49 protein-coding genes (2 of these 49 only partly in view) are annotated in these 57,671 nt (G+C 66.3%); 32 read left to right on the forward strand and 17 right to left on the reverse strand.

Annotated elements, in window-relative coordinates; translation table 11 throughout:
- The 3 genes from llg_RS06040 to llg_RS06050 all read left to right on the forward strand — a co-directional run.
- Positions 1-919: the 3' portion of a magnesium transporter gene (locus llg_RS06040; RefSeq protein ID WP_338288794.1), read on the forward strand. The gene continues 104 nt to the left of window position 1, outside the view; the window shows 919 of its 1,023 coding nt (coding positions 105-1,023); the start codon falls outside the window, past its left edge; its stop codon occupies positions 917-919.
- 25 nt (positions 920-944) lie between these two features.
- Positions 945-2,561, forward strand: a complete 1,617-nt coding sequence (locus llg_RS06045) for a hypothetical protein (RefSeq protein WP_338288795.1) — start codon at positions 945-947, stop codon at positions 2,559-2,561.
- A 63-nt stretch (positions 2,562-2,624) separates the two neighbouring features.
- Positions 2,625-3,905 carry a hemolysin family protein gene (locus tag llg_RS06050; RefSeq protein ID WP_338288798.1) on the forward strand — a complete coding sequence of 427 codons (1,281 nt, stop codon included), beginning with the start codon at positions 2,625-2,627 and terminating at the stop codon, positions 3,903-3,905.
- 4 nt (positions 3,906-3,909) lie between these two features.
- Here llg_RS06050 and llg_RS06055 read toward each other — a convergent pair whose 3' ends face one another.
- On the reverse strand, positions 3,910-5,994 hold the full coding sequence (locus llg_RS06055; RefSeq protein WP_338288799.1) for an ankyrin repeat domain-containing protein: 2,085 nt from the start codon (positions 5,992-5,994) through the stop codon (positions 3,910-3,912).
- A gap of 59 nt (positions 5,995-6,053) precedes the next feature.
- Complete coding sequence (locus llg_RS06060) at positions 6,054-7,286, reverse strand: LL-diaminopimelate aminotransferase (RefSeq protein ID WP_338288800.1); 1,233 nt, start codon at positions 7,284-7,286, stop codon at positions 6,054-6,056.
- A 142-nt stretch (positions 7,287-7,428) separates the two neighbouring features.
- Here llg_RS06060 and llg_RS06065 point away from each other — a divergent pair, with 142 nt between their 5' ends.
- The 10 genes from llg_RS06065 to llg_RS06110 all read left to right on the forward strand — a co-directional run bounded on the left by llg_RS06065 (position 7,429) and on the right by llg_RS06110 (position 17,707).
- Complete coding sequence (locus llg_RS06065) at positions 7,429-7,983, forward strand: sigma-70 family RNA polymerase sigma factor (RefSeq protein WP_338288801.1); 555 nt, start codon at positions 7,429-7,431, stop codon at positions 7,981-7,983.
- Positions 7,980-9,422, forward strand: a complete 1,443-nt coding sequence (locus llg_RS06070; protein WP_338288802.1) for a hypothetical protein — start codon at positions 7,980-7,982, stop codon at positions 9,420-9,422. Before llg_RS06065 ends, llg_RS06070 begins: the two co-directional genes overlap by 4 nt.
- A 76-nt stretch (positions 9,423-9,498) precedes the next feature.
- The gene (gene epsC, locus llg_RS06075) at positions 9,499-10,485 is read left to right on the forward strand and encodes a serine O-acetyltransferase EpsC (RefSeq protein ID WP_338288803.1); all 987 of its coding nucleotides are present in this window, start codon (positions 9,499-9,501) and stop codon (positions 10,483-10,485) included.
- Between the two features lie 503 nt (positions 10,486-10,988).
- Complete coding sequence (locus llg_RS06080) at positions 10,989-11,936, forward strand: family 2A encapsulin nanocompartment shell protein (protein ID WP_338288804.1); 948 nt, start codon at positions 10,989-10,991, stop codon at positions 11,934-11,936.
- The gene (locus llg_RS06085; protein ID WP_338288806.1) at positions 11,917-13,713 is read left to right on the forward strand and encodes a cysteine desulfurase; all 1,797 of its coding nucleotides are present in this window, start codon (positions 11,917-11,919) and stop codon (positions 13,711-13,713) included. Before llg_RS06080 ends, llg_RS06085 begins: the two co-directional genes overlap by 20 nt.
- Positions 13,714-13,717: 4 nt before the next feature.
- The gene (locus llg_RS06090) at positions 13,718-14,251 is read left to right on the forward strand and encodes a rhodanese-like domain-containing protein (protein WP_338288807.1); all 534 of its coding nucleotides are present in this window, start codon (positions 13,718-13,720) and stop codon (positions 14,249-14,251) included.
- Entirely contained in the window at positions 14,248-15,228 is a 981-nt protein-coding gene (locus llg_RS06095; protein WP_338288808.1) for a serine acetyltransferase, read from the forward strand. The genes llg_RS06090 and llg_RS06095 overlap by 4 nt, the downstream gene beginning before the upstream one ends.
- Positions 15,228-16,229, forward strand: a complete 1,002-nt coding sequence (locus tag llg_RS06100; RefSeq protein ID WP_338288810.1) for a cysteine synthase A — start codon at positions 15,228-15,230, stop codon at positions 16,227-16,229. The genes llg_RS06095 and llg_RS06100 overlap by 1 nt, the downstream gene beginning before the upstream one ends.
- A 303-nt stretch (positions 16,230-16,532) precedes the next feature.
- On the forward strand, positions 16,533-17,345 hold the full coding sequence (locus llg_RS06105) for a hypothetical protein (RefSeq protein WP_338288811.1): 813 nt from the start codon (positions 16,533-16,535) through the stop codon (positions 17,343-17,345).
- 92 nt (positions 17,346-17,437) lie between these two features.
- Positions 17,438-17,707 (forward strand): hypothetical protein, encoded by a 270-nt coding sequence (locus llg_RS06110; protein ID WP_338288812.1) that lies wholly within the window; start codon positions 17,438-17,440, stop codon positions 17,705-17,707.
- 56 nt (positions 17,708-17,763) lie between these two features.
- Here llg_RS06110 and llg_RS06115 read toward each other — a convergent pair whose 3' ends face one another.
- The 10 genes from llg_RS06115 to llg_RS06160 all read right to left on the reverse strand — a co-directional run bounded on the left by llg_RS06115 (position 17,764) and on the right by llg_RS06160 (position 29,256).
- Entirely contained in the window at positions 17,764-18,129 is a 366-nt protein-coding gene (locus tag llg_RS06115) for a hypothetical protein (protein ID WP_338288813.1), read from the reverse strand.
- A 45-nt stretch (positions 18,130-18,174) separates the two neighbouring features.
- Positions 18,175-18,549 (reverse strand): hypothetical protein, encoded by a 375-nt coding sequence (locus tag llg_RS06120; RefSeq protein ID WP_338288814.1) that lies wholly within the window; start codon positions 18,547-18,549, stop codon positions 18,175-18,177.
- Positions 18,550-18,661: 112 nt separating this feature from the next.
- Positions 18,662-19,336, reverse strand: coding sequence for a prolipoprotein diacylglyceryl transferase family protein (locus tag llg_RS06125; protein ID WP_338288816.1), 675 nt, complete (start codon positions 19,334-19,336; stop codon positions 18,662-18,664).
- 11 nt (positions 19,337-19,347) lie between these two features.
- The gene (locus llg_RS06130; protein ID WP_338288817.1) at positions 19,348-19,779 is read right to left on the reverse strand and encodes a hypothetical protein; all 432 of its coding nucleotides are present in this window, start codon (positions 19,777-19,779) and stop codon (positions 19,348-19,350) included.
- Positions 19,776-21,122, reverse strand: coding sequence for a radical SAM protein (locus llg_RS06135; RefSeq protein WP_338288818.1), 1,347 nt, complete (start codon positions 21,120-21,122; stop codon positions 19,776-19,778). The genes llg_RS06130 and llg_RS06135 overlap by 4 nt, the downstream gene beginning before the upstream one ends.
- A gap of 11 nt (positions 21,123-21,133) precedes the next feature.
- Positions 21,134-21,463 (reverse strand): hypothetical protein, encoded by a 330-nt coding sequence (locus llg_RS06140; RefSeq protein ID WP_338288819.1) that lies wholly within the window; start codon positions 21,461-21,463, stop codon positions 21,134-21,136.
- Between the two features lie 32 nt (positions 21,464-21,495).
- Positions 21,496-21,807 (reverse strand): hypothetical protein, encoded by a 312-nt coding sequence (locus llg_RS06145; RefSeq protein ID WP_338288820.1) that lies wholly within the window; start codon positions 21,805-21,807, stop codon positions 21,496-21,498.
- Positions 21,808-21,810: 3 nt separating this feature from the next.
- The gene (locus tag llg_RS06150) at positions 21,811-22,200 is read right to left on the reverse strand and encodes a hypothetical protein (RefSeq protein ID WP_338288822.1); all 390 of its coding nucleotides are present in this window, start codon (positions 22,198-22,200) and stop codon (positions 21,811-21,813) included.
- 190 nt (positions 22,201-22,390) lie between these two features.
- On the reverse strand, positions 22,391-27,961 hold the full coding sequence (gene uvrA / locus llg_RS06155; RefSeq protein ID WP_338288823.1) for an excinuclease ABC subunit UvrA: 5,571 nt from the start codon (positions 27,959-27,961) through the stop codon (positions 22,391-22,393).
- A gap of 56 nt (positions 27,962-28,017) precedes the next feature.
- Positions 28,018-29,256, reverse strand: a complete 1,239-nt coding sequence (locus tag llg_RS06160) for a serine/threonine-protein kinase (protein ID WP_338288824.1) — start codon at positions 29,254-29,256, stop codon at positions 28,018-28,020.
- A gap of 214 nt (positions 29,257-29,470) precedes the next feature.
- Here llg_RS06160 and llg_RS06165 point away from each other — a divergent pair, with 214 nt between their 5' ends.
- Positions 29,471-29,857 (forward strand): globin, encoded by a 387-nt coding sequence (locus llg_RS06165; RefSeq protein WP_338288825.1) that lies wholly within the window; start codon positions 29,471-29,473, stop codon positions 29,855-29,857.
- Positions 29,858-29,911: 54 nt separating this feature from the next.
- Here the strand turns inward: llg_RS06165 and llg_RS06170 are convergent, their stop codons facing one another.
- Both llg_RS06170 and llg_RS06175 read right to left on the reverse strand, forming a co-directional pair.
- On the reverse strand, positions 29,912-31,672 hold the full coding sequence (locus tag llg_RS06170) for a serine/threonine-protein kinase (RefSeq protein ID WP_338288826.1): 1,761 nt from the start codon (positions 31,670-31,672) through the stop codon (positions 29,912-29,914).
- A gap of 61 nt (positions 31,673-31,733) precedes the next feature.
- Entirely contained in the window at positions 31,734-33,098 is a 1,365-nt protein-coding gene (locus llg_RS06175; protein WP_338288827.1) for a type II CAAX endopeptidase family protein, read from the reverse strand.
- Positions 33,099-33,203: 105 nt separating this feature from the next.
- Here llg_RS06175 and llg_RS06180 point away from each other — a divergent pair, with 105 nt between their 5' ends.
- The 7 genes from llg_RS06180 (at position 33,204) to llg_RS06210 (ending at position 42,095) form a co-directional block, all read left to right on the forward strand.
- Positions 33,204-34,280 (forward strand): type II CAAX endopeptidase family protein, encoded by a 1,077-nt coding sequence (locus llg_RS06180; protein WP_338288828.1) that lies wholly within the window; start codon positions 33,204-33,206, stop codon positions 34,278-34,280.
- On the forward strand, positions 34,277-35,197 hold the full coding sequence (locus llg_RS06185) for a thiamine-phosphate kinase (RefSeq protein WP_338288829.1): 921 nt from the start codon (positions 34,277-34,279) through the stop codon (positions 35,195-35,197). The genes llg_RS06180 and llg_RS06185 overlap by 4 nt, the downstream gene beginning before the upstream one ends.
- A gap of 276 nt (positions 35,198-35,473) precedes the next feature.
- A complete protein-coding gene (locus llg_RS06190) occupies positions 35,474-37,345 on the forward strand; it encodes a beta-L-arabinofuranosidase domain-containing protein (protein ID WP_338288830.1) in 1,872 nt (623 codons plus the stop codon).
- A 260-nt stretch (positions 37,346-37,605) separates the two neighbouring features.
- Complete coding sequence (locus llg_RS06195; protein ID WP_338288832.1) at positions 37,606-38,292, forward strand: NUDIX domain-containing protein; 687 nt, start codon at positions 37,606-37,608, stop codon at positions 38,290-38,292.
- 13 nt (positions 38,293-38,305) lie between these two features.
- A complete protein-coding gene (locus tag llg_RS06200) occupies positions 38,306-39,748 on the forward strand; it encodes a nicotinate phosphoribosyltransferase (RefSeq protein ID WP_338288833.1) in 1,443 nt (480 codons plus the stop codon).
- On the forward strand, positions 39,748-41,715 hold the full coding sequence (gene nadE / locus llg_RS06205; RefSeq protein ID WP_338288834.1) for an NAD(+) synthase: 1,968 nt from the start codon (positions 39,748-39,750) through the stop codon (positions 41,713-41,715). Before llg_RS06200 ends, nadE begins: the two co-directional genes overlap by 1 nt.
- Positions 41,716-41,750: 35 nt before the next feature.
- A complete protein-coding gene (locus tag llg_RS06210) occupies positions 41,751-42,095 on the forward strand; it encodes a hypothetical protein (protein ID WP_338288836.1) in 345 nt (114 codons plus the stop codon).
- Positions 42,096-42,217: 122 nt separating this feature from the next.
- Here llg_RS06210 and tnpA read toward each other — a convergent pair whose 3' ends face one another.
- Positions 42,218-42,670 carry an IS200/IS605 family transposase gene (tnpA, locus tag llg_RS06215; protein ID WP_338288837.1) on the reverse strand — a complete coding sequence of 151 codons (453 nt, stop codon included), beginning with the start codon at positions 42,668-42,670 and terminating at the stop codon, positions 42,218-42,220.
- 210 nt (positions 42,671-42,880) lie between these two features.
- Here tnpA and llg_RS06220 point away from each other — a divergent pair, with 210 nt between their 5' ends.
- The 9 genes from llg_RS06220 (at position 42,881) to lpdA (ending at position 54,886) form a co-directional block, all read left to right on the forward strand.
- The gene (locus tag llg_RS06220; protein WP_338288838.1) at positions 42,881-43,429 is read left to right on the forward strand and encodes an RNA 2'-phosphotransferase; all 549 of its coding nucleotides are present in this window, start codon (positions 42,881-42,883) and stop codon (positions 43,427-43,429) included.
- Between the two features lie 5 nt (positions 43,430-43,434).
- A complete protein-coding gene (gene pncA, locus llg_RS06225; RefSeq protein WP_338288839.1) occupies positions 43,435-44,070 on the forward strand; it encodes a bifunctional nicotinamidase/pyrazinamidase in 636 nt (211 codons plus the stop codon).
- Between the two features lie 147 nt (positions 44,071-44,217).
- A complete protein-coding gene (locus tag llg_RS06230; protein ID WP_338288840.1) occupies positions 44,218-48,429 on the forward strand; it encodes a LamG-like jellyroll fold domain-containing protein in 4,212 nt (1,403 codons plus the stop codon).
- A 91-nt stretch (positions 48,430-48,520) separates the two neighbouring features.
- Positions 48,521-50,296 (forward strand): hypothetical protein, encoded by a 1,776-nt coding sequence (locus llg_RS06235; protein WP_338288841.1) that lies wholly within the window; start codon positions 48,521-48,523, stop codon positions 50,294-50,296.
- Positions 50,297-50,298: 2 nt separating this feature from the next.
- On the forward strand, positions 50,299-51,882 hold the full coding sequence (locus tag llg_RS06240) for a hypothetical protein (protein ID WP_338288842.1): 1,584 nt from the start codon (positions 50,299-50,301) through the stop codon (positions 51,880-51,882).
- Between the two features lie 83 nt (positions 51,883-51,965).
- Positions 51,966-52,514 (forward strand): thioredoxin family protein, encoded by a 549-nt coding sequence (locus llg_RS06245; RefSeq protein WP_338288843.1) that lies wholly within the window; start codon positions 51,966-51,968, stop codon positions 52,512-52,514.
- Positions 52,515-52,611: 97 nt separating this feature from the next.
- Positions 52,612-52,926 (forward strand): DUF1778 domain-containing protein, encoded by a 315-nt coding sequence (locus llg_RS06250; RefSeq protein WP_338288844.1) that lies wholly within the window; start codon positions 52,612-52,614, stop codon positions 52,924-52,926.
- Positions 52,907-53,404, forward strand: coding sequence for a GNAT family N-acetyltransferase (locus llg_RS06255; RefSeq protein WP_338288845.1), 498 nt, complete (start codon positions 52,907-52,909; stop codon positions 53,402-53,404). The genes llg_RS06250 and llg_RS06255 overlap by 20 nt, the downstream gene beginning before the upstream one ends.
- A gap of 99 nt (positions 53,405-53,503) precedes the next feature.
- Positions 53,504-54,886 (forward strand): dihydrolipoyl dehydrogenase, encoded by a 1,383-nt coding sequence (gene lpdA / locus llg_RS06260; RefSeq protein WP_338288846.1) that lies wholly within the window; start codon positions 53,504-53,506, stop codon positions 54,884-54,886.
- A 61-nt stretch (positions 54,887-54,947) separates the two neighbouring features.
- On the opposite strand, the gene llg_RS06265 is transcribed toward lpdA, so the two are convergent.
- Positions 54,948-55,319 carry a hypothetical protein gene (locus llg_RS06265; protein WP_338288847.1) on the reverse strand — a complete coding sequence of 124 codons (372 nt, stop codon included), beginning with the start codon at positions 55,317-55,319 and terminating at the stop codon, positions 54,948-54,950.
- Between the two features lie 178 nt (positions 55,320-55,497).
- Between llg_RS06265 and llg_RS06270 the strand changes: the two genes are divergently transcribed.
- Positions 55,498-56,484: a thioredoxin domain-containing protein gene (locus llg_RS06270; RefSeq protein WP_338288848.1), complete on the forward strand. Its 987-nt coding sequence runs from the start codon at positions 55,498-55,500 to the stop codon at positions 56,482-56,484.
- 78 nt (positions 56,485-56,562) lie between these two features.
- A complete protein-coding gene (locus llg_RS06275; protein ID WP_338288850.1) occupies positions 56,563-57,561 on the forward strand; it encodes a thioredoxin domain-containing protein in 999 nt (332 codons plus the stop codon).
- Positions 57,562-57,567: 6 nt separating this feature from the next.
- Here llg_RS06275 and llg_RS06280 read toward each other — a convergent pair whose 3' ends face one another.
- A protein-coding gene (locus llg_RS06280; protein WP_338288851.1) for a hypothetical protein crosses the window boundary here: on the reverse strand, positions 57,568-57,671 show its 3' portion. The gene runs 649 nt beyond the window's last position; only the last 104 of its 753 coding nucleotides appear in the window; its start codon lies beyond the right edge, outside the window; the stop codon is at positions 57,568-57,570.

A 57,671-nucleotide genomic window follows, 5' to 3' on the forward strand; every position in this document is an offset into this window, starting at 1 on the left:
CGTGGCGGAGACGATCGAAAGCCTGCGCGAGATGACCCGCGCGGCCTTCATCACCTATGGCTACGTCACCGACGCGGACGGCAAACTGGAGGGCGTGGTGGTGATGCGGGACCTGCTGCTGGCCACCCCGGAAACGAAGCTCGGCGACATCATGCTCAAGGATGTCTTCTCGCTGCGCGAGTCGATGCCGATGCCCGAAGCGCTCAAGGCGGCGCTCGCGAAACATTTCCCGGTCTATCCGATCTGTGACGACCAGGGCCGCCTCAAGGGCTTGGTTCGCGGCGACAGTCTCTTCGCCGAACAGGTCGTGGAGATCAGCGCGCAGGCCGGTAGCATGGTGGGTGTGGAGAAGGAGGAACGCCTCGCCACGCCGATCCCGCGGAGCCTGAAACTCCGCCACCCGTGGCTCCAGATCAACCTGCTCACCGCCTTCCTCGCGGCGGCGGTGGTCGGCTGCTTCGAGGACACGATCAACCGTTTCGTCATCCTCGCCGTGTTCCTGCCGGTGATGGCCGGTCAGTCCGGCAACACCGGCTGCCAGGCGCTGGCGATGTCCCTGCGCGGCATGACGCTGGGCGACGTGAAGAAGGGCAAGGAGCGCACCCTGATCCTCAAGGAAATGACCCTCGGCCTCGCCAACGGCGTGCTGGTGGGGTTCACCGCCGGCATCGGCATGTTCATCTATGCCAGCATGCAGAAGAACGCCCACCCGCTGCTGATGGGGGCGATCGTGATGATGGCGATGACGGCGAGCTGCGTGATCAGCGGCCTGTCCGGCGCATTGATCCCGCTCACGCTGAAACGCCTCGGCGCGGACCCGGCCACGGCTTCCAGCATTTTCCTGACCACCGCCACGGACATCGCGAGCATGGGAATTTTCCTGTCGCTGGCGAAGATGCTGGTGCCTGTTGGCGCGTGATCGATCCGGAGGTATGCTGGAACACATGCATCCGATGCTCGGGAACCGGGTGATGGGGAGCACCATGGCGATCCTGGCGATCGCCACCGTCCAGTCCCACGCGCTCGCGATCCGGACCTACAGCGCCACGCGCCACGACCGGTTCACCGGCTTTCCCTCGGCGCCGGTTCTCAACACCGGCTCCTGGTTCACTGGAGCCAACTACACCGGCGTCGGCTGGCTGGTTTCCGACACCCGGCGGCAGTTCGCCCTGGTGTCGCCGCAGCATTTCGTCATGCCCTCCCACTGGGGCGTGGGCATTGGCGACCAGATCCGGTTTCTTTCATCCGGTGGCCAGCTCGTGACCGCCACGATCGCCTCCACCACCATCATCCAAGAAAGCTCGGTCAACACCGACCTGACGCTGGGCCGTTTCACCGCGCCCATCCCCACCGGTTCCGGGGTGACGGCGTTTCCTTACGCGAGCACCAGCGAGAGCTACTACTCAATGGGCAATCCAACGCGGAGGGCCCTGCGGGTGTTCGGGCTCAATACCCGGGTGGGAGGCGGCACCCTGACCTCCTTCTTCAATGTCGATCTGGGCAATGGCACCGTGACCCGGATGTATTCCTTCCCCTACACGCTGGCGTCCGGAGGGCAGGATGATTCGTATTTCGAGGACGGGGATTCCGGTTCGCCCTCGTTCATCGACCCATCCGGTTCGAAGCCGCTGCTGACCGGCACCCATTCCGCCGCGGACAGGGTCTCCTCCACCACGACCTACACGAGCTATGACACGTTCGTGCCTCATTATGTCAGCCAGTTGAACACCCTGATGGCCACCGATGGCTATCAGATGATCCCGTCGTCCCCCTCGGCCACCACGCTCGCCTCTTCGAAGACCTCCACCAGCCCGGCGACACTGCGCCGCGTCCAATCCGGCTCGGCCACCTTCACGGTTTCCAATTCAGGAAGCAGCACCACCAACGTCGTGGTCACCCTGACTTTTCCCACCGGCAACGGCCCCACGTCGGTGAGCGGTGTCGATTGGCTCGTCGAAACGACCGGACCTGACGTTTGGATCATCCACCGCGCCACACTGGCCAACGCGGCCAACGCGCCGTTCACCGTGTCCTGGAACTCCATCCCGGACGTGGCGAGCCTGCCGGTCACGGTGGCCGCACAGAGCGATGGCAGCAACCTCCCGAGCAATGTCTACGACCTGGCCCCCGCCGTCTCCTACGCCCAGTGGAGCGCCGCGCTGGCGCAGCCCGCCGCCACCGCCGATCCGGATGGCGATGGCCGGACCAACCTTGTCGAGTATGGCTTCGGCGGCGACCCCATGGCGGGCACGGACGTTCTCGCGGCAGGCGTTCCGGCCGGAACGGTGCTGACGACGGCCTCCGGCACCGCCACGCTGCGGTTTCCCGTTCGCTCGGATTCCCAAGTACGAGGGCTGACGTATGTGACCGAATGGTCGGACAATCTTACCTCCTGGAGCCAGACCGCCCCGGGCGGCACGGCCACCACCTATCAAGCGTATGTGCCCGCGGTTTCCGGCTTCAAGGAGGCGGTGGTCACCTTTCCGGCGAACGCGGCGCGGAAGTTCGCGCGGGTGCGGGTGACGCTGGACGAGACCACGGCGGGGATGACGGTGCCCTGAGCGGCGGTCTTTCCTAGCTTGCACAAAGCCGCCGCATGGGTTTGGGTGCAGGGATTTCAAAAGATGTCACCCTGGCTTCCCGCACTCGCCATCCTGTTCCTGATCGCTCTCAACGCCTTCCTCTCGACGGTCGAGATCGCGCTGGTGCTGTGCCGTGAATCGAAGCTGAAGGCCGGGGACGAAGGCACGGAGGACGCGCTGTTCCTGCTGCGCGCGCCGGACAACGCGCTTTCCTCGTCCCAGGCGATCGTGACGCTGGCCACGGTTCTAACAGGAGCCTTCGCCTCGGAAGGCCTGGCCGCGCCGCTGGCTGCCGCGGTGAGCCCGCTGCTCCACGACGCCGGTTGGGTGGCTCCGCTGGCCCGCGTGCTGGTGGTGCCCGCGGTGGCGGGCTCGGTGCTGCTGTTCGGCGCGCTGGTGCCGAAGCGGATCGGGCTGGCCCATCCAGAGGCGGTGCTGCGTTTCACGGCGAGGACGGTGCGGAAATGGACCGCCGTCTTCGGCCCGCTGGCCCGCTTGTTCGGCCAAACCGCGGACGCGATCACGGCGGTGCTGCGGATCAAGCCCGCGGAGGTGGAGACGGTGAGCGAGGACGACGTGAAGCAGATCGTCCGCGAGGGCGGCAAGAGCGGCGCGCTGCTGCCGGAGGAATCCGAAATGGTGGAAGCGGTGCTGGGGCTGGACAGCCTGCGCGTGCGCGAGCTGATGACGCCGCGGGGCGACATGGTGTGGCTGGATGCCGCCGCACCGGTGAACCACTCCTTCGACTTGATGCTGTCCAGCGGCCACACCCGCTTCCCGCTCCACGAGGGCCGCCGCGACAATGTGCTGGGCGTGGTCTTCATCCAGGACGTGTTCATTGCCCAGCGGACGGGCGGCACCGTGGACCTGAAGGCGCTGGCCCGCCCGGCGCTGCTGGTGCCTCCGACCCAACCGGTGATCCGGCTGCTCGAAACCTTCCGTACCTCCGGGTCCACCTTCGCGCTGGTGGCGGACGAGTTCGGTGGCATCAGCGGGATCATCACCATGCAGGACGCGGTGGAGGCGATCATCGGCGATTTCCAGGAATCCCCCGATGCGGAACCTTCCGTGGTGGAGCGCAAGGACGGCTCGTGGCTGGTGGACGCCTCGCTGTATTTCGACGAGATCGTCGAACGGTTCCCGGATTTCCCGAACGAGGACGAGGGCGCACGCCATTATCTGACGCTCAACGGTTTCATCCTTCAGAAACTCGATCACATGCCGACCACCGGCGAAACGCTGGAAGCCGGTCCCTACCGGATCGAAGTGCTCGATCTGGACCGCAACCGCGTCGACAAGGTGCTGGTGACACGGATGGTCTGAAACCTCACGGCACGATCTTCACGCGGTCGCCCGTTTGGGTCATCGAGAAGAGTTTCTGCGCATTCCCGGACGGGACGCGGATGCAGCCGTGGGACGCCGGATAACCAGGGACCACGCCCTCGTGCATGCCGAAGTCCGCGCCGCTGAGGCGCTGGAAGAATGGCATCTCCGCATGGTAGAGGGTGGACTTCCACTGGCGGTTCTTGTCGGTGATGGCGAACTCGCCGGTCTTGGTGGCGAAGCCCGGTTTGCCGGTGGAAACCTTGGTGGTGTAGATCTCGTCGCCGTACTGGTTGTAGACCCGCGCGCGCTGCTCGGAGAGGCTGACGACGATCACCCGCTCCTCGATCCACGGATCGCGCCCGAGGATGACGCGCATCATCCGCACGTCCTCGGCGAACGAGGCGAAATTGATCGGCCAGAAATGGGTCTCGCGGGTGGTGATGTCCTTCTTCGCGCCCGCGGCCAGCAGATGCAGGGTGGTGGTGATTTCCCCGCTGGCGGCGGCGAGCATCAGCGGCGTCACATTCTTGTCCTCCCGCAGCACGTAGCGCATCGAGCCCGACTTCACATGCTTCAGGAACGACGGCCGGGCCGGGGAAATGCACGGGACGTTCGGGTTCGCGCCCATTTTCAGCAGCGTGAACACCACTCCGGGGCGCTGCAACGCGATGGCGAGGTTCATCGGCGCCTGTCCTTCGGTGGGACGCAGGAACGGATGCGCCCCGCGCTGGAGCAGGAGGATGGCGAGGCGGTCGTCCCCGGAACGGATCGCCGCTCCCAGCGGAGTATCCAGCCACGGCGCACGGGACGGATTCGGAGACACGCCATAGGCGAGCAGCAGGCGGGCCATGCTGCGGTTGCCAGTGACACAGGAAAGATACAGCGAATCCCCGGCGGGAGCACCCGCATCGAGAAGGACCCGCACCAGCGACCCCCGGCCGTAAAGCGCGGCGGTCTCGACCGGCAGGCGGCGGAATGGATCGGGCCGGTCCGCCTTCACCCCCATGGTCAGAAGGCGGCGCACCATCGGAACATCGCCCATCGCCAAGGCGCGGGACAACCAGCGGTTCCAGCCACCTTCGACCGGTTTCGCGCCGTAGCCGATGAGTTCCGCGGCGAGATCGCAATCACGCGTCTCCATGGCATAGGCCATCGGGGTCTTGCCCGCGGCATCCGGGCGGTTGAAATCAGCTCCGGCCTTGGCCAGCAAACCGCGGCCTTCGACCCAACCCGACCGCATCACCAGATTGACGGGGGAATCCCCGGCGGGATTGCGAAGTCCCGCATCCCCGCCTGAGGCGAAAAGGGTCTTGAGCAACTCCCCGTCCTGCTTCCGGATGGCGAATTCCACCGGCGTGCAACCCTGGGGATCGGCGAGATTGGGATCCGCCCCGGCCTTGAGCAGGCGCGGCACCAGATCGAACCATTCCCGCTCCAGCGCCTGGTGGAGCAAACTTTTCCCCTTGGCATCGAGGGACGCGCCATCGGCCCCGCGTTCCAGCAGCACGGCCAGCACCTCGCGGCGGCCGTTCGCCATCGCCACCTGCACCAGCGGATTGCCCTTGCTGTCGGTGGCATGGGGGTCGGTGCCCTTTTCCATGGCGTGGCGGACAAAGGCCAGGCGGCCCTCGCGGATCGCCCACGGCAACAGTTCCTCGCCATCCGGCATCACGCCATCGGTCTTCGCGCCCGCGTCCAGCAGGCGGTCGGCGATGGCGGTTTCCTGCGCAACCAGCGCGTAACCGAGGGCGGTGACGCCGTGGACATCGGCCACATCAAGATCGCCGGTGCCTGCCCCCAGCAGGAGCAGGGCGGTGGCGACGTCATGACGGAGAATCGCGAGTTGCAGCGGCGTGCGCCCCTCCTCATCGCGATGGCCGGTGTGGACTCCGGCCTCCACCAACAGGCGGGCCTCACCGGAATCCCCGGTTTTCATGGCCTCCAGCAGCGCCTTGCCGCTCGGCTCGACGCCGCGCTCGGACAACTGGCGGAGGGCCCGTTTCTGCGGGGACTCACAGGATACGACGAGGCATCCGCAGAGAACCAGCGGAGCAAGGGAGGTCAGGGCACCGTGCGCCTTTTTCACGACGCTCGACACCATAACTCCTGCTCCGCATGACGCAAGAAATGGCGCTAACAAATCGCTCAGGAAACCAGCGCCTGCAGGCGGCGGCAGACTTCCTCGACGTTGGCGCGGGAATTGAACGCGGAAATGCGGAACCAGCCCTCACCGGCGGCACCGAAACCGGAGCCCGGGGTGATGACGACCTGGGCTTCCTCCAGCATCTTGTCGAACATGTCCCACGAGGTCAGGCCCGCCGGGCAGCCGACCCAGACATACGGGGCGTTCACGCCACCGAAGACCTGGAGGCCGAGAGCCTGGGCGGTTTCGCGGAGCAGCTTGGCATTGCCCATGTAGTGCTCGATCAGCGCGGAAACCTGCTCCTTGCCTTCCGGCGAGAAGACGGCGGCGGCGGCCTTCTGGACCGGATAGCTGGCGCCGTTGAACTTGGTGCTGTGGCGGCGGGACCAGAGGCGGTGAAGCGGGATCCGCTCGCCGGACTCGGACTTGCCGGTGACGGTCTTCGGGATGATGACGTAGGCGCAGCGGACGCCGGTGAAGCCGCCGTTCTTCGAGAACGAACGGAATTCGATGGCGACGTCGCGGGCACCTTCGATTTCAAAAATGGAGCGCGGGACCGAGGCGTCCTGGACGAAGGCCTCGTAGGCGGCGTCGAAGAGGATGATGGTGTCGTTCTCCTTCGCGTACTTCACCCAGGCCTCAAGCTGCTCGCGGGTGGCGACGGCACCGGTCGGATTGTTCGGGAAGCAGAGGTAGACGAGGTCGAGCTTCTCGGCCGGCGGGGCGGCGACGAAGCCGTTGGCGGCGTTGCACTCCAGGTAGACGAGGCCCTCGTAGGCACCGTTGTCGTTGGAGTCACCGGTGTTGCCGGCCATCACGTTGGTGTCGACGTAGACGGGGTAGACCGGGTCGGTGATGCCGGTGCGGTTGCCCTTGCCGAAGATGTCGAGGATGTTGCCGGTGTCGCACTTCGAACCGTCCGAGATGAAGACCTCGTCGGCCTCGATGCCGAGGTCGGCGAACTGGTTGTCCACGATCGCCTGGCGGAGGAACTCGTAGCCCTGCTCCGGGCCGTAGCCGTGGAAGGTGCTGCGGTTCGCGAGCTCATCGACGCCCTCGTGCATGGCCTTCACCACGGCAGGCGGCAGGGCCTCGGTCACGTCGCCGATGCCGCAGCGGATGATGCGGCCGGCCTTGTCCGGGTTCGCTTCCGAGTAGGCCTTCACGCGGCGGGCGATTTCGGGGAAGAGGTATCCGGCTTTGAGCTTCAGGAAATTGGAATTGATCGTGGCCATGGCGGCGGGACGTTTAGCGGGACCGCCGCGGGTGCGCAAGGGTCTAGCGGCGGGTTCCGGACGCGGAATTCGCCACTTGCCTGCCATTTTCCGGTCAGCTTCCCCGCCGCCGGGAGATACACTGGCAAGCGGACCTGCCACCATGACCATTCCCTTTCCAGCCCCCGGCGAGCCCCCGCGGCTCTCCGAGGAGGAATTCCACCAGTTGCTGGCGGCCTCCCAGCCGCGGCTGAAGGGATACGTGGCCTCGATCCTGGGCGGCTGGTCGGACGTGGACGACATCGTGCAGGAGACCAATCTGGTGCTGCTCCAGAAGCAGGGGGTGTTCGAAGCCGGGACCAATTTCATCTCGTGGGCGTTCCGGGTGGCCTATTTCAAGGCGACGACCTGGCGGCGCGACCGCCAGCGGGAAGGCCGGGTGGTGTTCAGCGAGCACGCCTTCCAAGAGCTGGCCGCCCATGCCGAGGAGCGCTTCCACAACCGCGGCAACCCGGGCGAAGCACTGGCGGAATGCCTGAAACGGCTGCCCGCCCAGGAACGGGAGCTGGTGGAGGTGAAATACGCCCAGCGGCGTTCGCTGGTCGATCACGCCCGGACCCTCGGCTGCAGCGCGCAGTCGCTCCACAAACGGATTTCCCGGATCCGGTTGGCGCTGCGGGAGTGCATGCGCCGCCAATCCCACTCTGAACTGTCATGAAAGCACCTGATTCCGAACTCCGGCGGCTCACCGACGCCTGGCACGACGGGACGATCTCCCGCGCCGATGCCGGGCGGCTGGAGGAACGCCTGCTCGCCGATGCCGGAGCGCGGGATTACTTCTTCGAGATCTCGGAACTGGAGGCTGCCCTGCCGGAAGCCGCCGGGTTGCTACCCGCGGTGGCGGCCCCGCCGCGGCGGACGATGGACGGGTGGTGGAAGATGGCGGCCGTGTTCGTGATCGGTGCGGCCAGCGGCGCGCTGGCGTGGAAGACTCTGGCACCGGGAATTGCGACCGGTAGGAAGCTTGCCGGTCCGGAAGCGACCATCACCGGCATGATGGGCGTGACCTGGGACGGGATGCCCGGCGAACGGGCCGTGGACCTGAACCACGGCAAGGGCGCGACCCGCATCGCCTCCGGGCTCCTGGAGGTCACCTTCGGCAGCGGCACCCGCGCGGTGGTGGAAGGCCCCGCCGATTTCGAGGTCACGGGCCACAATGCGATGACGCTGGCCTACGGCAAGGTAGTGGCGGACGTGCCGAAGGGGGCGGAGGGATTCACCGTGAACTACGCGGAGGGCCGCATCGTCGACCTTGGCACCGAGTTCGGCATCGACATCGACCGGAACGCGAAGGGGGCCAATTTCGGCGTCTTCCGCGGCGAGATCGAATTCCAGCCGAAAGGCGACGGCGGCAAGCCGGTGCGGCTGCTGGAAAACCACGCCATCCTCGCCGAAGACGGCCGCGTCCAATCGGTGCCTTTCGACCAAGCGAAATTCACCCGCCGCCTCCCCTCGCGCGAGTTCGCGTGGGAGATCAAGGGGGACGACCCGCCCACGACGTGGGATTACGACATCAGCCATCTCGTCTGGAAGCCGGGCCACTACCGGACCATCTGCAAGTGGATGACCGGCCCCCACGGACTGATCCTCGAAGGCGCGGAGCTGCTGCTGGACGATCAGCCGGTGGCCACGGACGGACATCGCGGATTCGCCGGTGTCGCCTGGTCGTCCAAGGGCAATGAATACGACCTGGAGGTCACCCCGGAACTCTACCGCCGTGGCAAATGGACACTGCGGCTCCATGCGAAAGCAGACGGGTTGTCCACCCGTCCCGAGATGACCCGCGGCGTGCTGCTGGTGGAGGAAGGCCTGGCCGTGAACGCCAAGGCGGAGGACTTCATCGGCACCTGGGAATACCTCCACGACGGGGCGTCGTTCAAGCGGACCTTCCTGGCGGACGGAACGGCCACCCTCACGATCGACGGTAAACCCTACAGCACGTTCACCCACAGCCATTGGATCGTGAAGGATGGTTGCCTGGAACTGACCGTCCCGGAAAGCGGTGGACCGATCATCGAACGGCACCTCCTGCGGGATCCGGACACGCTGGTCTTCACAAACCGGCCCTACCGGGACGCGATCCGGGCGAAAAAGTGACCGCGTGCCGGAAACGGCGCGACCGGTGACGGGCATTGATGTTTCGGGAACCCCCGCTATTTTCAATCCCTCACGCATGAACCCCGAACGCGCCGATGGCCCCCAGCGCCGTCTCCAGCCCGACCCGGAGACGCTCCAGATCCTGGCCCACACCTTCGACCCCCACGTGGCGGCGCTGCTGGCGTCCTACGCCCAGGTCGGCGGACTGAACCACCGCGACGCCCTCGACATGCCGTCGACCGGCGCGATCGGCAACATCTGCCGGGACCTGCTCAAGATCCTCTTCCCCGGCTTCCACGACGATGACGCGATCCAGGAGGACACCCTGGAATGCATCACCCGCAAGCGCCTCGTGCGGGTGGTGGAGCGCCTCACCGATCAGGTGAAAAAGAGCGTGAACATCGGCAAGCAGTTGGGCGGTGACGATCCGGTGCCGGGGATCATGCAGCGGTTCTGCAAGTCCCTGCCAATGGTCCGCGAACTGCTGCGCACGGACATCGAGGCCGCCTACGAAGGCGACCCGGCGGCGACCTGCCACGAGGAGATCATCCTTTCGTATCCATGCATTGAGGCCATCGCCATCCAGCGCGTGGCCCACCGGCTCTACCGCCTCGGCGCGCCGATCATCCCTCGGATGATGACGGAGTGGGCGCACTCCCGCACCGGCATCGACATCCACCCGGGCGCGCGCATCGGCGCGGGCTTTTTCATCGACCACGGCACCGGCGTGGTGATCGGGGAGACCTGCGTGATCGGCAACCACGTGAAGCTTTACCACGGCGTGACGCTCGGCGCGCGCAGCTTCGAGAAGGACGAGCAGGGCCACATCGTGAAGGGCCTTAAGCGCCACCCGAACGTGGAGGACAACGTCACCATCTATCCGAACTCCACCATTCTCGGCGGGGAAACGGTCATCGGCGCGAACAGCACCATCGGCGCGAACGTGTTCCTGATGCACAGCGTGCCCGCGCACTCGCTGGTGGTGTATGAGGAGAAGCAGCTCAGCATTCTCAACAAGAAATCCCGCCATCCGAAACCGGATGATTTGGATTTCGTGATTTGAGAATTTCCTCCCATGGACGCGACGGTTCCATCGTCGCGATGGGGATGGCAACGCGCTGACTCCAATCGCATTCTCCGCGGCCGGAGCCGGAGTGGCAGTTGTGGTTTTCGATAACTGCCGCCGCGGGCGACCGCTGCCGGTGACGCCCCCGCCCGGATAAATGGTTTGACGCGGCACGGGCTTCGGGCGAAGCATGCCCACGTTCCGTCCAAGCCCGCGTTCACACGCGGAGATTGAGTTCCACGGAAATCGACCGACTGACCGGAAGACCGGAGGCCGCGAGATTTCGCCCACGCGAATCCCTCCGAAGTTCCTTCCATCCCTGTCCCCGTGACATCCGTTCCGGTCATCCGTTTCCAGCCATCGGGCTGCTGTTGTCGCCGTTTGGCCGCAGCCGCCTGATGCCACGCGCGTTTCCCTCATGGGAGCCGCCGCGTGCGCGATGAAGCCGCCCTCCGTGGCTTCGCGTCCCCGTCTTTCCATCATTCCCGACCTGTCTGTCCATGAGCCCACAGCCCAACAACTCCGCCCCGCTCAGCCTGAGCGCCCAATCCGCCCGCAATCTGGCCACCGCCACCGTGACCCCACCGCAGTGGGATGAGATCACGCCGCGCTGGCTGCTGAAACTGCTGCCCTATGTCGATGTCGACGGCGGCGTCTACCGCGTCAACCGCGTGAAGCAGAAGGAGGGCGCGCCGACGCTCGACCTGCTGACCGTGGACGATGGCGAACCGAAGCTGCCCGCCACCTTCGTGGACTACGAGGAGGACCCGCGCGAGCACCACCTCAGCACGATCCAAACCGTGCTCCACACCCACACCCGCATCACCGATCTCTACAGCAACGCGATCGACCAGCTCCGCGAGCAGGTCCGCCTGACGGTGGAGGCGGTGAAGGAGCGCGAGGAGTGGGAACTCCTCAACCACCCGCAGTTCGGCCTGCTGCACGAGGTCGCCCCGGAGCAGGTGATCAAGACCCGCAAGGGCCCGCCGACGCCGGACGATCTCGACGAGCTGCTGGCGAAGGTGTGGAAGAAGCCCGCCTTCTTCCTGGCGAACCCGAAGACCATCGCCGCCTTCGGCCGTGAAGCCACCCGCCGAGGCGTGCCGCCGCCAACCGTGACGCTGTTCGGCTCGCCGTTCATCACCTGGCGCGGCATTCCGCTGATCCCGACCAGCAAGATCGAGGTCGATGACAAGGGCAAGACGAGTATCCTCCTGGTCCGCGTGGGCGAAGGCCAGCGCGGCGTGGTCGGCCTGCAGAAGGCCGGCGTCACCGGCGAGATCGAGCCGGGCCTGTCGGTGCGCTACATGGGCACGAACGAGCGCTCGCTGGCCTCGCACCTGGTGACCCGCTACTTCTCGGTGGCGGTGCTGGGTGAGGACGCGATCGCGCGCCTCGATGATGTCTTCGTCGGCAACTACCACGAGTATGTCTATCCCAAGGCTTGATCCCGGTGCCCTCTCCGGCAGCGCGGATCCCTTCGGCACCGCGTTGATCACGCGGCTGGCGAACGAGCTGTTCCGCGAGGGCAGGCACGCGCCGTCGTCGCCGGTGTCGCCCCCGACCACCCTCGCGGGCGTTCCGGCGAACGGTCCCGCCGTACCCACCGGCCCGGCCGCGGCTCCTTCGCCGGAAAGCTCCGACATCGGGCTTTCCGGGGGCTTCCCGACCGCGGCCCCCTCGTCCCCGCCGCCGGTGCATCCGACGGTGGTGGGCGCGGCCCCGCACTCCCAGGCGCATGACAATGCCACCGATTCCGGCGGCCACGAGAAAGGCTCCACGGATTCGTATGAGTTCGGCGAGCCGCGCTCGTACACGGACACCTTCCACAGCCACGTGCCGGAATCGCGCGGCCGCGATTTCCCGGCGGAGACACGCTGGAGCGATCATCCGCAGCCACCGGTCGGATTGCCGGGCCTCAACGAACCGCAGTTCTATTTCCTGGAAAGCGTGCGCGAGGTTTCCGCGCCCGCGTTCCGAGGTGAAGACGCGCCGGCGAAGGCGGCGCTCGCGCCCTTCGACGTGCAGGGCGTGCGCAAGGACTTCCCCGCGCTGCACCAGAAGGTGAACGGGCGGCCCCTGATCTGGCTCGACAACGCGGCCACCACCCACAAGCCGCACGCGGTCATCGACGCCACTTCCTCGTTCTACTCGCGGGACAATTCGAACATCCACCGCGCGGCCCACGTGCTGGCGGAACGTTCGACCGCCTTGTTCGAAGCGGGCCGCGAGAAGGTGCGGCAGTTCCTCGGCGCGGGGGACAAGCACGAGATCGTGTTCCTGCGCGGCACCACCGAGGGCATCAACCTGATCGCGAACAGCTACGGCCGCCAGAACATCGGCGAGGGCGACGAGATCATCCTCACCACGCTGGAGCATCACGCGAACATCGTGCCGTGGCAGTTGCTCGCGCAGCAGACCGGCGCGGTGATCCGGGTGGTGCCGATCAACGACCGCGGCGAGCTGATCCTGGAGGAATACGTGCGCCTGCTGAACCCGCGCACCAAAATCGTGTCCGTGACCCACGTTTCCAACGCGCTGGGCACTGTGAACCCGGTGGAACAGATCATCGCGCTGGCCCATGCACACGGCGTGCCGGTGGTGGTGGATGGCGCGCAATCGACTCCGCACATCCCGATCAATGTCACGGCGCTGGACGCGGACTTCTTCGTGTTCTCGGCGCACAAGATCTTCGGGCCGACCGGGATCGGCGCGCTCTACGCGAAGGCGCACCTGCTGGAATCGATGCCGCCCTGGCAAGGCGGCGGCCACATGATCAAGGACGTCACCTTCGAGCGCACGGTGTATCAAAGCGCGCCGGAGAAGTTCGAGGCCGGCACCCCGGACATCGCCGGGGTGGTGGGACTCGGCGCGGCGATCGATTACCTCACGGCCACCGGCATCCCCGCGCTGGCGGCCTACGAGCACACGCTGCTCGAGTACGCCACCGAGGCGCTCTCCACGGTGCCGGGCCTGCGTCCGATCGGCACGGCGGCGAACAAGGCCAGCGTGCTGTCGTTCGTGATCCCCGGCATTCCGAACGAGAACATCGCGCGGCACCTCGACCAGCACGGGATCGCCGTGCGGGCCGGGCACCACTGCGCGCTGCCCGCCCAGCGGCACTTCGGACTGGAGACCACCGTCCGGCCGTCGCTGGCGTTCTACAACACCCACGAGGAGGTCGATCTCCTGGTGGAGGTCCTGAAGAAACTTCCACGCCGCTGAAACCATGAGCACGATCACTCCCGTTGCCCTCCAACAGCGTTTCGCCGCCCGGCCGGACCTCGTCCTGCTGGATGTGCGGACGCCCGCGGAGTTCGACGAAGTCCATGTGCCGCAGGCACGGCTGGAACCGCTCGACCGGTTCCAGTCGGAGGCCACCATCGCGGCGCTGGGTTTGCCGAAGGACCAGCCGCTCCACCTGCTGTGCCGGTCCGGCGCGCGGGCCGCGCAGGCCGCGGCGAAATTGCAGGCCGCGGGCTACGAACCCGTCGTGGTGGAAGGCGGCACACTCGCGTGGATCAAAGCCGGACTGCCGGTGGTCCGCGGCGAGCGCAAGGTGATCGGCCTCGAACGGCAGGTGCGCATCGCCGCCGGGGCACTCGTGCTCACGGGTGTGATCCTGTCACTCACTGTCCACCGCGGGTTCATCGGGCTGTCCGGTTTCGTCGGCGCGGGCCTCGTCTTCGCCGGGATCACCGACTGGTGCGGGATGGGCCTGCTCCTCGCGAAAGCTCCCTGGAACCAACGCCGACCGTCATGAGCCACGATTCGTTTCCAAAAGGCCGCTCGCAACCGAACGAGCGGACGCTGGCGATCCTCGACCATTCCTTCGACCCGTATGTCACCAGCCTGCTGGCGTCCTACGAGAAGATGGGCGGCCTGAACATCAGCGACTCGCTGAACATGCCGTCGAAGCGGGCGATCGGCGAGATCTGCCGCGACCTGCTCCAGATCCTGTTCCCCGGGTTCCACGACGACGACTCGATCGCCAACAGCTCGCTGGAAACGGTGACGCGCGAGCGCCTGACCAGCGTGGTCGAGCGGCTCGCCGACCAGGTGCGGAAGAGCGTGCGCATCGGCAACCCGGATCTGCCCACCGGCCGCACGCCGCCGATCATGCAGCGGTTCTGCAAGGCGCTGGCGGTCGTCCGCGAGCTCCTGCGCACCGACATCGAGGCCGCCTACGCGGGCGACCCCGCGGCCAGCAGCTACGATGAGATCATCCTGTCCTACCCGTACATCGAAACCATCGCCATCCAGCGGCTGGCGCACCGGCTCTACCGCCTCGGCGCGCCAATCATCCCGCGGATGATGACGGAGTGGGCGCACTCCCGCACCGGCATCGACATCCACCCGGGCGCGCGCATCGGCCTCGGCTTCTTCATCGATCACGGCACCGGCGTGGTGGTCGGGGAAACCTGCGTGATCGGGAACCACGTGAAGCTCTACCACGGAGTGACGCTCGGGGCGCGCAGCTTCGAGAAGGACGACGACGGCAACCTGGTGCGCGGCACCCGCCGCCATCCTCAGGTGGAGGACCACGTCACCATCTATCCGAACTCGACCATCCTCGGCGGAAACACCCGCATCGGCGCGCACTCGACCATCGGCGCGAACGTTTTCCTGATGAAAAGCGTGCCAGCCCACTCGCTGGTGATTTATGAGGAGAAGCAGCTGAGCATCTTCAACAAGAAGGAGAAGCCCCGCCAGGACAACGGCCTCGATTTCGTGATCTGATGAACCCACCCACCTACCACGGCGTCGACGGCCATGTCGGCAACACCCCGCTCATCCACCTGCGACGCCTGTCGGAGCTGACCGGCTGCGAGATCCTCGGCAAGGCGGAGTTCATGAACCCCGGCGGCTCGGTGAAGGACCGCGCGGCGCTCGGCATCATCACCGATGCCGAGGAGCGAGGCCTGCTGAAGCCGGGCATGACCATCGTGGAAGGCACCGCCGGCAACACCGGCATCGGGCTCACCGTGGTCGGCGCGGCCCGCGGTTACCGCACCGTGATCGTCATTCCCGAAACCCAGGCCCCGGAGAAGATCACGCTGCTGCGCACGCTCGGCGCGGATGTCCGCACCGTGCCCGCGAAACCGTACAGCGATCCGGACAACTACAACCACATCGCGCGGCGGCTGGCCGAGGAGAACGGTTGGTTCTGGGCGAACCAGTTCGACAACACCGCCAACCGCGAGGCCCACCGCCGCACCACCGGCCCGGAAATCTGGGAGCAAACCGGCGGCACGGTGAGCGCGTTTTCCGCCGCCATCGGCACCGGCGGCACGCTCGCGGGCGTGTCCCAATTTCTGAAGGAGAAGAATCCCGCCATCACCACCGTCTGCGCCGATCCCTACGGCGCGGCGATGTGGTCGTGGTTCACCAACGGCCACACCGATGACGACGACGGCGATTCCGTGGCGGAAGGCATCGGCCAGAGCCGCGTCACCGCGAACGTCGCCGATGCGCCGGTGGACAAGGCGTTCCGCATCGATGACCAGACGGCGCTGACGATCCTCAACCAGCTGCTGCGCGAGGAGGGCCTGTTCCTCGGCCTCTCCAGCGGCATCAACATCGGCGGCGCGCTGGGCCAGGCGATCGAAGGCGGCCCGGGCCAGACCATCGTGACGATCCTCTGCGACAGCGGCCACAAGTATCAGTCGAAGCTCTACGACCGCGAATGGCTCGCGGAAAACGGCCTCGATCCGGATCTGCCGTTGGAGTCGCTGTTCTGAGGTAGGCGGAGTGGTGACACTTCGGATTGGGCGGATCTACTACATCCCTCCGACCTCCAGTTTCCCATTTCGCTCCCGCCAGCTCCAGTTGGCGGTGGCGGGATGATCCGCCTTCCTTGCCCAACCCCTCAAAGGCGGACTGGACGTACATGGATCTTCGCTCTCCTTCGAGCCCACGCGGACACAACTGCATCCACCCTCCGCCCCCGTGAATACCAATTTCTTATCACGTGGGTTCAAAACCGGACATATCAATAATGCAGGTTGATTGATGACTTGGAACGAGGGATACCGGCAGTCATCATGAGCCGGAGATCGTTGTCATTCCGCCCGGAGATCGTTGCCGCCTTCGCGTTCTCCATGGCCGCGCTCGCCGCCTCGCCAGGGTCCGCCGCCATCACGGTGAACAACCCCGGCTTCGACACTGGCACCGGCGGCCAGATCGCCGGCGTGCTGACTCTGGTCGCCGGCACCTCCACCGCCGGGCCCCTCCAGATCGGCACCTCCGCCTGGTACGGCCGCTCGGTTGCCACCAACCTCGTCGTCGCCGTGCCAGTCGCCGGCTTCCGCGCGGCCATCGCGGTAAACAACAGCGGCACCAACCTGGGCAACGCCGAAATCAACTACACGCTCGGACCCAGTCTCGGCGGTCTGGCCGGGCTCGAGCTTCCCGAGGCGGATCTCTGGCAGCCGATCACCGGAACCTCGCTGGTTGCGAACTCCACCTACATCCTTGGCGTGGATGTGGACGCCGGCAGCCTGCTTTCCGCCTCCAGCTTCGCCGGTGCCGGATTCGGCATCGGTCTCTCCACCGGCGCGTCCGCCACCACGCTCGGCACGATGTTCTCCGATTCGCTCACCAATCCTGCGCTGCTGGATATCTCGCTCCTCTCCGGCACCAACCAGCGCCTCACCCTCACCTTCACCACCGGTGGCAGCGTCCCCGGCGGTGACATCGGCATCGTCCTCTTCGGCGGCCGCGGCACCCAGACGATCAGCCTCGGCCTGCTGCAGGACTACCACATGGACAATGTCTCGCTGGTGCTGATCCCCGAGCCCGGACCGGTGGCGCTGTGGGCCCTCGGCACGCTCGTCCTGCTCCGCCGCCGCCGCTGACCCGCGAGGCACTCAACGCCGCGCCACCGGCCCGGAAATCTGGGAGCAAACCGGCGGCACGGTGAGCGCGTTTTCCGCCGCCATCGGCACCGGTGGACAAGGCGTTCCGCGTCGACGACCAAACGGCGCTCACGATCCTCAACCAACCCCTGCGCGAGGAAGGCCTGTTCCTCGGTCTCTCCAGCGGCATCAACATCGGCGGCGCGCTACGCCAGGCGATCGAAGGCGGCACGGGCCAGACCATCGTCACAATCCTCTGCGACAGCGGCCACAAGTACCAGTCGAAGCGCTACAACCGCAAATGGCTCGCCGAGGACGGCCTCGATCCGGATCTGCCGCTGGAGTCGATCTTCCAAGCGTAGCGGAAGTGGTGACACTTCAGGCTGGGCATGCAAGGCCCCCATGGGTTCCCGCCACCTTACGACACGAAGTCTCCGGGACCGCCGGAAATGTCTTCCAGCAAAATGAACATGCTCAAGTAAAACCACGCCGCCACCAAAATGGCCCCGATCACACACTGCGCGACCAGGTAGGCCAAGGTGAACAACACCACGTTCCTCATGAGGAACCGCGGTTTCAACAACCGCACGAAACCCACCAGGGACGCGGCTGCAACGGCCAATACGAGCGCGGAGCTCCACTCGAGGAAATGCCCGTTCATCGGGCAAACCAAGGCCAGCGCCATCCATGCCACGATCCCCACGGGTGGCGCGAGCAAGCAAAGCCACAGCCTCCCGCGGGGAATACGCGGAGGCTGGGCGATCCGTTCAAGCGATGGCTCCATGGCACTTGTCTAACAACTCCTGCCACCGGAAGTCGACCGCCAAGCTCAGGCGCTTGCAAAAGCTCCCGCGAGGAAAAATCCAACCGCAAACTGGATGAGGGTGAACGCCAGCGCGCCCAGCCATAACCGGGATTTCCCCGCCAACCGCGCGTCCAACCAGCCGATGGCGAACGTACCCAACAACCACGAGGACAGCACCACCCACGGCAGCCAGGTAGGAAGCCGTGAAGAGGGATGATGATGCCATCTCCACCATTCGCCGACATAGGCCAAGACGATCATGAAACTCAACGGCACGATCCGCAGCACCCACCGGTAAAGGATCACGCCAGGTTGAGGCGGGGATTCGAGCGCCATTTCCAAATAGGTTGGATGCGCCGGGCTGGATTCATCAAGAACGAAGAGCGTGGCGACACCCATGGCAGGGCATGATCGCGCCCTCTCTTTTCCAGGTTTCCGAGGCCTTCACGGGTGACTGGAGACGCGAGGAACTCCACAGGTCTTCCCACTCGCAAGTTGAAAACTTGCGCTACTACTTGGCAGCCCGCTTGCGGTAGGCGATGACGGCCGCCGCCGCGGTGGCCAGGGCGATCCATTGGTAGCCGGAGGTGCCGAAGAGCGGCTTCGGGGTGGCGCGCAGGAACTCGTGGAGGAACCGGAAGATCCCGTAGGCGATCAGGTAGAGATGGAAGTGCTGGCCGGTTTGCAAGCCACGCCGTCCCATCCACCACAGCCCCGCGAGCGCGAACACTTGGAACGCGATCTCCACCTCGACCGAAGGCCAAAGGCCGAACGAGCAGGCGATGCCCTTGCAACAGCCCGCGTTGAGACAACCGATGCGGCCGAGGATCAGCGCGGGGGGAATCAGCCGGGCGAACTTGTCGCCGGTGATCTTCCGGTAACCGAGCGCCTTCTTCGCCGCCTCAACCCCCGCCCAACCGCCGGGCAGCGCGCCCATCACCGACTTCCCGGACAGCCAGATCATCCAGCGGTTCGGATCGTGGAGATAAAGCCAGCCTTCCGCGAACAGGAACGCGAGCTTCGCCCCGAGGAAGGCTCCCGCCAAACCACCTGCGTAAATCAGCGCGACGCGGCCATCCGTCTTCGATTCCCGGAACCAATACACCGCGCCCCACGCGATGCCGCAGAGCAGCATCAGCGAGTAGATCGGGGAACCGGCGGGCAGGATCGCGTGCATGAGGGCCATGGGCGGAGTCGCTAGAACTTGTTCCCGGGCATGGAGCAATAGGCGTAGATCATGGCGACGATCGAAATCGGCATAATCAGGATCTGCACCAGGAAAAACAGGATCGTGCGCTCCGCCAACCGTACCGACCGTCGCCCTTCCGGCGCGGTGCGAACCCTCCTGGAAAGCAGCGCGGAATAACTGCCCACGCCCAACGTGAAAACCACGCACACCCCCAACGTCAGTTGGAGTCCCAGATAGGCAGACGCCCCGGACACCACCAGCGCAATCATGAAGGCGCTCGGCATGAGCCACAACAGCGCCGCGAAGCAGCCCTGCGCGCGGTTCATCGGCGGATCGGCCGGCGTTTCCAGCTCTTCCACCTCCGGAGTCTCGCTTTCCGACGAGATGAGCTTCCGGTAGGGAAATGGAGCACCGGGTTTTTCCGAAGGATCCTCTTTCATCGTGCCGGGTCGGAGTAGTAGCGGCAGAACGAATCGAGCGCGCCGTCCGGGCGGATGACGTGGGTGCAGCAGCGGTCGATGCGGTCCTGGTCCCAGGTCCAGGAATCCATGAACGGCTTGATGAACAGGCGGTAGGCGTCCTTCTCCTTCATCTCGAAGCGGTGCAGGATCTCGCCCAGCTCGGTGTTCTCGCAGCCGCACTGGATCAGGTCGGAGAGCTCGTAGCGGACCTTGTCCCGCAGGAAGCCCTGGACGCTGGCGAAATCGATGAACTCGGAAATACTGCGGACCCCGTAGGGCGTGCGCAGCAGGTAGCCGATGGTGGCGCAGTTCGGATCCCCGCAGGGCAGCGGGGTGAAGTCCTCGAAGCGCAGCCGCCCGCCGGACTGCTCCACCGCGCCGAGGATGATGTCCGCGGTATTCAGCCGCGCGCCGGGGTCCTGCATCACGCGGCCGCTGCCGAACATCGGCTGGAACGACACTCCGCGGCAGGTTTCGTAGCGCAGCCCCTCCGCAATGGTGTCCCACAGGTGCGGCAGGTTCGCGGGCGTGACGGTCATCGCCAGCGTGAACGGGATCTTCTCCGCCTCGCAGCGGTCCATGACGAGGCGTTTCATCGCGCGCAGATCGGTGCCGCGCAGCTCGTGCTGACCTGCTTCCTGGGGGCCATCGAACTGGAGATAGAGCTGGAAGTGGCCGCGGCGCGCGCGTTTCCCCAGCTCCTCCAGGAAGGCATCCTCCTTCGCGATCCGCACGCCGTTGGTGTTCACCAGGCAGTAGTCGATGCCGGGCTCGGCGTGGATCCAATCGAGCAGCTCGAAGAACTCCGGGTGCAGCGTCGGCTCCCCGCCGGAAAGCTGGAGGATCTCGATGTGGCCCTTCCGCTCGAGCACGCCGCGGATGCGGGACTGGAGTTCCGATAGCGGGTGCGATTTCAATTTCGACCCCGCCGCGCCCACCGGCGAATCCGCGAAACAGGTCGGGCAGGCGAGATTGCAGGAATCGACGATCTCGATCAGCGCGAGGCAGGTGGAGAGGACCTCGACGGCATTGCTGGCGGCGTTCGCGTTTCTTCCCAAGGTGCCCGCGATGCCGGTGGGATCGGCGGAGCAGGCGCAGCCGGGGCCGCAGGCGTTCGCGGGATCGCCCTGTGCCAGCCAGTAGAAACGGGCGTCGCTGGAGATGCAGGCGTCGTGCGTGCCGTGGTCCGGACAGGTGCGGGTGAGATAGACCTTCGAGGGGGTCCCGGTGGTCTTCCACACCTCGCCCGCGGCGGGCCGGTGGCAGACCGGACAGCGTGAGGTGGTGCGTTTCAGGGTTTCCTTGAGCGACGGCAATTGCATGGGCGCTTCCACTAACGCAGTTCCATGAACCCCAGGCAAGAACCGGCCCACACGCCGATCCCAATGACGACCTGCCCGAGGAAATAGAAGCAGTTCAACATTACCCGTGAGCGCCCCCGGTAGCGCGGCCTGATGGCACCGGAAAACAGGATGGTGCCGAAGATAACCGCCAACAACCCGATCGGCAGGATGTTGAGGAAGTTTTCCCCATAAGGTCCCGGGCTGTTCGCTGCCACGACGGCATTGCCCACGGTCACCACACCGGATGGCAAAAGCAGCGCCGACCACATCCGCCGCCGGTCGATGGTCGGAGGAGGGCCAGGCTGGAGAGGATCGCTCATGCCGATGAGCATATCAGGCTTGCGCCGCGATGTCAGTGGATACCCACCCACGAACAAACGCCCATCGCCACCGCGCCGCAGATGGCGATCTGGCCGACCGCGTAAAGGAATCCCATCACCGCCATGCCAAGCCCGCCGAAGCGCCCGCGCAGCGCGCGCCCGAACGCGCCCACCCCCATGAGGATCGCGACCGGAAAAATCACCAGCTCGAAGACCCCGAAAAACGCACCGATCCCCACCGCCAGCGGCGGCAGCAAGAGGGCCTTCCAGAGCGTCGATGGAGCGGGCACCTCTTCACCGGGACCCGAATCCGTTTCCGGCGGTTGGTAGGGATCGTCGCTCATCGCCTAGAAACCGGAGCCTGCCATCAGCAGCAAACAGCCACCGAAAAACACGGCGAAGCACACCACCGCCTGGCCGACCAGGTAACCGAGGATAAGCAAGGCGATGCTGCCTCCGATGTAGCGGCGGGAGACCAGCAGGATGAACTGAATCAGCGAGACCAGCATCACCGCGCCAGTCACGACCATGAGCAGCCAGGGAATCCAATCGTTGCCGGACAAGGCGTGCGCTTGATCGAGCAGGACCACCAGCCCCAGCGAGGCCCCTGTCGCGAACGGCGGGGCGAGGAGAGACGCCCACAACCTGCCACGCGGCATCCGCGGCGGTTCCGGCATCGGCGGCGGAGCTCCCGGCGCGGATGGGATCTGATAGGGGCCTTCCATGATTGGGGGCATGTTGCCGGAAAAAGAATCCTCAGGCCAAGGCTTCTTTCACAACAAGGAGCAGGGACATTCCTGTCCCGTCTCACGAACACTTGCCAGCGAAGCTGGGTGAATTGTGAAAACGGGACAGGAATGCGGAAGACCCAATCAAACGGGAAGCGGTGACTGGCATGGCCGGAGGCAATGTCCCTGCTCCCAGCCATCATCGGCTCAGCGCCGCTTTCAGGAACGGCGCGGTGCGGGATTTTTTCGACTTCGCCACCTGCTCGGGCGTGCCTTCGGCAATGAGCGTGCCACCGTTCTCGCCGGCCTCGGGGCCGAGGTCGATGACGTGGTCCGCCTCCGCCGCCACCGCCATGTGGTGCTCGATGACGACCACGGTGTGGCCTTCATCCACGAGGCGGTGCAGCACGTCGATGAGCCGCTTCACATCCTCCAGGTGCAGGCCGACGGTGGGCTCCTCGATGAGGTAGAGATTCTTGTTCACCGATTGCAGCGTGCGGATCTGGGTCTTCGCGCCGCGGCCCTTGGCGATCTCGCTGATGAGCTTGATGCGCTGGGCCTCGCCACCGGAGAGGGTGGGGGAGGCCTGGCCGAGCTGGAGGTAGCCGAGGCCGGTGTCCGCCATCAGGCGCAGCGGCCGGGCGATGCGCGGTTGCGACTCGAAGAACACCGCGGCCTCATCGATGGTCATCGCGAGGACGTCGCCGATGTTCTTGTCGCGGAAGGTCACCTCCAGCGTGGCGGGGTTGTAGCGGTTGCCGTTGCACCCTTCGCAGTGGACCCAGGTGGGCGGCAGGAAATCCATCTCCAGCTTCACGCGGCCGTTGCCATTGCACTCGGTGCAGCGTCCGCCTTCGGTGTTGAACGAGAACCGCGAGGCCTCGAAGCCGCGCATGCGCGCCTCGGGAAGCTGGGCGTAGAGCGCGCGGATGTCGTCGAAGACCTTCACATACGTCGCCGGGCAGGAACGGGAGGTCTTGCCGATCGGCGATTGGTCGACCTCGTACACGCTCTGGATCTTGTCGAAGCCGATGGCTTTCGTGAACGACAGCGGCGTGTTCTTCTTGGTCGGCTTCAGCAACCGGTTGGCGGCGGCCACGGCCAGGCAGGAATGCATCAGCGTCGACTTGCCGGAACCGGAAATGCCGGTGAGGACGGTGAGGCGGCCAAGCGGCACGTGGATGTCGAGGTCCTTCAGGTTGTTCGCCCGGCAACCGGTGACGGTGAGCCGCGGATGGTCTTTCGGAACGGCCCGGCGTTCGCCTCGCATCGGGTGGACGAGGATGTCCGAGAGCGCGCGCCAGGTGGGCGAGTCCTGGTGAGCCAGTTTCTTCGCCTTCGAGGCGGTGGCGACCGGCGGCTTGCCTTGGTAGACGACCTGCCCGCCGAGGCGGCCGGCACCGGGCCCGAGGTCGATGAGATGGTCGGCGCGGGCGATGGTGTCCTCGTCGTGCTCGACGACGATGAGCGAGTTCCCCTTGTCGCGCAGGGCCACGAGCGTGTTGAGCAGCGCGGCGTTGTCGCGCGGGTGCAGGCCGATGGTCGGTTCGTCCAGAACGTAGAGCACGCCGCGGAGGTTCGAGCCGAGCTGGGCGGCTAGGCGGATGCGCTGGCTTTCGCCGCCGCTAAGCGTCTTCGCCGAGCGGTCGAGCTGGAGGTAGCCGAGGCCGACCTCCTGGAGGAAGGCGAGGCGTTGCTTGATCTCCGGCAGGATGTCGCGGGCGATCAGGGAGTCACGGGCGGCGGTGAAACGGATCTTCCCGAAGTGGCCGGCGGCGTGGTCGATGGCCAGCCGCGCGACGTCCCGGATCGGCGTGCCCTGGAGATGTACGGCGGACGCCGTACGATTCAGGCGCGCGCCGTGGCAGGACGGGCACTCGACGAGCTCCTCGTCCTCCATGCGCTCGATCGTGCGGTCGGCGTCGAGTTCGGCCTCCAGCACCGAGTCGAAGCGCGAGGTGTCGAGGTGGCGGCGGCGTTTCGGCACCAGGCCGTGGCCGCGGCAATCCAGGCACCAGCCGTGCGGCGAGTTGAACGAGAACAGGCGCGGGTCGAGGTCGTCGTAGGACTTGTGGCAGCATGGGCAGCTCGCCTCGCTGGAGAGCAGCACGAACTTCTTGTCCGGGGTGAAGAGGCGGATCACGCCCTTGCCGATATCGAGCGCGCGGGCGACCGGCGCGGCGGTGTTGGCCGCTCCCTTCGGGAAATCCGCCACGACCACGTCGATGTCGTGCTCCTTGAACCGCTCCAGCCGCTGGAAGCCCTCGGCCTCGCGGAACTTCTTGTCCACCAGCAGCCGGGTGAAGCCCTGCTTGAGTGCCCATTCCGCGACCTCGGTGTGGAAACCCTTGCGCGCGCGGATCACCGGCGCGAGCAGGCTGACCGGGCCCTTCTTCAGGTGGCCGCGCAGCGTGTTCTCGATCGCGGCGAGCGACTGCTTCTCCACCGGCACCTGACAGTCCGGGCAGTACTGCACGCCGAGCTTCGAATAAAGCAGGCGGATGAAGTTCCACAGCTCGGTGACGGTGGCCACGGTCGACTTGCCACCGCCCTGCGACACGCGCTGCTCGATGGCCACGGTCGGCGGCAGCCCGGCGAGGCGGTCGATCTCCGGCTTCTCAAGCTGCTCGGCGAACTGGCGGGCGTAGGCCGACATTGAATCGAGGAACCGCCGCTGGCCCTCGGCGAAGAGGATGTCGAAGGCGAGCGTGGACTTGCCCGAGCCGGACAGACCGGAGAGCACCACGAACTTCTCGCGCGGGATCTCCAGCGAGATGTTCTTCAGGTTGTGGTGGCGTGCGCCGGAAAGCGTGATCGCCTCGGTGCCTTCGTAAACCGCCGTGGAAACGGGCGCCTGATTGTGCAGCCCCCTGCCACCGGCGAGCGCGTCCTTCAGGAAACGCGCGGTCTCGGTGCCCAGGGTCGCGATGTGCTCGGGCGGTCCGTCACCGACAAGCTGGCCGCCGTTCGCGCCCGCTTCCGGGCCGAGGTCGAGGATCCAGTCCGCGCACTTGATCACGTCCAGATTGTGCTCGATGACGAGCAGCGAGTGGCCTGAATCGACGAGGCGCTGGAACACGGCGAGCAGGCGCTCGATGTCGGTGAAGTGCAGGCCGGTGGTGGGCTCGTCGAGGATCAGCAGCTTGCTGCCCGCGCTGTCGCCCTTGGTTTCCGCGAGGAGCTGGCAGAGCTTCAGACGCTGGGCCTCGCCACCGGAAAGCGTGTTGAGCGGCTGGCCGAGCTTCAGATAGCCGAGACCGACCTCCGCGAGCGGCTGGAGCAACCCGGTGATCTGGCCGTGGCGTTTCGCGACCGGATTCGGGAGACCTTCCACGGTGTAGAACGCGATCGCCTCATCGACGGTCAGCTCGAGGATGTCCGCGACCGACTTGCCCCGGTAGGTGATGTCGAGCGTGGACGCCTTGTAGCGGCGGCCGTTGCAATCCGGGCAGGTGACGTAGAGGTCGGAGAGGAACTGCATCTCCACTTTCTCCGAGCCGACGCCGGCGCAGCGGTCGCAGCGGCCCTCGCCGGAGTTGAACGAAAAGAAGCCGGTGTTCAGCTCACGCGCTTTCGCGTCCTCGGTGAGGGCGAAGAGCTGGCGGATTGGATCGAAGGCCCCCATGAACACGGCGGGCGTGGAACGCGGCGTGCGCGCGACCGGCGACTGGTCGACCAATTCGATGCCGCCGAGATGCTTCGCGCCGTTGATCTCCTTCACGCGCGCGGCCTCGTCCTCGATCTCCTTGCCGAACTTGCGGGCGAGGTTGAGGTAGAGGATGTCGTGAACGAACGTCGATTTTCCCGAGCCGGACACGCCGGTGAGGCAGCAGAACAGGCCGAGCGGGATGTCGGCATCCAGCTTCTTCAGGTTGTGCTTGGTCGCGCCGCGGATCTCCAGCTTGGCGGTGCCGGGCTGGCGGCGCTTGGCGGGCAGCGCGATCGACTTGCCACCGCCGAGCCACGGCAGCGTGCCGCCCTGGCCCTTCGCCGGTTTCACGACCGGGCCTTGGTAAAGGAGCGTGCCGCCGTGTTCGCCGGAGGCCGGGCCGAGGTCGATGATCTCATCCGCGGCGCGCATCACCGCTTCCTCGTGCTCGACCACGACCAGCGTGTTGCCCTTGTCGCGCAGGCCGTGCATCACGCCGACGAGGCGGTGGATGTCCCGCGGGTGCAGGCCGACGGTCGGCTCATCGAGCACGAACAAGGTTCCTGTTAGAGACGCGCCGAGGCAGGTGGTGAGGTTCACGCGCTCGACCTCGCCGCCGGACAGCGTGCGCGTCGGGCGGTCCAGCGTGAGGTAGCCGAGACCGACCTCGCCGAGGTAGTGGAGCCGCGAGGTGATTTCATTCAAGACGAGATCCAGCGAGGGATCGGACGGAGTGCCGAGTGATCGGTGAGCAGTGATCAGAGAAGAAAACCAATCGCGGAGGTCGGAGACGGGGAGGGTCCACAGGTCGGGAAGCGCCTTGCCGTCGATCTTGAAGCACAGCGATTCCGGCTGGAGGCGCTTGCCGCGGCACTCCGGGCAGGCGGTGTAGGAACGGTAGCGGCTGAGGAAGACGCGGACGTGCATCTTGTAGGCCTTCGTTTCCAGCCAGTCGAAGAAGCCCTTCACGCCGTACCACTTGCCATCCCGCCACAGCTCCTCGGTGTCGGCCAGGGTGGTGGCGCCGGGAGTCTTACGGTCGCCGTAGTAGATCCACTCGCGGATGTCGTCGTCGAGGTCCTCCCACGGCTCGTGGATGTCGATGCGGCGCTCCTTGCAATGGCGGAGCAGGTCGCGCTGGCACTCCTCGCCTCGCTCGCCCTGGAAGGGCTTGATCGCGCCCTGCTTGATCGAGAGCGAGGGATCGGGCACGGCCTTGTCCAGATCGATGCCGATGATGCGGCCGAAGCCCCGGCACTTCGGGCAGGCGCCGAGCGGGTTGTTGAACGAGAACAACGAGGGGCTGGGCGCGCGCAGGCTGAAGCCGGTGTGCGGATTGGTCCAGCCGGTGGAGAACTTCCGTGTCTCCGCGCCGGGCACGGTGATGGCGGCGTGACCCTTGCCGAGATGGAAGGCGGTCTCGAGGGCCTCCAGCAGGCGCAGGCGGTTGTCCTCGGAAACCGTGACTCGATCCTGGATCACCTCAATGGCGCGCTTGAACTCCACGCCCTCCGGCGCGGGTTCGTCGGTGCGGAGCACGTTGCCGCCCTGGAGCAGGCGAAGGTAACCCTGCTGGTTGAGGAACGGGAACAGGTCCGCGCTCTTCGTGTCCGGCGGGACCGGCACCGGGAAGGTCACCATCACCGCCTGCCCCGCCACGTTCGCCGCGGCCCAATCGGCGGCGGATTCCGGGCTGTCCGGGCGGATCTCCTCGCCGGTGTGGGGATCGAAGCCGGTGGCCAGCCGCGCGTAGAGCAGCTTCAGGTAATCATTGATCTCCGTGAGCGTGCCGACCGTCGAGCGGGTGGTGCGGACGCTGTTCTTCTGCTCGATGGCGATCGCCGGCGGGATGCCCTCGATCTTGTCGACCGCGGGCTTGTCCATGCGGTCGAAGAACTGCCGGACGTACGGCGAGAACGTCTCGACGTAGCGGCGCTGGCCCTCCGCGTAGAGCGTGTGGAAGGCGAGCGACGACTTGCCGGAGCCGGACGGGCCGGTGACAACGGTGAGCTTCCCGAGCGGGATATCGAGATCGAGCCCCTTCAGGTTGTGCTGGCGGGCACCCCGGAGGGAAATGGCGGGCGCGGTGGACGGGGCGGAGGACTTTTTCCGAGCGGGCACGCCCGGACTCTAGGCAGGAATGCCCGCTCCGCCAGTGGAACCCGCGCCGGAATCGATCACGGCGCGTCGATCGTCGGATCCGCCTTCGGCGGGGACGTCGATCCGAAGGGAGACGAGGACTCCTCCACCGGTTTCGGCAAGGGCTTGATGGCCCCGGTGGCGGACGGAATCTTCGGCGCGGCGGGCTCCGGAGCGGCAGGCGCGGATTGAGTCGGCGGCTCAGGGGCGTCGCCCTTTTGGAAATGGACGCCGTTCTTCACGATGTACCAGGCAATCGCCACGACCCCGCCAAGCAGCAGGATGGTGGTGAGCCAGCCGGAGCTGCCCTTGCCGCCGGCATAGCTGGCGCGGGCACGACCGGCAACCGGTGCACGGCGCACCGGAGCCGGCGCTCGGTTTGCCCCGGTGCCGGGAACCTTGCCGGGCATCCGGTGGAGCGACGTGGGAGCGCGCAGATTGACCGCATGGGTCGCCTGGCCGAGGGCCTCCTCCAAGTGGTGGAGCTCGCGGGCCATCACCCCGGCATTCGCGTAACGCATTTCCGGCATCGGGTGGGTGGCGGTGCGGACGATGGCGTCGAAGCGGATGTCACAGCCGCTGATCACGGACGGCACGCGCGGGTCATCCGCGGGCACCTTGCCGGTGAGCAGTTCGTGGAGCACCACGCCGATCGAGAAAATGTCCGCACGGGCATCCACCGCGGTCGGGCGGTTCAAGACCTCCGGGGCGGTGTAGTGCGGGGTGCCGAAAACGGTTTCCGAGCCATCCTCGTGGGCCCCGATCGGGCGGGCGAGGCCGAAGTCCCCGATCTTCGGGCGGGCCTGGAGATCGAGCAGGATGTTCGCGGGCTTGATGTCGCGGTGGAGGATCCCGGCCTCATGGGCGTGGGCGAGGCCATCGCAGGAGGCGGCGGTGATGCGGGCGACCTCGCGAGGGTCGATCCGGTTGCCATAGGCCGCGTGGTAGAGCGAACCACCGGCGACATACTCCATGATGATGTAGGGCATGCCCTCCACCTCACCGAAATCGAAGACCCCGATCAGGTTCGGGTGGTTCAAGCGGGCCATCGCCTTGGCCTCGGCCTGGAAGGCCTGGCGGAAGGACGGGTCCGCGCCGAACTCGCGCGGCAGGATCTTGATTGCCACAGTGCGGTCCAGCGAGCGCTGCACGGCCTGGTACACCGCGCCCATGCCGCCGCAGGCCACCAGCCCCACGATGTCGTAGCCGGGGAACAACTCGGCGAGATGTTCCGGGGTGGGGGCCTCGAAGGTGGGAGGATGGTCAACTGCGGTCATGAGAGGTTCGGAAAGGGATCGGAAACGGCTGCGGCTAGCCTGCCGACCGAATGAAGGTCAAGGGCTATCGGGCGGCCTCCGGACATACAAATGTCGTAGGGAGACGGTTTTGTGACCCGTTCCTTGGGAAAATTATCAACTTAATAACCCCGCGCCAGCCCAACCGTTTCGAAACTCGCTGGAAAAGCCGCCTCTCCCGGACCAGTTCTTGGCCGTGGACGAGCAAATGACCTTCGAGGCGATGGGCGAGGACGGGATCACCCGCCTGGTCGCGGCCTTTTACCGGCGCGTGAAAACCGACGACCTGCTGGGGCCGATGTACCCGCCGGACGACTGGGAGGGCTCGGAGAAGCGGCTGCGGGATTTCCTGCTGTTCCGGATCGGTGGGGTCACCCGCTACCTGGAGGAACGGGGTCACCCGCGGCTGCGCATGCGCCACATGCCCTTCACCATCAGCGAGCGCGAGCGCGACCGCTGGGTGGCGCTGATGCGCGAGTCCATGGACGAAACCGCCGTGCCAGCCGAGGCGCGGCTGTGGCTGGGTCCGTTTTTCGAGCAAGTGGCGGATTTTCTGAGGAATCATCCCGGGCATGGAGGGTGATGAGCCCTCCATAGCAGGATTCCTTCCAACTTCCCGGGTGTTAGCGGAACCCGCTCACCTCACCGGGGTCCCGAAGGGATTGGTGGGGCCGAAGATGCCCTTGTACTCATTGACCTCCTCGATGACCGGATTCGCCGGCTGGAGGGTGCCGCCGAGGCTGGTGACCCAGATGGCGAGGTCGGAGGTGGCGGAGAGGCGCTGGCTGAGCTGGCCGGTGCTCTGGCCCTTCCCCTTCGCTTCCTCGATGGCGGTGCGCATCTTCGGAATGTAGAAATCGCGGATGCGGCCGACCTTGGTGGCGTAGGTGGTGTCGATCTGCTTCTGGGCCTCCGCGGCGCGGGCGAGGGACTTCGCCATGGCCGGGGTGGCCTTGACCGGACCGCCATCCGGGATGGTGACCGGAACGCGGAAATCGCGGACGAAGCCCTTGAGCTTGTCGATCTCGGCCTGGGTGGCGGCTTGTTCCTTCTTCGCCAGCGAGCGGATGCCGGAGTCGAGTTCGGAGGCGAAATTGCGGACGTTGGTGGTGAGCGCCTGGGTGCGTTCCTTTTCAGCGGCGGCGATCAGCTCGCGGGCCTTGTCGGTGAACTGGTCGGGAGCCTCGTTGCCCGAGGCCGTTTCGGTGGTCTTGGTGTCCGTCTGGCCGCCGGTCCCCGGGACCGGGGTGCCGAAGGGCGAGGGTTCGTCCGCACGCGGGGTGCCGCCGCGGGGAATGAGGCTGGTGCCGGAGGATTTGGAAGATCCCGAGTCACCGGAGGTCCCCGGTGCCGGTTTGGAAACATCCGAGGTCGGAGCCGAGCTGAAGCCGCCTTCGTTGTACTTGTTCCACAGGAAGTAGCCACCGCCGCCGAGAACGCCGAGGAGGATCAGATTGACCAACACCCCGCCGAAGCCGCCCTTGCGGACCTCCTGGATCTCGTCCTCCTCCAGACGTTTCGCCGGGGCACGCAGCGGGGCAGCGGCGCGGGCCGGAGTTTCCGCTTCGGGCGTGGCACCGGAAGCCGCCGCGGCGGCGGCACGACCGGCGAGCTTCTGCTTGAGCCAGGCGGAGAGGTCGGCGGCGAACTCATGGCAATCCGGGTAGCGGAAACCGGGATTCGGATTGGTGGCACGCTGGAAGATCCGGTCGAGCTCGCCATCCACCGAGCAAACCACGGAGGGCAGGGGTGAAACGGCGTGCGGCTCGGCCCCGGCGAGCAGGGTGTAGAGGATGATACCGACGGAGTAGACATCCGAGCGGCGGTCGGCCACCTCCGGCTGGCGAAGCACCTCCGGAGCGATGTAGGCCCCGTTCTCACCGCCCGCCTCTCGCAGGTCGGCAAGGCCGAAGTCACCGATCTTCGGTTCCGCCTTCTGGTTGAGCAGGATGTTGGCGAGCTTCAGGTCGCGGTGGATCACGCCGTTGTCGTGGGCGTGGGCGAGGCCCTTGCTGATGGCGATCACCAGCTCGGCGGCCTGGGCGGGATCGATCTTCTTGCCGCTGGCGGAGCGTTGCAGGGACTTGCCCGGCACGAATTCCATGACGAGGTAGGGCATGCCATCGACCTCGCCGCAGTCGTACACCGAAATCAGGTTCGGGTGATTCAGGCGGGCGAGCACGCGCGCGCCGCTCTCGAAGGCTTGGCGGACCTTGGGATCTGCCATCCGCTCGGGCGGTAGGATCTTCACCGCCACATCGCGGTCGAGGGACTTCTGGCGGGCCTTGTAAACGGCACCGGTGACGCCGGAGGCGATCAGCATTTCGAAATCATACGCCGACATCCGCGCGGCGAGGGCCTCGGGCGCGGGAGCATCAAAGGAGGAGGGCAGACTCATGAATACAGGGAACAGGTAACAACGGAACGACCGCTTTGCGATGGGAAACCCCGGGGACGCCTCAATGGAGCGAAGAATGGTAAACCAGCCACTCGGGCACCTTCACCGCCGCGTTGTAGAGCAGGTGGAGGACGATCGCCGTCGGCAGGTTCCGGGTGGCGGCATAGACGAGGGCGCAGGTGAAGCCGAACGCCCCCACGCTCGCAAGTCCATAAAGGTCATAGAAATGCACCAAGGCGAAGGCTCCCGCGGAAAGCAGCGCCCCGGCGAGGATGCCGAATCGATTCCCGAGCGAGCGGAACAACACGCCGCGGTAAACGATCTCTTCGGCAATGGGAGCCATCAGGCAGGCGGAAACCAAGGCCACGGTGAGCCCCCACATCCCGTCCTCGCCAAATCCCAGCCCACCGGTGGGATCGGGCGGCGAGTAGTGCTTGAGCGGGGGCAAAACCAGCTCATTGATCCAGCCCACGAGGGCGAAAGCCCCCAGCACGATCCCCCAGGAAGGCGCGCGGTTCAGGCCGAAGACGCGGATCGCATGGCCGGGACGCCGGAACAACAGCCCGATCGCGATCAAAGCGGGAAGCAGGCGCATGGCGGTATCAAGCGCCAACACCAGCCACTCCGGCACATCCTGCACGGCAGTGAACCCGGCCCGCATCGACAAGCTGAACCCGATCCAAGCCAACGTGGCCGCGAGAAACACGACCATGCCGAGCGAGGCCGACCAGCCGCTGATGTACCCCCGGTCCTTCCAATGACGCAGCGCGGCGAGCCGCCGCAACGTCAGCGGAATGCAGAACGTGCCTGCCACCACGACCAGCCAAACAGCGCATCGGCCGATGATCGCACGCTTCCGCAGGGTCGCCGAGCCATCGTCGAACATCTTCAGCGCCACCGCCATCTCGCCGCTGATCGGACGCTCCGCGATGTAGGCGCGCGCCAACGAGCGATCCCACCAGCGGCCCTCACCTGCCAGCATCCGGCCGATCACCGTTTCATAGCTTTCGGGAAATTCCACCCCTTGGAGCGCGGCACCGGTCTGGCGCAGGGTTTCCAGCACCGGCTTGTGATCCTGCTCGGACTCCGCCACCACCAACGCGCCCAGCCCTTCCGAGCCGAGGCTCTTCTCATTCGCGAGCAACCACAGGGCATCAATGCCACGACGGCGGGCCTTTTCCGGAGACCCCACGCCGACGAGCGCCCGCAGCCAATGGGGATCGCCCGACATGGCCTCGGCGAGGCGCACGTCCCGGTCCATCTTGACCAGCGCGATCTGGTCGGTGCCGGGCTCGTAGCCTTCCTTCACGCCGAAATAGTGGTCCCACAGCCACACGCCGAGCAGGAAGGCGAGCAGCGCGATGAACGGCTCGGGAAAGCGGCGGCTGAGGATTTGCCGGTAGGGATTCGGAGTCGGTACCGGCATGAGGAAGGGAGACAGCCCCTCCACAATCGTCAATTCCTCCGGACTGACAAGCCATCTTAACGATCCATCCGGAAGCCTCCTTCGATTTTCCCTCTGGCGGAGCGGATGGACCTGACCCACTCTGCCGCCGTGTTCGACCTGATCGCCGAAACCACCCCCGCCGTTGTCAGCCCGGAATTGATCCTCGTCTTCAAGGGCAGCTTTCTGGCGGCGCTGGTGATCATCGCGGTGGCGATCGCGGTGCGATCCATGCTCGCCAAACGGGATCAGGAGCTGGAACCGGAGGCCGCCCCTTTGCCCCCGCAGCCCTGGGCCCCACCGTCATTCCCACCGCTGCCGCCGGTAGCGGAGCTCAATCCTTCGCCCTACACCCCGCCGCTGGCTCCTGGCATGACGCAGGCGGAACTGATGACCGCGGTGCAGACGGAGGCTGTGATGGAGGAGTCCCCGGTGGCCACGCCGGGCGTGAAAACGCGCCATTTCCACCCGCTGGACCTGGCGGCGGTGGGGTTCTTCTTCCTGTTCTTCTTCGCCCAAGCCGTGGCCCAAGCCAAGATGCCGACAGGCGGGGAGGTCAAATACACGCCCGCCGCCCTGATCGCCGCTCTGGTCTTCCAAGCCGGGATGGCCGGGGGCGTGCTGGCGATCATGTTCGCACGGGTGCGGCCGGTGGCGTTGCTGGGTCTGCGCTGGCCGAAGTGGCCGTGGGCGCTGCTGATCGGCCCGGCGGGGGTCTTCACCATGTGGGGGATCCTGTTCGGCGTGCAGGCCGCAGGCTACATGAAGTGGGCGCAGTCGCTCGGCGGCACGGCCCAGGACACGGTGGAGCTGCTCAAGACCAGCCACGATCCGGTGGTGCTGGGCCTGATGGCCTTCATCGCGGTGATCGTGGCCCCGGTGTGCGAGGAGGTCATTTTCCGCGGCTACATCTACCCGGTCACGAAGAAGTTCGGCGGCAAGTGGGCAGCGGCGGTGTTCACGGCGCTGGTCTTCGGTGCGGCCCACGGCAACCTGCCGGCGCTGCTGCCGCTGTTCCTCCTCGCGCTGGGGCTGATCTGGCTGTATGAGAAAACCGGCTCGCTATGGGCCCCGATCGCGGTGCACCTGTGCTTCAACGGGGCCACCGTGCTGATCCAGGCGCTGGTGCGCTACCTCGATCTCAAGGTGGACCCCGGGTTGTGAAAAAGACGCTCCAAGACCTCGGCGAGGACGCCCTGATCGACCGGCTGGTGCGACTGGTGCCACGCGACCCCGATGCCCTTGCCGGACCGGGCGATGATTGCGCCGTGATCGACACCGGCACTCCCCGCGTGCTCCAGCTTCTGAAAACCGACGCCATGGTGGAAGGGGTGCATTTCCTGCCGGACGCCCCGCCGCGCAAGATCGGCTGGAAGGCCGCCGCGCGGGTGCTCTCCGACTTCGCCGCGATGGGCGGGACCCCCGACCGCTTTCTGGTCACCATCGCGCTGCCCCCGGCCTGGCCGGTGGAGCGGATCGAGGGGATCTACCGCGGTTTCGGTGAATGCCTGGCCCGCCACGGCGGATTCCTGGCGGGCGGGGAAACAACGCGGGTGCCCGCGGGCTCCGCCGCCGTGATCTCGATCGCCGCCACCGGCAAGGTGGCACCGGGGCACCTCATCACCCGCTCAGGCGGTCGACCCGGAGACCTGGTGCTGGTAACCGGCAAGCTGGGTGGCTCGATCGGCGGGAAGCACCTGAGTTTCACCCCGCGGCTGGCCGAAGCGGCGTGGCTGGTGAGGCACCTGAAGCCGACCGCGATGATGGATCTCTCCGACGGAGTGGCGAAGGACCTGCCACGGCTGGCGAAAGCCAGCGGACTGGGCTTCACGCTGGATCGCACGGCCGTGCCGCGGACCAAGGGCTGTTCGGTGGAGCAGGCGCTCGGCGACGGCGAGGATTTCGAGCTGCTGCTGACCCTGCCCGCCCGGAAGTGGACGGCACGCGCCGCCGCGGCCTGGAAGGAAGCATTTCCAAAGCTGACGCTGACGGTGATCGGCAGGCTGGTGGAGGGGCAGGGGGAAGCTCTGGCGGGAGGATGGGACCATTTCGGCGCGGCAAAAGGCACGCCTCGGCCCTGATTTTCAGCCCCTTGCGGAAAGCTACGTATTTTCCCGAAAAAAATCGCTAGCTTGGCCTCGGAACTGCGTATTGTCCGGTGTCGCGACACACAGGCGGTCCGGCCGAAGAGCCTCTAGGTTTATTGGGTTTTTCCTCTAGGTTTATCGGTCGGGCCGCCTCCTTTTTTGGCCGGAACGCCTTGAAGCTCCGATCTATCGGATAAACGCCACCGCCCACCGGATCGGCCACTAGGCTTGCGCCACGGCGGCGGCAGGTCGATCTGATCGGGGGAAAGAATGACGACAGGCGTACGGTGGATGATCGCGGTGCTGGGCCTCGCCCGGACCGCGGCGGTGGAGCTGCCCGTGATGGAGGTGACGGGCATCCCGGTGGCGGACGTGCGCCTGCTCGACGGACCCTTCCGCGACGCCCAGAAGCGGGATCTCGATTACCTGCTCACGCTCGATCCGGAGCGGCTGCTTTCCGGGATGCGGGCCGCGGCCCACCTGCCGCCGAAGGCCCCGCTCTACGGCGGCTGGGAAAAGAACGGTTCGGGCATCGTGGGCCACTACCTGAGCGCTTGCGCGTGGATGTTCGCCGCCACCGGCGACCCGCGGGTGAAGGAGAAAATGGACGCGGTGGTGCGGGGGATGGCGGAGTGCCAGCAGAACGCTGGCAACGGCGGGCTGGCGTCCAACGCATGGGAGGCGGACCGTTGGTATCCGGGACTGGCGAAGGGCGGCACGACCTTCGGAAACGTGGTGCCGTGGTACGTGGGCCACAAGACGCTGGCCGGGCTGCGCGATGCCTGGCTGACCGGCGGCAGCGAGCAGGCGAAGGACGTGCTGCTGCGCTACGCCGACTGGTGCGTGGAGATCACCGCGAAGATGACGGACGCGCAGTGGGCGGCGATGACGATGAAGGAATTCGGCGCGCCGAACGAGGTCTTCGCCGACCTTTACGCCCTCACCCGGAAGCCGGGGTATCTCGCGCTGGCGAAACGCTTCACCAAGGAGCCGATGCTCGCCGCGCTGGCCCGCGACGAGGGCGGCGCGATCAACGGCCACCACGCGAACACCCAGATCCCGCTCTTCGTGGGCTACGAGCGCGTTTACCAGGTCACCGGCGAAACCCGCTGGCACGACGCGGCGAGGAACTTCTGGGAGGTGGTCGTGAACCGCCAGAGCTTCGTGATCGGTGGCAACAGCATCTGGGAGTCCTTCATCAACCCGGCCGAGTACGACCGCAAGCTGACCGAGGCCTGCGGGCCGGAGACCTGCAACACCTACAACCTGCTGAAGCTGACGAAACAGCTCCACGAGCTGCGTCCGGACGCACGCTACGGGGACTATCTGGAGCGGGCGTTGTTCAACCACATCCTGTCGTCGATCGGACCGGCGCCGGACAACGGTTTCGCCTACTACACGCCAGTGCGGCCGGGGCACTACAAGCGCTACTCGCTGCCATTCGATTCCTTCTGGTGCTGCGTGGGCAGCGGCATGGAGAACCACGGTCGCTACGGGGCCTACCTCTACTCCGCCGCCCCGGACCGGCTGCTGGTGAACCTCTACATCCCCTCGCAGGTGCGCTGGAAGGAACGCGGGGTCGAGATCCGGCAAACCACGGCGTTTCCCGCGGACGGGGTGGTGAACTTCGCGGTGAAGGCGGAGAAGCCTGCGACCTTCGAGTTTGCCGTGCGTTGCCCGGGCTGGAGCGATGCGGCCAAGGCGCGGCTGCGGGTGAATGGCAAGGACGTGCCGCCCACCTCGCAGGCACACGGCTATCTCGGCGTGAAACGGGAATGGCGGGATGGCGACACGTTCCAGGTGTGGTTCCCGGTGGGACCGCGGATCGAAACCAGCCTCGGCGGCGGCTACGAGGCCTGCTTCCACGAACCGCTGCTGCTGGCCGCGCCGCTGGGCACGGAGGGGCTGGAGAAGAAGGATTTCTACGCGGACGGCAGCGTGCCGTTCATCCAGCTCGGCCGGAAGGATCTCGACCAGGCGAAGGTCCCGGCGGTCGCGCGCGGCAGCGGGACGTCGGTGTTGAAACCGGACCCGAAGAACCCGCTGCGCTACACCCTGCAAACGACCACCGGCAGCGTGCCGCTGGTGCCGTTTTACCAAGTCGGGCTGGAGCGTTACTCGGTCTATTTTCCGGTGAGGTGATGCTCTGATGTGGAGTGCGGCGAGCGATCGCCGCTTTGAGCGGAGACGAGACATCGCCGGGGGCAACACCTGCTTTCGCCCATTCGCTCCCTCGTTCCAGAATCACCTCCTCTCTGGTTCCCGCTCCTCTTCCATGGCTCCACTGCATCCCCGTCGATTCTCTCCCGCACCCAAAGCGGCGATCGCTCGCCGCACTCCACATCAGAGACACGAACCCGCTTTCGCTTGACTAAGTGTCCAATAAACACTTTCTTGCCGCCGTGGCACACACTTACGAATATCCCCGCCCGGCGCTCACGGTGGACTGCGTGGTTTTCGGCTTCGATGGCGAGGGGCTGCAACTGCTGCTGATCCGCCGCGGCATCGAGCCCTTTCTCGGCACGTGGGCGCTGCCCGGGGGCTTCGTCCATATGGATGAGGATCTCGACGCGGCAGCGCGGCGCGAGCTGCTGGAAGAAACCGGCGTGCGGGACTTGTTCCTGGAACAGCTCTACACCTTCGGCACCCCGGAACGCGACCCGCGCGGACGGGTGGTGAGCGTGGCCTATCTGGCACTGGTGAAACCGGACGAGCACCCGGCCACCGGCGACACCGACGCGGCGGAGGCCAAATGGTTCCCCGTGACCGAGCTGCCCGCGTTGGCCTTCGACCATGCGGCGATCGTGGAAAAGGCACTGGAACGCCTGCGCGGAAAGATCCGCTGGCAGCCGGTGGGCTTCGAACTGCTGCCGGAGAAATTCACCCTCACCGACCTGCAATCGCTCTACGAAGCGATCCTCGGCCGCTCGCTCGACAAGCGGAACTTCCGCAAGAAGCTGCTGCAATTCGACTTCGTGGTGGCCCTCGACGAACACCGCTCGGGCCGCAACCGCCCGGCGCGCCTCCACCGTTTCGACCGCAAACAATACGAGCACCTCGTGCGCGCCGGCATTCACTTCGAACTTTGACTTTTCCCCTGACATGAACCCCGCGATCTCGCCCCTGCTCACCGATCTCTATCAGCTCACGATGGCCGCGGCCGCCTGGCAGGCGGGCGTGGCGGAACAGGAGTCGGTGTTCCACTTGTTCTTCAGACGGCTGCCGTTCGGCGGCGGCTATGCCATCGCGGCCGGACTGGAGCCGGCGCTGGAGTGGCTGGAGAACTTCCGCTTTTCGCCGGAGGACATCGCCTATCTGGCGGCGTTGAAGGCGGGCAACGGCGGGCCTTTGTTCAAGCGGGAGTTCCTCGATTACCTGGCGGCGATGAAGCTGGCCCTGAAGGTCGAGGCGGTGGCCGAGGGCAGCGTGGTGTTCGCGCACGAGCCGCTGCTGCGGGTGACCGGTCCGCTGGTGCAGGCGCAGCTCGTGGAGACCGCGCTGCTCAACGTGATCAATTTCCAGACGCTGATCGCGACGAAGGCGGCGCGGGTGTGCGAGGCGGCGGCGGGCGGCACGGTGGTGGAGTTCGGGCTGCGCCGGGCGCAGGGGCCGGATGGCGGCGTGGCGGCCTCGCGGGCGGCGTATCTCGGAGGCTGTGCGGCGACCTCGAACGTGGTGGCCGGACAGATCCACGGCATCCCGGTGAAGGGCACGCACGCGCACTCGTGGGTGATGGCCTTCGATGACGAACAGGAGGCCTTCGACCGCTACGTGGAGGCGATGCCGGACAACTCGATCCTGCTGGTGGACACCTACGACACGCTGGACGGCGTGGCCAAGGCGATCGAGGCGGGCAAGAAACTCGTCGCGCGCGGCCACCGGCTCGATGGCATCCGGCTCGACTCGGGCGACCTGGCGTGGCTGAGCATCGAGGCGCGCAAGCGGCTGGATGCCGCCGGTTTCACCGATGCGAAGATCGTGGCCTCGAACGACCTCGACGAACACCTCATCGAAAGCCTGCGCCACCAGGGCGCGCGCATCGACGTGTGGGGCGTGGGCACGCAGATGGTCACCGGCGGCGGCCAACCGGCGCTCGGCGGCGTCTACAAGCTCGGCGCGATCCGCGGGGCGGACGGCGAATGGAAGCCGCGCTTCAAGCGCAGCGAGCAGAGCGCGAAGGCCTCGGTGCCGGGCATCCTGCAGGTGCGGCGCTACGAGGTGGACGGTCGCTTCGTGGCGGACGCGATCTATGATGAAACCCGTAGCCTGCCGGACGAGGTGGTGGTGATCGACCCCGCCGACCCGCTGCGGCGCAAGCAGGTGCCGGAGGATGCGTTCTACACCGACCTGCTGCGGCCGGTGATGCGCGGCGGCAGGCGGATGCTCCCGGCCGAAGCGCTGGAGAAGATCCGCGAGCGGGTGAAGAAGCAGCTCACCGCGGTGGACCCGGCGGTGAAGCGGCTGGCGAACCCGCACGCGTATCCGGCCGGCCTGGAAGGCACGCTCGCCGCGCGCCGCGATGAACTCAACCGGAGGGAAGCCTGATGAACGCGATCCATCTCACCGCCGCCGCGCTGAACCAGACGCCGCTGGCCTGGACCACGAACGCGGCGAACATCCGCGCCGCGCTCGATGAAGCACGCGCCGCGGGCTCGGCGCTCGTGTGCCTGCCGGAGCTGTGCATCACCGGCTACGGCTGCGAGGATGCCTTTCTCGGCGAGGCGACGTGCCTGCGGGCGTGGGACCAATTGCTGGCGCTGCTGCCGGAAACGCGTGGCCGGGTGGTCTCGATCGGGCTACCGCTGCTGCACGGCCACTGCGTCTACAATGTCGCCGCACTGGCGGTGGATGGCGCGCTGGCCGGGTTGGTGGCGAAGCAAAATTTGGCGGGCGATGGCATCCACTATGAACCCCGTTGGTTCAAGCCGTGGCCCGCGGGCGTGGTGGACCGGTTCCGCTGTCCGGTGACGGGGGCGGAGCATCCGCTCGGCGACCTGGTGTTCGAGGTTGGCGGCGTGGCGATCGGGTTCGAGATCTGCGAGGACGCGTGGGTGGCGGACCGGCCGGGCACGCGGCTGGCCTCGCGCGGGATCGACGTGCTGCTCAATCCCAGCGCCAGCCATTTCGCCTTCGGCAAGGACGCGATCCGCCGCGGCTTCGTGACCGAGGGCTCGCGCGCGTTCTGCTGCGCCTACGTCTACGCGAACCTGCTGGGCAACGAGGCGGGGCGGGTGATCTACGACGGTCAGACGCTGATCGCCGCCGGTGGCACGCTGCTGGCGGAGGGGCCGCGCTTCGGTTTCGGCGACCGGCGGTTGCTGCACGCGGTGGCCGACCTTTCGCTGACACGGCCGGGCCGCAGCCGCTCGGCCAGCTATCGGCCGGACCTGCCGCTGGCCCACGATGGCAGCCGGGTGCGGCTGGACTTCGATTGGCCGGAGGCCCTGCCCGCCGCGGCGGCGGTGACACCGGTGCCATGGGAGGCCGGGGACAAGAAGGCGGAGGAATTCACCCGCGCGGTGACGCTGGGGCTCTTCGACTACCTGCGGAAATCGCGGGCGCGGGGCTACGTGGTCTCGCTCTCGGGCGGCGCGGACTCGGCGGCGGTGGCGGCACTGGTGCGGCTGATGCTGGACCTCGCCGTCGACGAGCTGGGCCACGACGCCTGCGCGGCGCGGCTGGGATTCGCCCAGGCGGAGCTGACGCCCGCTCAACTACTATTCACGGCGTATCAAGCGACCGCCAACAGCGGCGACGTGACCCGCCAGGCCGCCCGCGAGGTGGCGGCGGCGCTGGGAGCGGACCACCGCGAGCTGGAGATCGAGGCGATCCACGCCGCCTACAAGGCGCTGGCGGGCGAGGCGGTCGGACGCGCGCTCGATTGGGCGCACGACGACATCCCGCTCCAAAACATCCAGGCGCGGGTGCGCTCGCCCGGAATCTGGATGCTCGCGAACCTGCGCAACGCGATCCTGCTTTCGACCAGCAACCGCAGCGAGGCGGCGGTGGGTTACGCGACCATGGACGGCGACACCTCGGGCGGGCTCGCGCCGGTCTCGGGGATCGACAAGGCGTGGCTCCGGCAGTGGCTGCGCTGGCTGGAGACGATCGGGCCGCGGGTGGGGGAGGCCCACCGCCCGATCCCCGCGCTGGCGGCGATCAACCGCCAACAGCCGACCGCGGAACTGCGCCCGCCCGGCGAAGGCCAGACCGACGAGGGCGACCTGATGCCGTATCCGGTGCTCGACTTCATCGAGCGCGCCGCGATCCGCGACAAGCGCCCCCCGATGGACATCCTGCCGTTGTTGCTGGTCCGCTTTCCGGCACACGACCGAGAACAACACGTCGCGTGGCTGAAGCGGTTCTTCCGGCTGTGGAGCCGCAACCAGTGGAAGCGCGAGCGTTACGCGCCGGGCTTCCACCTCGATGACGAGAACCTCGACCCGAAAACCTGGTGCCGCTGGCCGATCCTCAACGGAGGATTCGAGGAAGAGCTGGCGGAGCTGGGATAGATCCACCTCCACGAAACCATCACCCTGTTAGAACCATGGACACCACCACCCTTTACCGTCCCGTCGGCCCGGAGGAACTCGCGCTCATCGAGGCCAGCGGCTGGACCGCGTTTCCACCGCGCCTGCCGGACCAGCCGATCTTTTATCCGGTGACGAACGAGGACTACGCCGTCCAGATCGCCCGCGATTGGAACGTGCCGTCCTCGGGATCGGGGTTTGTCACGAAGTTCGCGGTGCAGTCCGCGTTCCTGGAAAAATATCCGATCCAGACCGTGGGCGGGCGCATGCACACCGAGCTGTGGGTGCCCGCGGAGGAGCTCGACGAGTTCAACCACCACATCGTCGGCCCCATCGAGGTGACACGGCGGTTTCCCGAATGAAGATCCGCCCTCCAGCTCCGGGTCCCAACGGGACCGCTCATCAAAGCCTGGGACGCAGTCCCAGGTTCGGGCGGACTGCGGGTTTGTATCCTGAAGGGACACCTCATGCGGGGAACGATCCATTAATCCCACATGAAGCGCTCATCGCCCTGCATCTTGTATTTCCGCAGCAACGCCCGGTATTCGTCCGCGAACCCGATCTTGCGGTGATGGTCCTCCTGTCCGTCGATGTACTCGATGAGACGCGCCAACTGCGATTGGCCGATGGAGAAGGAACCGTAACCGCGCTGCCATTCGAAAGCGGCGTGTGGCCGGGATTGCTCTTTCAGCCAAACGGAGCTGGTTTGCTTCACCTTCTTGACGAACTCGGAAACGCTCACCGTGCGGCCGAGATCGATGGCGAGGTGGACATGGTCGTCCACACCGCCGATGCGGAAGACCTCGCAACCGAGATCCCGGCCGACCGCGGCCATGTAGCCGTAAAGCGCGGGCCGCAGCGGGGCATCGAGCCAACGCTCGCGGTTCTTGGTGGAGAACACGAGATGGAGCAACACGCGCGCAAGGGATTGAGGCACGTGACCAGTCTAACACATGCCGCAAGACGCATGAGGTGTTCCTTCAGAACACGGATCCGGAGGCGGGCATTACCTGGGACTTCGTCCCAGGCTTTGATGAAAGGTCCCCTTGGGACCGAGAAGAAGAGCCGGCTACGGGCCGAGGGTTCGGAAAACCGGCACAAACCAACCAGAGGCGCTCTGCGCCCGAAACACACACTTTGATTTGAAATGAAACGTCCAAACCCCATCCAGACCAGCAAGCTGCTGAGCATGGTCCTGCGGCACCAGCCGCGCATGATCGGTATCTCGCTCGACAAGGCGGGCTGGGTCGACACCGCCGTGCTGCTGGCGGCCTTGCAACGTCACGGCCACCAGGTGGACCGCGCGTATCTCGAGGAGATCGTCGCGACGAGCGACAAGAAACGCTTCGCCTTCAACGAGGACGGCAGCCGCATCCGTGCCAGCCAGGGGCACTCCCTGACGGTGGACCTGGAACTGGCACCCCAGGTGCCGCCGGAAACCCTCTGGCACGGCACCGTGGACTACTTTCTCGATTCCATCCGCGCCACTGGCTTGGAGAAACGCCAGCGCCACCATGTCCACCTCAGCGCGGACACCGCGACCGCCACCATCGTCGGCGAGCGCCGCGGCAAGCCGGTGCTGCTCCGCATCCGGGCCGCGGCGATGCACCGCGAAGGCCTGCGGTTCTTCCGCTCGGACAACGGCGTGTGGCTCACCGACCACGTGCCGCCCCGTTACATCGCTTTCCCCGAATGACCCCTATGAAAAAGAAACGCTGCCTTTTGATCGTGGACGTGCAGAACGATTTCATGCACGGCGGGGCCCTGGCCGTCCCCGATGCGGAGGATATCCTGAAGCCCATCAACCACGCGCTGTGCCGTCACAAGTTGGCGGTGGCGACCCAGGACTGGCATCCGGCGGGCCACGGTTCGTTCGCGGCGAACCACCCCGGACGCGCGGTGTTCGAAACCATCGACCTCAACGGCCTGCCGCAGGTGCTGTGGCCGGTGCACTGCGTGCAGCACACCGGCGGGGCCTTGTTCGCGCCCGGTTTGCGCACCGACCTGATCGACCGCGTGTTCGTGAAGGGAACCGATCCGGAGGTGGACAGCTACAGCGGCTTCTTCGACAACGGCCGCCGCAAGGACACCGGCCTCGCCGCCTGGCTGCGGGAGCAGGGGGTGACCGCGCTGGATGTCTGCGGAGTGGCCACCGACTACTGCGTGAAATTCACCGTGCTCGACGCGCTGGCGGAGGGGTTCGAGGTGAACCTGCTGACGGAGGCCTGCCGCGGAGTGGAATTGCAGGAGGGCGACATCCGGAAGGCACTCGCGGAAATGCATCAAGCGGGGGCCACCATGACGTTCTTCAACAAACCTCTCGTCCCCTGGGAGTAGAAGGCTGGGTTTCACTGCACAAGCGAACTGTACAGGCGAAAGACGTGGAAGGAACTGGCAGCCCATCGTTTTTCCGATAGGGGAGAAATCCTACCGGCTCCGGGAGTTTGCAAAAACCCCCTCCCGCATTCCCGGTTTCCCCTCCGGATGCAACGCTTGCCCGCCCTTTTCACGATCGTCCGCGTGCTCGGAATGCTCGCCGCCCTGCTGTGGGGGAGAGCCGCTGCGCAGACCACGCCGCCGGCGACGTTTAGCCGCACCATCAGCACCTCGGGCGGATCGGTGACGGCGAATTTCACGCTGCATCCGATACGCGGCGCGAACTTCAAGGTGCTGGTGCAGCAGGCGGATGGATCGTTCACGGAAATGGCGGCGGATGTGCCGCGGACCTACCTCGGGACGGTGGACGGTTATCCCGGTGCGGTGGCCGCAGCCCTGGTGCGGGCGAACGGCACGGTTTACACGCGGGTCAGCTTCGAGGACGGAGTAGAGTGGTACAGCTACGGCGGCACGGCGTCGGTGCGCGGCAGCACGAACTGGACCCCGGCATGGCCGACCACGGTGGTGGGCACCGGCGGCGCAGGCTCGACGGTGCGCGGCGCGGAAGTGGGGGTGGATGCCAGCTACCGGCAGTACCTCGCCTGCGGCTCCGATCCGGTGGCGGCGCTGGACATGATCGAGTTCTGCCTCGTCTCCACGGACTACGTTTACCTGCGGGACGCGGCGATCCTGATGAAACTGGGCCGGGTGTTGATCCGGGCGAACCAGACGCAGGACCCCTACGAGGCGGATGGCGGCGACACCGGCCTGCTGCTGCCCCACATCCGGGACCAGTGGAACACCACCATCGCCAGCACCGTGGGCAGCACCCATGACCTCGCCCTCGTCGCGCGGCCAGGAGCTGGCGGGGGACTGGCCTACGTGGGGACGATCGCGACCAGCAGCCGCTACTCGGCGAACGGCGCGGATTCGAACGGCGACTTCTACGTGATCTGGCGCCACGAGGCGGGCCACAACTGGGGCTCCAGCCACTACGAGGGCGGCGGCAAGCCGGAGGGGCCGACGATCATGTCGGACAACAGCCTGTCCCGCTTCTCCAGTTCGGAGCTGGCGAAGATCATCGCGCACCGGAATTCGAAGGTCGCCAGCCTGGACGACCTCGGCCCCTATCCCGTCCCGCTGCCGCCGCGGGCGAACATGGACCGCGCGATCTTCCTCCCCGGCTCGCCGCTCGCCATCGACGTGCTCAACAACGATTCCGACTCGAACGGCGACGCGCTCAGCCTGCTCTCGTTCGACGCCACCTCGGCGCGCGGCAGCACGCTCACGCTCTCCGCGGACACCGGTCCCGGCGGCCGCGACCAGATCCTCTACACGCCGGCCTCCGGTTACGACAGCGGCACCGACACCTTCAGCTACCGCATCACCGACTCCACCGGGCGGACGGCGAAGGGCTACGTGGCGATGTCACCGGTCGGCGAGCTTTCGCCCATCGATTGGTGGAAGCTCGACGAAACCAGCGGCAGCACCGCGGCCAACGCGATCTCCGGCCGCACCAGCGGCAGCCACAGCAGCGTGACGGTGAACCAGGCGGGCGCCACCTCCGTGACCGGGAAGGGCGCGGCCTACAATGGCACCAGCAGCCGCACCAGCGCGGGCACTCCCAGCTACAACACCAGCGTGCTGACGCTGACGACGTGGGTGAAGCGCAATGGCTCCCAGTCCGCCCAAGCGGGCGTGGTGTTCTCCGGCACCACCTCCTCCGGCAGCGGCCTGTGCATCGGCCCCGCGAACGACCTCCAGTTCCGGTGGAACGGGGCGGGTTACAAGAGTTCGCCCTCTCCCGCGCTCACCCTGCCCGACGGCGTGTGGTGCCTGGCGGCGATGAGCGTTTCGCCGAACTCGGTGACCGTCCACCTGCGGACGCCAGACGGCATCCAGAGCGCCACCACCAACGGCACCTATAGTAGCACGTCCTTCGGATCGACGCTCTACTTCGGCCGGGACAACAACACGACCCCGCATTATTTCAAGGGCTCGCTCGATGACGTGCGGGTCTATGGCGCGACGTTCTCGGCGGACCAGATCGAATCGCTCTACCAGCAGGGCGTGGACCCGCCGGTGCTGGCGGTGAGCTCGCCCACGACCGGAGGTTCGGTGCCGGCTCTGGAGGTGCCGGTGGCCGCGGCGGTGACGAATGGCAAGGTGGACTCGCTCACGTTCCTCGACGGCGCCACCACGCTGGGCACCCTCACGGACGATCCCTACGCGCTCACGCTGCCGTGGCTCTATCCGGGCAGCCACACGGTCACGGCCCGCGCTTCCTATGGCGACTGGGGTTACACCGTGGATTCGCCGACGGTGGCCTTCACCGTGCAGACGCCGCCGCTGCCGGTGGTGACGATCGCGGGCACCGGCACGCCCTCGCGCTCCGGCCTCATTTCCGGGGCCTTCGTCATTTCGCGGAACCACCCGATCGGCGCGGTCACGGTGCCGATCACGGCCGGTGGCACGGCGGTGCCCGGCACCGACTACACGGCGCTGCCCGCGAGCGTGGTGATGGCGGACGGCGTGCTCAGCACCGCCATCAGCGTGGACCCTCTGGCTACCTCGGTGCCCGGCACGAACCTCACGGTGACCGCCACCCTGCAAGCCGACCCGAGCTACACCGCGGGCACGCCCGCGAGCGCCACGCTCACGATCGACGACCACATCACCTCCATCGCCAGCAGCGCGTGGAACGTGGCCACCACCTGGACCCACAACACCGCCGCCCCCACCACCGGCACGCAGGGGACCGGGCTCGATTACGCGGTGGCGCACACGGTGGTCTCGAACGACTCCGCCTCGAACAGCCAGGCCCTCATCGGGAAATCGCTGCGCCTCCAGAGCGGCGGCGTCCTCGATCTCTACCGCTCCCACGGCACCACGCTCCAGACGGTGACCTACAACCTGCCGCCGCTGACCTTGCAGGACGGCAGCACGATCCGTTTCACCGCCGGCACCGGCAGCGACCTGCACGTCATCCCGGCGGCGATCACCACCTCCGGCAGCGCCACCCTGCTGATCAACGCGGGCTCGTACGACAACGGTGCCAGCCTCACCGGCACGCTCTCCGGCAGCGGCACCCTCAACGTGGTCTGCCAGAGCAACGCGGGCTCCGGCACCTACGTCCGCACCGTATCCATCGGCTCCGCGAACAATCCCTACTCCGGCGATTGGTTCGTGAACTTCACCCCGACCTCGTCCGACGACCAGACCGGCCTGCGGGCGAGCGCCGCCAACGCGCTGGGCACCGGCACCGTGACGGTGGGCAATCGTTCACAACTCATCAACAATGCCGCCAACGGCATCAACTCTCTGGCCGGGGTGGTGCTCGAAGGCACGACCTCGTCGCTGGTGCTGAACCAAGCCTGGAACAAGTCCACCGCCAGCCTCGCGCTCACCGGCGACAGCGCGGCCGTGGCGCTCGGCAACGCGGCCTCGTCGATCGGCAACCTCTCCGGAACGACCGGCACGATCAGCGGCAGCGGCTCCACCGCGTCCCTCACCGTGAACCAGACCACCGACGCCACCTTCGCGGGCGCTCTGGGCACCAACGTGAAGTTCACCAAATCCGGCGCGGCCACCCTGCTGCTCACCGGCACGCTGAACGGCGCGCTGCCGCTCACGATCGCGAATGGCGGGCTCGGCTTCGATGGCGGCACCCCGTCGATCGCCTCGCTCACCCAGAGCGGCGGCCAGCTCCTGCTGACGCCGGGCACCCCCGGCACGGCGCGGCTCATGCTTTCCGGAAACTACACCCGCACCGGCGGCGGCATCACCGTCACGGCGGAGGCGGTGCCGGAACTGGGCGTCCCCCACAAGCTGGTGTCCTACGGCGGCTCCCGTAGCGGCACGCCACCGGTCACCTTCGTGAACCACAGCGGCACCGTGCTCGAAACCACGGTGGACTACGGGGCGGCCTCGAACTCCGCGATCACCCTCACCTTCAGCCTGCCCGATCCCTTCACCCCGTGGGTGGCCGGCTTCGGCCTGCAGGGAGCCGCCGCCGCGAAAACCGCCGACCCGGATGGCGACGGACTGACCAACCTCCAGGAAATGCTGCTGGGCTTCGATCCCACGAAGCCCGGCTCGCGGTTGATCCTGTCCATGGCCTCGATGGATGCCACCACCGTGCACCTGCGGCTGAACCGGGTGATCGTCACCGGCACCTTCGCCCTGCAGAGCGCGGATTCCCCGGCCGGTCCGTGGACCGAAACCCCGGTCACGGTGGGCGCGGACGGCTACGACCTGGCCATCGACGTTTCCCGCTCGGGAGTGAAGCGGTTCTACCGGGCGGTGTATCGGGAGCCGTGAAGGAGTGGCTGGAAAAGACATGACTCCTGCGGATGGACCGGAGTTGAAATGTTGGAAGGGCCCTGACATGACTATCGACAAGCCCTTTCGCATGAACCCGCCTTGGTCCTCCCGCCTGTTGCCGCTGCTGTTCCTTCCCCTGCTGGCGCAGGCGGCCCCACCCGAGCCGGACGCGGATGCCCCATGGTGGGATCCCGCCGTCGTATGGGAGGAGAACGGCGAAATCAGGCCGCAAAGCCGGAGCCTGCTCCAGGATGATGAATTCCTGAAACGGCAGCCCGCCTCGCGGCTGCGCACGGTGGCGGGCCAGCTGATGGACGAACAACTCCGCACGGGCTCCTATACGAAGCGTGAGGATTCGGACGCCTCCAGCCACGTCATTTTCTATTGGGCGGTGGTCGATCCGGAAGGAGTGATGGATTTCATCGGCTCGATGAAAGGAGACAGCTTCCGCTATTCCGCGATCCTGAGCGCGGCCCACGCGATGGCCCAGACCGACCCCGCGGGCGCGTTGGAGAAGACGGCGCGGTTCCGTGATCCGCAAACCCGCGAGTACTTCCGGATCAAGCTGGCGCGTGCCCTGACCCAGACCGATCGCGAGCTTTGGATGAAATGGGTGCAGGCGGAACCGATACTCGGCGAGGACAGCTCCACGCCATACTTGGACAATTGGCTGGTGGAGGAACCCGCGCGGTTCATCCGGCTGCCTCAGCGGATCCAGGAGGTGGTGCTGAATGGATTTGCCTCGCAGTGGGCACGTCAGGACCGGGATGCCGCCTTCGCATGGGCGCGGACCTTGGAGCCAGCGGCGTGGCGGACGAGGATGTTGAAGGCCATGGGCGACCAACCGAACGGGAACCGCCCACTAAAGCCGGAGGCGCAAGTGGTCCAGGAAGCCGCCCGACAACGTATCCGCCAGGATTGGAAAGGGGGTGTCAGTCCGGAGACTGCCTTGGACGAGCTCGGTCCGGTTGATCGGAAAATGGCCATCCAAGGCCTGCTGACAAGCGACGAGCCTCTCGATCCTCGGCTGCGGATCCTGCTCACCGGGCTGGTGGCTCCCGAGTACCGGACCGAAAAATCCAACCGGCGGCTGGTGGCCGATCTCGCGGTCACGGATCCCGCCGCCGCCTTCAAACATCTGGCGGCGCTGCGCACGACCACCGGCCTGCAGATAAGCTACCAGAGGGTTTTTCTGGACTGGGTGAAGAAGGACGCGAACGCGGCCTTCCACCATTTCCGCGAGGTGCCCCGCAGTTACCGGATGGTCGTGTTGAGCGCGATGGCACCGGGCGCGCGAAGCCCCGAGGCGATTCTCGAGTGGGCCCGTGCGCAAGGCGAGGGGGCTGTCACACTCGTTCCCGCGGCGATGAGTGTCCATCCCTGGCCGGATGGCGAAGTAAAGGCCCGGGAGTTTGCCCTGCTGCCGGGCCGCAATGATCCGGAGCTAGCGCCCCTGATGACGGACGCGGCTTCGGCCATCGCCTGCGGATGGATTCTGCGTGAGCCGCTGAAGGCAACCGAATGGGTGGTGGCGTTGGAGGACGAGAAACTCCGGGAGCAGGTGTTGCTGCGGATGGTGAATGCACAGGATGATCCCGGGGCAATCGACCGCTGGCTGGCGGCCTGCCCGGAAGGGGCAAGCCGGGATGCGGTGGTCGCGGCGCATGCCCTCTGGCTGGCCGATGAGGATCCTGCTGCCGCCTTGAAGCTCGCGGCGGCGATTCCGGATGGCGAGCGGCGGCGGAAGGCCCTGTTCCGATTGCTTGATGGCTCCACGAACCCGCGCGTCGATTGGCGGCGCACCGTCGGAAATTCCGGCCTCCCGCCGGAATTCCGCCAATCCCTTTTGGATCACCTCCGATGAACATGCCGCGTCCGTTTACCCGCCATCTTCTCCGCCTGTCGCTGCTGGTGCTGGCGGGATATACCCACGCGGTGGAGCCCGCGCGGCCGACATCCCGTGAGACCGCCTTCCTCGCCGAATACGAAGCGGCGCCGCCGGAGCAAAAACCGAGGGTGGCCCAAGAGGTGGCGCTGAAGTGGGCGGACACCGATATGGAAGCGGCGGTTGCCTGGGTCCGCACGCTCGACAAGAACCTCCAGAGCGAGATTGCGGATCACCTCATCGAACACGCGCCGTTCGACGATCCAGGACCGCTCCTACGGTTCCTCAACACGTTTCCCGCAACACCGTCCACCCGCCCCAGGGTCCCGCCGGAAAGGAAACTGGATGGAGCTTTCCGGAAACTGGCGACAACCCATTTCGAACTGGCAGTAAAGGGGGCGCTAGCGCTCCCGGACCAAGAGCTGGCCGCCGATTACCTGGTGCGGACGCTTTACCTGTGGAGCGGGCAGATGAGTCTGCCGTGGGAAAGCATCGGGTCCTATCCCCGGATCACCGAGCCCGCGCGGCGGCAGCAGATCGCCACCGCGCTGGGGGCGGCCATTGGGGGGCAGTCCCATCAGGAAGCAGCCCCGATAGCGGCACGTTTCGCCACAGCTGAGGAACGCGGAGCTTTCTTGGCGGGCTTTGCCAAAGGCCGGGCGGAGAGCGATCCGGAAGCCGCGCTGGCGGCCCTGATGCAGGATCCAGCCAACCGGGCGACGAATTCGAGAGAGCTGCTGTCGACCGTGGCGCGGGTGGCGGCACGCGATCTGGACCGCGCGATCCAAATCATCCTGACCTCCGAGGCGGGGACGGGCCGGGACGCCCTGGTGACCCAGGCGCTCAGCGCCGCCGCCACCACCGATCCAGCGAAAGCCGCCGCCTTTCTGGCCGCCATGTCTCCCTCCCAGGAGGCGAGCCGCGCCTTGTGGGTGCGGACCCTGGCCTCGGAATGGATGCGGTGGGACCGGAAGGCCGCCTGGCAATGGGCATCGCAATTGAAAGGGAACGACCGCTTCGCGGCCTTGGTTCCGTTCATCCGGGAGCAGGGACCGGTTCCGGCGGACCTGGCCGCCACCGTCACAGCTCTCATCAAGGAAAAGCCGGATGCTTCCGAACTGGCGACCGCCATTTCATCAATGGTCCAGCGCTGGGTGGAAGCCGATCGCACGGCGGCCTTGGCTTGGATCGCAACCCTGTCGACAGGGGCCGTGAAGGACGCTGCCGCGAAGAGCGCGGTGGAAGCCATTTGCAGAGTCGATCAGGATCCGTTCGCCGTGGATCGCTGGTTGCGGGCGCTGCCTGCGGGTGCGGACCGTGACCGGCTGCTCCATCGAGTGATCACGGAGGCCCAGCGATGGGACATGCCGACATGCCTAGCGTGGGCACGATTACAGTCTCCGGACTCAGGCACGCGATCGGACGACCTCCGGTGGGCAGCCCGCGTATGGAGGGGGCAGGATCATACGGGATTCCGGGCGGCCATGTTGGCACAGGATCTTACACTGGAAGACCGGAAGCTGGTGTTGTCTCCGGGACGGAGCGGGGTGGAACCACCCCGGTGAAAGGCCGTGCACGGAACTCCCCCCGGGCGCCGTGTAAAATGCAATGTACTTCCCTGCGCCCGGGCCTCTGCTAGGAAGGCGGCGTGACCCATGAGCAACGCGCCGGTTTCGCCCGGACCCTTTTCACCTGGACCCTCCTCATTCTGGCGGTGGTGGCCGCGTTTTGGTTCTTCTCCGGCAAGAAGGAGACCAAGCCCGAGCCAAATGCCGTGGTGAAGGGCCTGGACCCGGATGCCATGAAGAAGGCCCAGGCCGCGGCCAACTGCCTGACGGTCATCCACCACTTCATGCCGGGCAACGTCGACTGCGAGAAGCTGGCCAAGGCCATGGAGCACCTCGACGCCCAGTTCGGCGACGACGTGAAGTTCCACACCCTCGACGCGAAAAAATACCCCGAAGCCTCGAAGCAGGAGGGCGCGAAGCAGTATCCGCACCTCGACATCTTCTTCGAAAACCAGAAGGTCTTCACCCACGAGGGCCCGATGACCGAGGCCGAGCTGCGGGCGAAGCTCGAGGAACTCATCCGCGGCCTGGTGAAGCGCACCCACAAGGGCTGGCTGCCCACCGTCAACGGCATGCAGCCGAACAAGGGCCAGAGCGTGATCCCGATCGACCCACCGGACAAGCGGTGAGAGGGCTGCCCGCCTGGCATTTTTCGGTGTTTATTTCACACCAGAAACCCCCTTGTCCTCCACTCACCACGTGGGTATAGTCAGCGCCATGAAACCGGTGAAAGCCACCCGCAAGCCAGGACGGCCGCCCTCCAGCAAGGCCGCTCCCACCGTGCGGATCAGCCCACATTTTCCGGAGGCTTTGGCCGAGCGGGTGCGGCAGGCGTCCGCGCTGCGCGGACTTTCAGTGGTCTCGTTCGTCATGGAAGCCGCGCGTCGCGAAGCCGAACGCGTGATCGAAGAAGAAGGTCGCTTGCGGTTCACCGAGGAGGAAACCCGCACCCTTGCCACGCTGCTGGCCCGTCCTCCGAAAGCAAACGCCGCCGCCCGCAAGGCGGCCACCCGAGCCGCCGGTGTCGAAATTCGCTCTTGAGCGCTTGGATACCAGCCATGACCGCCGGGAATTCTCCAGCGGCTTGGAAACGGTGGACCGCTACCTGAAGGAAACCGCACGCGGGCACACGGAAAAGGGCGTCGCCATCACGCGGGTGCTGGTCGATCATCAGGCCGTCGCCCCGAAGAAAATCCTCGGCTACTTCACGCTGACTCCCTGCATGGCCACGGCAGCCTCCTGGGAGGGTTCTCCCAAAGGGCTGCCGAAATCTCCGGTCGGCATGGTCCTGCTGGGGCGGCTGGCGGTGGATTCCACCACGCAGGGACAGGGCCTCGGCGGCACGTTGCTGGCGCTTGCCAGGCAGATCGCCCATGATTCGCTGGCCGCCACTGGCGGGATCGGAATGGTGGTCGATGCAGCTGGCGAGGAAATCGTCGCCTTCTACACGCACCATGGCTTCCGGCGAACCGCCCCGGACTCGCTGCGTCTTTTTCTGCCGACCGCCGCGTTGGTCTGAAACCCGGGATTCACCCCCTTCCCGAAACCCCACCCCCCGGTTTGACAACCGGGCATCGCCCCCCCAACCTCCCGCCGAACTCCAATTCCTGCAATCCCCATGGCATACGATCTCATCGTCATCGGTGGCGGCCCGGCCGGCTATGTCGCCGCCATCCGCGCCGCCCAACTCGGTAAAAAAGTCGCCTGCGTCGAGGCGGACCGCGCCGGCGGCACCTGCCTCAACTGGGGCTGCATCCCGACCAAGGCCCTCCTCAAGAACGCCGAGCTCTACCAGACGCTCACCAAGAAGGCGACCGAGTTCGGCCTGAAGTTCGACAACCTCACCTACGACTGGTCCGCCGTCGTCGGCCGCTCCCGCAAGGTGTCCGACAAGCTCGCCGGTGGCATCGAGTTCCTCTTCAAGAAGAACAAGGTCGACTACGTGCGCGGCCTCGGCTCGATCGAAGGCCAGGGCAAGGTCGGCGTCACCGCCGCGGACGGCACCAAGTCCGTGCTGGAAGCGAAGAACGTCATCATCGCCACCGGCGCGAAGTCCCGCCCGCTGCCGCCGCTGCCCTTCAACGGCACCACCGTCATCAGCTCGAAGGAAGCCATGGTGCTCCAGAAGCAGCCGGAAAGCATGATCATCATCGGCGCCGGCGCGATCGGCGCGGAGTTCGCCTACGTTTACAACGCGTTCGGCACCAAGGTCACCCTCGTCGAAATGCTCCCGACCATCCTCCCGGTGGAAGACACCGAGGTCGGTGAAACCGTCGAGAAGTCCTTCATCAAGCAGGGCATCCGCTGCCTCACCAACACCAAGATCACCGCCACCGCCGACAAGGGCACCCACGTGGAAGTGACCGTGGATGGCCCGAAGGAAAAGGGCACGCTCTCCGCCGAGGTCGTCCTCGTCGCCATCGGCGTGCTCCCGGTCCTGCCGGGCGGCCAGCAGCCGGCCCTCACCGACCGCGGCTTCATCCAGGTGGGCGACCGCTACGAGACCTCGATCCCGGGCGTCTACGCCATCGGTGACATCACCGGCCCGCCGCTCCTCGCCCACACCGCCTCCTTCGAGGCGATCCAGGCCGTCGACGGCCTGTTCGTGGAAGGCCACAAGCCGCGCAAGGTCACCAATTTCCCCGGCTGCACCTACTGCCACCCGCAGGTCGCCTCCGTCGGCAAGACCGAGCGCGCGCTGAAGGAAGAAGGCGTCGAGTATGTCGTCGGCAAGATCCCGTTCGTCGCCATCGGCAAGGCCATCGCCGCCGGTGAGCCGGACGGCTTCGCGAAGCTGCTCTACGGCAAGAAGCACGGCGAGCTCCTCGGCGCGCACATCGTGGGCGACAACGCCACCGAGCTCATCGCCGAGATGGGCATCGCGCTCGACCAGGAGCTGACCATCGACGACATCCACGCGACCATCCACGCCCATCCGACGATGAGCGAGGTGATCCACGAGGCGACCCTCGCCGCCGAGGGCCACGCGATCCACTTCTGAAGCGCCCGCGTTTCCGATTTTCAAAAACGCCGCCTGGGAAACCGGGCGGCGTTTTTTCGTTTCACCAGGCCCGGATTAAAACAGCGATCATGACGATGGCGATGAACAGGACCATGGCCATCCCGATCTGGTGGGCCACGAAATCCAAGGCGTGCCCGGAAGAAGAGCCGTGAGGGTCCCGATATCCCCGCAGAAGCCGGTGGTCCAGCAACCCGATGCAATAGGCTTCCACCAGCCCTAACGCGCTTCCGATCAAGAACAACAGGCCGGACCACATGGGGATCCAATGACTCAAACTCATCACCCCGGCCAAGGTGATCAGCGCGATCGGCCACGCCACGCTCCACAGGACAACCCGGTAGGCCACCAGCCCGGGCGGCAGCTTCGGTCGCGGGGAGGACCGTGGGGCGTTCGCTTCGGAGGGCTCGTCCATGCTCATCCCAAGGAAAGGGCTCCCGCTGCCCCGGATCAAGCGAAGGCCCTTTCTTCCTCTTCTCTTCCGTCTTCCCGCCTTCCTTCTCCTACCCCTTGAAATATTTAGGGAAGACTGATTTTCAGCTTTCCGTGCCTCCGGACTTACACGAGAGTGAAACCGGTTCCCCCAAAACCGAATGCGTCTGCTCCCCCGCCTGCTGCTGGTCAGCTTGCCCGTCTCCGTGCTCACGAATTGTGAGCGTTCGGCGTCGGAGGGAAAATCGTCGACCACCCTCTCCAACGTCCTGGACAGCCTGCTGACGGGTCGGAAGGACGATCCGAGCCTGGTGCCGAAGAAGCTGCCGTCGCTCGACGCGCGGGAAGTGGGGGACGCGGACCTGCCGGGCTTCATCGACCAGAAGGGGAAACTAGCGGTGCTGCTGACCTACCGGGTGGCCGGGGAAGGGGAGGAGCCGGAGGCGGAGCGGAAGTTCGCCGCGGACTTCCGGAAGGAGATGGCCGCCTATTCGGATGTGGCGGCGCTGGGGCTGGTGGATTCGGAGCGGTGCCGGATTTTAAAAAAGGAGGAGACCGGAGGCGTACCACGGCTGCGGGTGTTCCTGGAGGGCCGCGAGATGTACGCGGGGGTGGGGGGGATGAACATTTCCCAATGCCGGAACGTGGTGTCCTACTACGCCGATTCACTGCGCAAGGGCTCGTCACCGGGGGTGGCCGCGCTGAGCCCGCCGCGGGACATGAGCCCGCCGGAATACGCCAGCTTCGTGGCCACGCCGAACCGCTTGATCGTGGTGGTCTACCAGGCCTCCTGGTACGAGCCCGGCAAGAGCCTGGAGCCGATCTTCAACTCGATGGCGCTGGAGTTTCCCGGGCTGGCGACGATCGGGCGCTTCGACATCGACGCGTCCCGGGACTTCACCAGCCGCCAGGGCGTCACGGACCTGCCGGACGTGCGCTTTTTCGTGAATGGCAAGCAGGTGGAGCGGTTCAAGGGCCTGCGGACCTTCGACCAGATCCGCGCGATCTTCCACAAGAACACCCAGGACCTGCGCCCGCCGCCGGTGGCCGCAATCCCGCCGGGCGAGGACGGGAAGCCCTCCGTCTCCCGCATGAAGAAGGGCTGGATGCCGCCCGGGGTGCAGAAGCGCTCGGAGTTGGGGCATTGAGGGTGGATGTAATATCAAGGGAGTTCGATTTTTCGGACTTTCCCTCATCGCGGGATTCCGGGACAGTGCAGCCGTCCCATGATTCGATCCCGCACGGTTTTCACGGTGTTGCTGCTGGCTGCGCTGCTGCCGCTCACCGGCTGCGACGGCAAGAAGGAGGCCGGAAAGCCCGGCGGCCTGTCCGGGCTGCTGGACAAGCTGAAAGGGAAACAGGCGGACACCGCGGCGGTGACCCCGCCGATGGGGCCGCTGCCCCCGTTGATCGTCCAGGACATCGTGGAGGCGGAGTTTCCAAACTTCATCGACCGCCGGGACAAGCTCTGCGTGCTGGCCATCTATGACATGTATGGCCCCGAGACGGCGGACACGCTCAAACAACGCGAGATCGAGCGCAAAGTGGAGGAAGAGATGGCGAAGTACTCCGATGTGGCCGTGCTCGGGCGGCTGGATATCCAGAAGTGCAAGCTGTTCTCGAAAACGACCGGAGCCCCCGGCGTGGTGGGAACCACTTTCTATCTGGATGGCAAGGACGTGGAAGCCTTCAACGGCACGATCCAGGTCGAGCAACTCCGGCCAATCCTGGCCCGGCTGGTCGAACCACTGCGGGCGAAGCTGAGAGCCTCCGCCCCGGCGAAACCCGTGCCGATCCCGATGAAGGAGATGGCCGAAAGCGAATACCCCGCCCTGATCGCCACCCGGAACAAGCTGGTGCTCGTGGTCTATCACGCCGAGTGGTGTGGGCCGTGCAAGATGCTGAAACCGGTGCTCGAGCAGATGACCACCGAGTTTCCCGGCCAGGTCGTCATCGGCCGCTTCAACGTGGACCAGTGCAAGGGGCTCGCGGCGAAGAACGGCGTGTCCGGCATCCCGGACGTGCGCTTTTTCCTGAATGGCAAGCAGGTGGACAGCTTCACCGGCTACGCTCCCGCGGAAACGGTGCGGGCGAAGTGCAAGCTGCTCACCGCCGGCCTGGAACCGGAGATCCCGGCCACCCCCGCCACCTCACCCGAGGCCTCCGTGACCCGGATGAAAAAGGACTGGATGCCGCCGGGAATGGAGAAGACGCGGAAGAATTGAAGGGGCTCACAGCGGCTCGACGATGGTGGCGAAGGGCTCGAAGCGGACGCGGGCCCCGCAGGCCAGGGCGATGGTTTCCAGCGCGAGGGTCGCCGGGACGCTCTTCAGGT

Origin of the sequence: Luteolibacter sp. LG18 (assembly GCF_036322585.1) — a bacterium.
Taxonomy (GTDB): domain Bacteria; phylum Verrucomicrobiota; class Verrucomicrobiia; order Verrucomicrobiales; family Akkermansiaceae; genus Luteolibacter.

Bases quoted from the DNA above. Each gene is read 5' to 3' on its own strand.
- llg_RS06130 (WP_338288817.1), bottom strand. From the start codon at position 19,779: ATGAAAGAGGATCCTTCGGAAAAACCCGGTGCTCCATTTCCCTACCGG.
- llg_RS06210 (WP_338288836.1), top strand. From the start codon at position 41,751: ATGGACACCACCACCCTTTACCGTCCCGTCGGCCCGGAGGAACTCGCG.
- nadE (WP_338288834.1), top strand. From the start codon at position 39,748: ATGAACGCGATCCATCTCACCGCCGCCGCGCTGAACCAGACGCCGCTG.
- llg_RS06045 (WP_338288795.1), top strand. From the start codon at position 945: ATGCATCCGATGCTCGGGAACCGGGTGATGGGGAGCACCATGGCGATC.
- llg_RS06235 (WP_338288841.1), top strand. From the start codon at position 48,521: ATGAACCCGCCTTGGTCCTCCCGCCTGTTGCCGCTGCTGTTCCTTCCC.
- llg_RS06160 (WP_338288824.1), bottom strand. From the start codon at position 29,256: ATGACCGCAGTTGACCATCCTCCCACCTTCGAGGCCCCCACCCCGGAA.
- epsC (WP_338288803.1), top strand. From the start codon at position 9,499: ATGAACCCCGAACGCGCCGATGGCCCCCAGCGCCGTCTCCAGCCCGAC.
- llg_RS06120 (WP_338288814.1), bottom strand. From the start codon at position 18,549: ATGGGTGTCGCCACGCTCTTCGTTCTTGATGAATCCAGCCCGGCGCAT.
- llg_RS06145 (WP_338288820.1), bottom strand. From the start codon at position 21,807: ATGAGCGACGATCCCTACCAACCGCCGGAAACGGATTCGGGTCCCGGT.
- lpdA (WP_338288846.1), top strand. From the start codon at position 53,504: ATGGCATACGATCTCATCGTCATCGGTGGCGGCCCGGCCGGCTATGTC.
- llg_RS06140 (WP_338288819.1), bottom strand. From the start codon at position 21,463: ATGAGCGATCCTCTCCAGCCTGGCCCTCCTCCGACCATCGACCGGCGG.
- llg_RS06070 (WP_338288802.1), top strand. From the start codon at position 7,980: ATGAAAGCACCTGATTCCGAACTCCGGCGGCTCACCGACGCCTGGCAC.
- llg_RS06100 (WP_338288810.1), top strand. From the start codon at position 15,228: ATGAACCCACCCACCTACCACGGCGTCGACGGCCATGTCGGCAACACC.
- llg_RS06265 (WP_338288847.1), bottom strand. From the start codon at position 55,319: ATGGACGAGCCCTCCGAAGCGAACGCCCCACGGTCCTCCCCGCGACCG.
- llg_RS06180 (WP_338288828.1), top strand. From the start codon at position 33,204: ATGGACCTGACCCACTCTGCCGCCGTGTTCGACCTGATCGCCGAAACC.
- llg_RS06275 (WP_338288850.1), top strand. From the start codon at position 56,563: ATGATTCGATCCCGCACGGTTTTCACGGTGTTGCTGCTGGCTGCGCTG.
- llg_RS06060 (WP_338288800.1), bottom strand. From the start codon at position 7,286: ATGGCCACGATCAATTCCAATTTCCTGAAGCTCAAAGCCGGATACCTC.
- llg_RS06200 (WP_338288833.1), top strand. From the start codon at position 38,306: ATGAACCCCGCGATCTCGCCCCTGCTCACCGATCTCTATCAGCTCACG.
- pncA (WP_338288839.1), top strand. From the start codon at position 43,435: ATGAAAAAGAAACGCTGCCTTTTGATCGTGGACGTGCAGAACGATTTC.
- llg_RS06090 (WP_338288807.1), top strand. From the start codon at position 13,718: ATGAGCACGATCACTCCCGTTGCCCTCCAACAGCGTTTCGCCGCCCGG.
- llg_RS06220 (WP_338288838.1), top strand. From the start codon at position 42,881: ATGAAACGTCCAAACCCCATCCAGACCAGCAAGCTGCTGAGCATGGTC.
- llg_RS06190 (WP_338288830.1), top strand. From the start codon at position 35,474: ATGACGACAGGCGTACGGTGGATGATCGCGGTGCTGGGCCTCGCCCGG.
- llg_RS06080 (WP_338288804.1), top strand. From the start codon at position 10,989: ATGAGCCCACAGCCCAACAACTCCGCCCCGCTCAGCCTGAGCGCCCAA.
- llg_RS06150 (WP_338288822.1), bottom strand. From the start codon at position 22,200: ATGCCCCCAATCATGGAAGGCCCCTATCAGATCCCATCCGCGCCGGGA.
- llg_RS06105 (WP_338288811.1), top strand. From the start codon at position 16,533: ATGAGCCGGAGATCGTTGTCATTCCGCCCGGAGATCGTTGCCGCCTTC.
- llg_RS06170 (WP_338288826.1), bottom strand. From the start codon at position 31,672: ATGAGTCTGCCCTCCTCCTTTGATGCTCCCGCGCCCGAGGCCCTCGCC.
- llg_RS06125 (WP_338288816.1), bottom strand. From the start codon at position 19,336: ATGGCCCTCATGCACGCGATCCTGCCCGCCGGTTCCCCGATCTACTCG.
- llg_RS06240 (WP_338288842.1), top strand. From the start codon at position 50,299: ATGCCGCGTCCGTTTACCCGCCATCTTCTCCGCCTGTCGCTGCTGGTG.
- llg_RS06085 (WP_338288806.1), top strand. From the start codon at position 11,917: ATGTCTATCCCAAGGCTTGATCCCGGTGCCCTCTCCGGCAGCGCGGAT.
- llg_RS06230 (WP_338288840.1), top strand. From the start codon at position 44,218: ATGCAACGCTTGCCCGCCCTTTTCACGATCGTCCGCGTGCTCGGAATG.
- llg_RS06115 (WP_338288813.1), bottom strand. From the start codon at position 18,129: ATGGAGCCATCGCTTGAACGGATCGCCCAGCCTCCGCGTATTCCCCGC.
- llg_RS06065 (WP_338288801.1), top strand. From the start codon at position 7,429: ATGACCATTCCCTTTCCAGCCCCCGGCGAGCCCCCGCGGCTCTCCGAG.
- llg_RS06175 (WP_338288827.1), bottom strand. From the start codon at position 33,098: ATGCCGGTACCGACTCCGAATCCCTACCGGCAAATCCTCAGCCGCCGC.
- llg_RS06050 (WP_338288798.1), top strand. From the start codon at position 2,625: ATGTCACCCTGGCTTCCCGCACTCGCCATCCTGTTCCTGATCGCTCTC.
- llg_RS06135 (WP_338288818.1), bottom strand. From the start codon at position 21,122: ATGCAATTGCCGTCGCTCAAGGAAACCCTGAAACGCACCACCTCACGC.
- llg_RS06095 (WP_338288808.1), top strand. From the start codon at position 14,248: ATGAGCCACGATTCGTTTCCAAAAGGCCGCTCGCAACCGAACGAGCGG.
- llg_RS06270 (WP_338288848.1), top strand. From the start codon at position 55,498: ATGCGTCTGCTCCCCCGCCTGCTGCTGGTCAGCTTGCCCGTCTCCGTG.